The following is a 57,171-nucleotide window of genomic DNA, read 5'->3' as shown; positions in this document are numbered from 1 at the left end:
CCGGCTCGCGCGTGCGGAACGGGCCGCCGGATGCCGTGAGGATGATCTTCGAGACGCCGCCGTGCAGCTTCGCCTCTTTGTCCGCGCAAGGCGGCAGGCACTGAAATACCGCGTTGTGCTCGCTGTCGACCGGCAGCAGGATCGCGCCGTTATCGCGCACCGCGTCCATGAAGATCTGGCCGGACATCACGAGCGCTTCCTTGTTCGCAAGCAGGATGCGCTTGCCGGCGCGCGCGGCGGCGAGCGTGGGCGCAAGGCCCGCCGCGCCGACGATGGCCGCGACGACCGTATCGCACGAATCCGCGCGTGCGACCTCGACGAGCGCGTCGGGCCCGTGCGTCACTTCTGTCTTGCAGCCCGCGGCGCGCAAGGCCTGAGCGACGCGCGCGGCGGTTTCGGCATCGCCGACGACGGCCACTTCGGGCTGAAACTTCAGACATTGGGCGACGAGCTTCTCGCCGTTGCGATGCGCGCTGAGCGCGTAGACCGAGAAACGGTCCGGGTGCCGCGCCACGACGTCGAGCGTGCTATCGCCGATCGAGCCCGTGGAGCCGAGCAATGTGAGACGTTTTTGCATGAATTCTTCTCTAGCCGGTCAGCCGAGCATGAGCAAGGCAATCGGCAATACGGGCAACAATGCGTCGATGCGGTCGAGGACGCCGCCGTGACCCGGCAGCAGGCCGCTCGAATCCTTGACGCCGGCCTGGCGCTTCAGCAGCGACTCGAACAGATCGCCGACCACGCTGAACGCGACCAGCACGGAAAGCGCGACGAATGAGCGATCCCAGCCGAGATGCTCGACGAAGGCCGTGAAAACGGTGGGCGCATAAAAACCGGTGCCGGCGGCGAGCGCGCCGATGACGATGACCGCGAGCCACCCGCCGACGGCGCCCTCCCAGGTCTTGCCGGGGCTGATCGACGGAGCGAGCTTGTGGCGGCCGAGCGCTTTTCCGGCGAAGTATGCGCCTATATCAGCCAGCCAGACTACTAGCAGAAGCGATAGCACGAACGCCACGCCGCGCGTGCGCGCGTCGACGACCGCGTGCCAGCAGGCCAGAAACACAACGATACCCGCAAAAAGCAGGAAGGCGCGCCACGCGTGGGCGGCGAGCGTCGGCTTGCGCAGCAGCGCATACGGACCGGCGAGCACCCAGAAGATCGCGGCCATCTCGTACAGCGGCGTGGATCTGATGCCGAGGAACGCGCTCAGGACGAGCGCCAGTCCTGCGACGACCGCGTACGCCACCGGCCCCGCGCCGTTCAGCTTGAGGAGCCGGCCCCATTCCCATGCCGCGAACACCACGACGAAGCCGATCAGCGCGCCGAACGCGCCGATCGGCGCGAACAGCGTGATCGGCACGAGTACCGCGAGCAGGACGATTGCCGTGATGACACGGGTTCTTAGCATGAAAGGGTGTCGGCCTTCTGCGATTGAGAAGCGAGCTGCGCGCTCGTGCGCCCGAAGCGGCGCTCACGGTCGCCGTACGATGCGATCGCGCGGTCGAGCGCGTCGGCGTCGAAATCCGGCCAGTAGGTATCGGTGAAATAGAACTCGGTGTACGCGAGTTGCCACAGCAGGAAGTTGCTGATGCGCTGCTCGCCGCCCGTGCGGATGAAAAGATCCGGCTCCGGCGCGTAGGCCATCGCGAGATGCTCGGCGAAGGATTCGTCGTCCACGCGCGCGGCCACGCCCGTTTCGAGCGATTGCGCGATGAGCTTCTTCGTGGCCTGCATGATGTCCCAGCGCCCGCCGTAGTTGGCGGCGATGGTCAGCGTGAGGCGCGTATTGCGCGCGGTCTTGGTCTCGGCGCGCTGGATCAGCGCGCGGATCTTGTCGTCGAACATGGAGATGTCGCCGACGACGCGCAAGCGGATGCCATTCGCGTGCAGCTTGCCGATCTCGCGTTCGAGCGCGGTAACGAAAAGGCGCATCAGGAACGACACTTCGTCGGTCGGACGGCGCCAGTTCTCGGAACTGAACGCGAACAGCGTGACGAATTCGACGCCGCGGCGCGCGCAGCTTTCGACGGTCGCGCGAACCGCGTCGACGCCGCGCGTGTGACCGGCGACGCGCGGCAAGCGCCGTTGCGTCGCCCAACGGCCATTGCCGTCCATGATGATCGCGACGTGACGCGGGACAGCCGCGACATCGGGCACGGTAACGGTAGAGCTGGTATAGGTCATGGCCGGTGAATCTTGGAATCGGAAGGAGTGAGAGCCAGCCCGGGCGAATGCGCGCCCGAAGCTGGCGAAACCGTCTCTACGGCCTCACACCGTCATGATTTCGGCTTCTTTCGTCTGAACGAGCTTGTCGATTTCCGCGACGAACTTGTCCGTGAGCTTCTGCACTTCGTCGCTCGAACGGCGCTCGTCGTCTTCCGAAATTTCCTTGTCCTTCACGAGCTTCTTGAGGGCGTCGTTCGCGTCGCGGCGCAGGTTGCGCACGGCCACCTTCGCGGTTTCGCCTTCGCTCTTCACGACTTTCGTGAGCTCGCGGCGGCGCTCTTCGGTCAGCGCGGGCATCGGCACGCGGATCAGATCGCCTTGCGTGGCGGGGTTCAGGCCGAGATCGGACTCGCGGATCGCCTTTTCGACGACCGGCACCATCTTCTTTTCCCACGGCTGCACGCCGATCGTGCGCGCGTCGACGAGCGTCATGTTCGCGACTTGCGAAATGGGCACGTTCGAGCCGTAGTAGTCGACCTGGATATGGTCGAGCAGGCCCGTATGCGCACGCCCCGTGCGAATCTTGGCGAGATCGGCCTTGAACGCTTCGATCGACCGCTGCATCTTCTGGTCGACACCCTTTTTAATGTCAGCCACACTCATTTTCAACCTCCAAACCTGGTTTTACCGGCGAAACGCGGCGCATCCCGCGCGGCTTTTGCCGTGCCGCGGAGCGCCCGATACCGCGAGAGTTTACACGTGGACGAGCGTCCCTTCGTCGTCGCCCTGCACGATGCGCCTCAACGCGCCCGGCTTCGTGATCGAGAACACGCGAATCGGCAGCTTCTGGTCGCGGCACAGTGCGAACGCGGTGGCGTCCATGACCTGCAGGTTGCGGCCGATCGCCTCGTCGAAGCTGATCGTGCTGTAGCGCGTCGCGCTCGGATCCTTCTTCGGGTCGGCGGAGTATACGCCATCGACCTTCGTCGCCTTCAACACGACTTCGGCGCCGACTTCCGAGCCGCGCAAGGCGGCTGCCGTATCCGTCGTGAAGAACGGGTTGCCCGTGCCGGCCGCGAAAATCACCACCTTGCCCTCTTCCAGCTGACGGATTGCGCGCGGGCGAATATACGGCTCGACCACCTGATCCATGCGCAGCGCCGACTGCACGCGCGCTTCGATGCCCGCGTGACGCATCGCGTCCTGCAAGGCGAGCGCGTTCATCATCGTGGCGAGCATGCCCATGTAGTCGGCCGTCGCGCGGTCCATGCCGGCCGCGCCACCCGCCACGCCGCGGAAGATGTTGCCGCCGCCGATCACGACGGCCAGCTGCGTTCCGATCCGCACCACCTCCGCGATATCCGCCACCATCCTTTCGATCGTTGCGCGATTGATGCCGAAAGCATCGTCGCCCATCAGGGCTTCGCCGGAGAGTTTGAGGAGTACGCGTTTGTAGGCTGTGGGCATATGAGGTTCCGATCGCGCCGAGGAGGGTTGCAACAACGTAGAACTGTAGGGGTGAAACATTAGTTACCGCAAGCGCGCCGGATCGGGCGGCGGGCGCGGAGGATCAGGGTTTACCCCTGCCCAGCCGCGCCCGCTCTCGTGTGCGAACCGGATCGCCGAATTCTTGCGGCGGGACAATCCGCCGCGGCACTGCAGGCTCGACGCGTGGTCGCGCTTTTCACAGCGCACGCGCCTCAAGGGAGCCTTGGGGTGATGCTTACGACTGCTTGGCCGCCGCGACTTGCGCCGCGACTTCAGCCGCGAAATCGTCCTGCTTCTTCTCGATGCCCTCGCCGACCACGAACAGCGCGAACTTCTGCACCGACGCGTTCGCCGCCTTCAGCATCTGCTCGATCGTCTGCTTGTCGTTCTTCACGAACGGCTGGTTCAGCAGCGAGACTTCCTTCAGATACTTCTGGATCGAGCCGTCGACCATCTTCGCGACGATCTCGGCCGGCTTGCCCGACTCGGCCGCCTTCTGCTCGGCGATGCTGCGCTCCTTGGCGATCAGGTCGGCCGGCACTTCGTCCGACGACAGCGAAACCGGCTTCATCGCGGCGACGTGCATGGCCACGTCCTTGCCGACTTGCTCGTCCGCGCCCGTGAACTCGACCAGCACGCCGATGCGCGTGCCGTGCAGGTATGCCGCGACCTTGTTGGCGGTCTCGAAGCGCACGAAACGGCGAATCGACAGGTTTTCACCGATCTTGCCGACCAGCGCGAGACGCACGGCGTCGACCGTCGAGCTTTCCAGCGGCAGCGCCGACAGCGCAGCGATGTCTGCCGGATTGTTCTTGGCGACCAGTTCGGCGATCGTCTTGCCGAATGCCAGGAAGTCGTCGTTCTTCGCAACGAAGTCGGTTTCGCAGTTCAGTTCGACGAGCGCGCCCACGCCGCCTTCGACGTGCGCCGTGACAATGCCTTCGGCCGTCACGCGCGATGCCGCCTTGCTCGCCTTGTTGCCGAGCTTCACGCGCAGCAGTTCTTCCGCGCGCGCCATGTCGCCGTCAGCTTCCGTCAGCGCCTTTTTGCATTCCATCATCGGCGCGTCGGTCTTCGCGCGCAGTTCTGCCACCATGCTTGCGGTAATTGCCGCCATCATTCGCTCCTTGAGTCTGTTTGATACGTGCCGCGGCTTCGAGCGCCGGCGGCAGGAATTGGTTTCAACGATCGCGAAACATCGCGCTGGCTAAAAAAAAGGGGCCTTTCGCAAAGCCCCCTTTTTTGTCGGCCGCAGGGCTCGATTACGCCTGCTCGTTGACCTCGACGAACTCGTCGCCTTCGCCGTTGCGCACGGCCTGGACCACGTCGTTCACCGCGTTCGCGCGGCCTTCGAGGATCGCGTCGGCCACGCCTTCGGCGTACAGCGCGACGGCCTTCGACGCGTCGTCGTTACCCGGGATGACGTAGTCGATGCCTTCCGGCGAGTGGTTCGTATCGACCACGGCGATGACCGGAATGCCGAGCTTCTTCGCTTCGGTGACAGCAATCTTGTGGTAGCCGACGTCGATGACAAACATCGCGTCCGGAATGCCGCCCATGTCCTTCACGCCGCCGATCGACTTTTGCAGCTTGACCATTTCGCGTTCGAACAGGAGCGCTTCCTTCTTGCTCATGCGCTCGGTTTCACCCGATTCCAGCGCCGCTTCCATGTCCTTCAGGCGCTTGATCGAAACCTTCAGCGTCTTGAAGTTGGTCATCATGCCGCCGAGCCAGCGGGCGTTGACGAACGGCATGCCTGCGCGCGCCGCTTCCTGAGCGATCGTGTCGCGCGACTGGCGCTTCGTGCCGACGAAAAGAATCGTGCCGCGGTTCGCTGCCAACTGGCGCACGTACTTCAGCGCGTCGTTGTAGAGCGGCAGCGTCTTTTCGAGGTTGATGATGTGAATCTTGTTGCGATGACCGAAGATATACGGGGCCATCTTGGGGTTCCAGAAGCGCGTTTGGTGACCGAAGTGGACACCGGCTTCCAGCATTTGACGCATCGTGACTGCCATGAAATTCTCCGCGAGGGTTGGGTCTTAAGCCGGCTGCCGCATCCCGCGCTTCTACAATATGAGCGTGGAACACCCTGGGTGCGCCGGCTTGCGTATCGACTAACTAAGCCGCTGAATCTAAGTCGCTTTCGCCGATTGCGCCCTGATTGTCTCGTAACACCGTGACGGCAATATGGATTGCGACTTAGCCAGTAAGTATAGCATGTGACGATTGTCCGGCTCAAGCCGCCCGCTCGGAGCGAACGGCGTTCTGAGCGCCGACAACGCGCCCGCCGCCGCGCCGCGGCTGAAACTATCCGGGTGCGGCGCATTTCTTAAGGTGCGATAATGCCGCTTTCGCGGCTCACTGCCGCCTATACGCATTTCCGAGCCAAGTCATGTCCATTACGCTGAAAAACGATCACGATATCGCGCAGATGCGCGTCGCCTGCCGGCTCGCCAGCGAAGTGCTCGATTTCATCACGCCGCGCATCGTTCCCGGCGTGACGACCGAGGAACTCGATCGTCTCTGTCACGAATATATGGTGAAGGAACAGGGCACCGTTCCCGCGCCGCTGAATTATCAGCCGCCCGGCTATCCGCCGTATCCCAAGGCAACCTGCATTTCCGTGAACGACGTGATCTGTCACGGCATTCCGGGCGAGAAGGTGCTCAAGAACGGCGACGCGCTCAACATCGACATCACCGTCATCAAGAACGGATATTTCGGCGACACGAGCCGCATGTTCATCGTCGGCGAAGGCTCGATTCTCGCCAAGCGCCTCGTGCAGACCACCTTCGACTGCATGTGGCTCGGCATCGATCAGGTGCGCCCCGGCGCGCATCTGGGCGATATCGGCGCGGCAATTCAGAAACACGCGGAATCGCAAGGCTATAGCGTGGTGCGCGAATACTGCGGCCACGGCATCGGCCAGGTGTTCCACGAAGAGCCGCAAGTGCTGCATTATGGGCGTCCGGGTACGGGCATCGAATTGCAGGCGGGCATGATCTTCACCGTCGAGCCGATGATCAACGCCGGCCGCCGCGAAATTCGCACCATGCCCGACCAGTGGACCGTCAAGACGCGCGACCGCAGCCTCTCGGCGCAATGGGAGCACACGGTGCTCGTCACGCCGACCGGCTACGAAGTGCTGACGGTCTCGGCGGGCACGCAGGCGCCGTCGCAACTGATCGCGGCCACCGCCTGATTCCGCGTTCGTCCGCGCGACGGCCACGATGGCCGGCGCGCCTCCCTTCTCTCGCCTTCCCGTCCGATCCATGAGCAGCACTGCCGCCGTCGCCACGCCCTGTGAAACGCTGCGCGCCGCCTACAAGGCGGCGAAGGCGGCGCTCATCGATCGCTTTCAGGCAGCATCGAACGTCGAGCCGCTGATGCACGCGCTCGCGCACGCCACCGACGACGCCCTCAAGGGCGCCTGGGCCGCCTGCGACATGCCCGAGCGGGCCACGCTCGTTGCCGTCGGCGGCTTCGGACGCGGCGAGCTTGCGCCCTATTCCGACGTCGACATTCTGGTGCTTCTGCCCGATGCCTCGCCGCAACACGACGACGCGGAGCTCAACGGCCGCGTCGAGCGCTTCATCGGCATGGCGTGGGATCTCGGGCTCGATATCGGCAGCAGCGTGCGCTCGGTCGAACAGTGCATCGCGGAAGCGGGCAACGACATCACCGTGCAGACCTCGCTGCTCGAAGCGCGACGCGTCTGCGGCGATACGCAACTGTTCCAGCGCTTCGGCGCGCGTTATCGCGAGACGCTCGATCCGCGCGCGTTCTTCCAGGCGAAAGTGCTGGAAATGCGGCAGCGGCACGCGAAGTTTCAGGACACGCCGTACAGCCTCGAACCCAACATCAAGGAAAGCCCCGGCGGGCTGCGCGATCTGCAACTGATCCTGTGGATCGCGCGCGGGGCGGGCTTCGGCAGCAACTGGCGCGAACTGGACACGTGCGGGCTGATCACCGATCGCGAAGCGCGCGAACTGCGCCGCAACGAGGGTTTTCTGAAAGCGCTGCGCGCGCGGCTGCACGTGATCGCGAAGCGTCGCCAGGACATTCTCGTCTTCGATTTGCAGACGCCGCTCGCCGAAAGCTTCGGTTTCGAGGCCACGACGGCCAAGCGCGCGAGCGAGCAGCTCATGCGCCGTTACTATTGGGCGGCGAAGGCGGTCACGCAGCTCGCGACCATCCTGATCCAGAATGTCGAAGCGCAGCTTTTCCCGTCGACGAGCGGCATCACGCGCGTGATTTCCGGGCGTTTCGTCGAGAAACAAGGCATGCTCGAAATCGCCCGCGACGACGTGTTCGAGCGTGAGCCCCACGCCATTCTCGAATCGTTCCTGCTTTACGAGCAGACGCGCGGCGTGAAGGGTTTTTCGGCGCGCACCCTCCGCGCGATATACAACGCGCGCGATCTGATGGACCGTGACTGGCGGCGCGACCCGGAGAACCGGCGCTTGTTCATGGAAATCCTGAAGCAGCCCGAAGGCATCACGCACGCGCTGCGGCTCATGAACCAGACGAGCGTGCTCGGCCGCTATCTGCTGAACTTCCGGCGCATCGTCGGCCAGATGCAGCACGACCTCTATCACGTCTACACCGTCGATCAGCACATCCTCATGGTGCTGCGCAACCTGCGGCGCTTCGCGATCGCGGAACATGCGCACGAATACCCGTTCTGCAGCCAGTTGATGGGCAACTTCGAGCGCCCGTGGGTGCTGTACGTCGCGGCGCTGTTTCACGACATCGCCAAGGGGCGCGGCGGCGATCATTCGACGCTCGGCATGGTCGACGCCCGGCGCTTCTGCCGCGAGCACGATATCGGGCCGGAAGACAGTGAGCTCGTCGTCTGGCTCGTGCAGCAGCATCTGACCATGAGCCACGTCGCGCAGAAACAGGATACGAGCGATCCCGAAGTCATCAAGCAGTTCGCGTCGGTGGTGAAGACCGAGCGGCGGCTCACGGCGCTCTATCTCCTGACCGTCGCGGACATTCGCGGCACGAGCCCGAAGGTCTGGAACAACTGGAAAGGCAAGCTGCTGGAAGACCTGTTCCGCGCGACGCTGGCCGTGCTCGGCGGCGCGCAGCCCGACGCGCATTCGGAACTCAAGTCGCGTCAGGAAGCGGCGCTCGCGCTGCTGCGCCTCGAAACCGTGCCGGAACATGCACAGAAGCGTCTCTGGGATCAGCTCGACGTCGGCTATTTTCTGCGGCACGATCCCGCCGATATTGCGTGGCAGACGCGCGTGCTTTACCGGCATGTCGAGAGCGACGAGCCGATCGTACGCGCGCGGCCCTCGCCTATCGGCGCGGCGCTGCAAGTGCTCGTCTACGTGAAGGACCGTCCGGATCTCTTTGCGGGCATCTGCGCGTACTTCGACAAAAACGGCCTGTCCGTGCTCGATGCGCGCGTGACGACGACGCGCCACGGCTATGCGCTCGACAACTTCCTCGTTTCCCATCCGGATCACGACGGCAGTTATCGCGACATCGCCAATCTCGTCGAACAGCAACTGGCCGCGCTGCTGGCCGACGAGCGCATCTTGCCGGAGCCGTCGAAGGGTCGCGTCTCGCGGCTCGTGCGCACGTTTCCGATCACGCCGCGCGTCGATCTTCGTCCCGACGATCGCGGCCAGTATTACATCCTGTCCGTGTCGGCCAATGACCGGCAGGGCCTTCTTTATTCGATCGCGCGCGTTCTGGCGCAACACCGGATCGGCGTGCAGGCCGCGCGGATCAACACGCTCGGCGAACGCGTCGAGGACGTGTTTCTGATCGACGGCAAAAGCCTGTCGAACAACCGCACCCAGATCCAGGTGGAAACCGAGTTGCTGCGCGCGATCGCAGCCTGAGACTTTATGCGCGTCAAACTGACAGCCAAACATCCGCGTCCCACATCGGCGACGCGTTCGCCGGTTCGATCCGGCACCACCACCGGGCGCAAGCCTGCGCGTCCGGCGGCGCCGGAGGAAGCGCGTCCGAAGCGCGCCGGGCAGCCGGGCGCTGAAAGGCGTGGCGATGCGCCGCGCGAGCCGCGCGCGTTCAAATCGCGGGGCGATGACTCGCGTCCCGCGTCCGGTCCGCGCAAGGGCGCGGAAGGACGCGCGCCGGGTGGCGATGAGCGTCGCGCGTTTAAGCCGCGTGGCGATGATTCGCGTCCTTCTTTCGGCGAGCGCGGTCCGCGTAAGTCGTTCGAAGACCGTCCGGCTCGCGGCGAACGCGCATCGGGTGGCGATGAGCGGCGCGCGTTCAAACCGCGTGGCGATGATTCGCGTCCTGCTTTCGGCGAGCGCGGTCCGCGTAAGTCGTTCGAAGACCGTTCGGCTCGCGGCGAACGCGCATCGGGTGGTGATGAGCGGCGCGCGTTCAAACCGCGCGGCGATGATTCGCGTCCTTCTTTCGGCGAGCGCGGTCCGCGTAAGTCGTTCGAAGACCGTCCGGCACGCGGCGAACGCGCATCGGGCGGCGATGAGCGCCGCTCGTTCAAACCGCGTGGCGATGATTCGCGTCCTTCTTTCGGCGAGCGCGGTCCGCGTAAGTCGTTCGAAGACCGTCCGGCTCGCGGCGAACGCGCATCGGGCAGCGACGAACGCCGCTCGTTCAAGCCGCGCGGCGATGATTCGCGTCCTTCTTTCGGGGAGCGTGGACCGCGTAAGTCGTTCGAAGATCGTCCGGCTCGTGGCGAACGCGCATCGGGTGGCGATGAGCGCCGCTCGTTCAAACCGCGTGGCGACGATTCGCGTTCATCTTTCGGCGAGCGCGGTCCGCGTAAGTCGTTCGAAGATCGTCCGGCTCGCGGCGAACGCGCATCGGGCGGCGATGAGCGCCGCTCGTTCAAACCGCGTGGCGACGATTCGCGTCCGTCTTTCGGCGAGCGTGGACCGCGTAAGTCGTTCGGCGAACGCGCATCGGACAGCGACGAACGCCGCACGTTCAAACCGCGCCGCGACGATTCCGAGCGCCCGTTCGCCAAGCGCGACGAAGCGCGCAAGCCCGCGGCGAAACCCGCCGCGCCCGTCGCCGAATCCGAGCCGAAGCATCGCGACCATCACGACGGCCTCGTGCGTCTTTCGAAAGTGATGTCCGAGCTCGGCCTCTGCTCGCGCCGCGAAGCCGACGAATGGATCGAGAAAGGCTGGGTGCTGGTCGACGGCGTCGTCATCGACACGCTCGGCACGCGCATTCGTCCGACGCAGAACATCGAAATCCTGCCCGCGGCGCACTCCGCGCAGTCGCAACTCGTCACGATCCTGCTGCACAAGCCGGTCGGCTATGTGTCGGGTCAGGCGGAAGACGGCTACGAGCCCGCCGTCACGCTGGTCAACGCGGCCAATCACTGGGATGAGGACCGCTCGGGCATCCGCTTCACGCCGGGCCATCTGCGCACGCTCGCGCCGGCGGGCCGGCTCGATATCGATTCGACGGGCCTGCTCGTGCTCACGCAGGACGGCCGCATCGCAAAGCAGTTGATCGGCGGCCATTCGGAAGTCGACAAGGAGTATCTCGTGCGCGTGCGCTTGGGCGAGCATACGGCCGACGTCGATCGGCACTTGCCCGCCGACAAGCTCGCGCTCCTGCGTCACGGTCTCGAACTCGACGGCGTGCCGCTCAAGACCGCGCAAGTCAGCTGGCAGAACGGCGAACAGCTTCGTTTCGTGCTGCGCGAAGGCAAGAAGCGGCAGATCCGCCGTATGTGCGAACTGGTCGGTCTGGAAGTCGTCGGCCTGAAACGCATCCGCATGGGCCGGGTGACGCTCGGCGCGCTGCCGCCAGGACAGTGGCGCTATCTCGCGCCGAACGAAACCTTCTGAGCAAGTCGCAGCATCGCGCGCGCCCCGGTCGAGGCGCGCGCGACGCGCGTGTTGCGTCGCAAAAAAACGACGTTTCAGCAAACAATTTGGCACGATGCAGTCCCGATCGTGCCTTTTCGTTTTTGGCCGCTTTTTGGCTAAAGAAAATGAGTCATCGATCCGTTACACCTGTCAGGCAGATGGGCGCTGCGCGCGGCCTGCCAACGGGGTGGGCGGCGGGATCAGCAGCATCGAACGGCATTGAGGGAGAAGCGTCATGTCAGTTGAAATCATCGTTCGGGAAACAGGGACCGGTCTGGAGATCGTGAGCGGCCGACGACGGCTCGAAGCCCTGCTCGCCCTGCGCGACGAAGTCGTCGTGATGAGCCCCGGCGTCGGCGAAATGGTCATCGCCCGCCTGCCCGACGGACGCTTGCAGGCATCCGCCAATCCGGAGCATGTCGAATTGTTCCGCCAGCCCGATATCAGCGGCAGCCCGAAAACACTGGCGTAAAGAAAAGGCCGCCCTTGCGGAGCGGCCCTGTTCGTTCGCGGATCGAAGCCTTTACTCGTCGCGCACGGGATCGAGTCCCGGGAAAAGTACTTCGGTGAAGCCGAACTTCGAAAAATCGGTGATGCGCATCGGATAAAGCTTGCCGATCAGATGGTCACACTCGTGCTGCACGACGCGCGCATGAAAGCCCTCGGCGAGGCGCTCGATCGCATTGCCGTACTGATCGAAACCCTGATACCGGATCATCGAAAAGCGCTGCACCGCGCCGCGCAGGCCCGGCACGGACAGGCATCCTTCCCAGCCCTCCTCCATGTCGTGCCCGTTGGGCATGATGATCGGATTGATGAGCACCGTCTCCGGCACCGACGGCGCGTCGGGATAGCGCTCGTTGTGACCGAAGCCGAAGATGACCACCTGCAGATCGACGCCGATCTGCGGCGCGGCGAGCCCCGCGCCGTTGGCGTCGCGCATCGTGTCGAACATATCCTGCACGAGCGCGTGCAGTTCCGGCGTATCGAAATGCTCGACCGGCTGCGCAATGCGCAACAGGCGCGGATCGCCCATTTTCAGGATTTCGCGAATCATGGAGTGACTCCTTCCAAAAGCTTCTTCATGCCGTCTTCGTCGAGAACCGGAACACCGAGTTCCTCCGCCTTCGCGAGCTTGCTGCCCGCTTCCGCGCCCGCCACGACGTAGTCGGTCTTCTTCGATACCGATCCGGCCACCTTCGCTCCGGCCGTCTCCAGCATTTCCTTCGCTTCCTCGCGCGAGAGCGTGGGCAGCGTGCCCGTCAGCACGACGGTCTTGCCCGCGAGCACGCCCTGCGGCGCTTTCGGCGCGGGCGGGCCTTCCGGCCACGACACCTTCGCACGCAACTGCTCGATCACATGCTGGTTGTGCGCTTCGCTGAAGAAGTTGTATATGGCTTCGGCCACGATCGGGCCGACATCGTTCACTTCCAGCAGTTCTTCCACCGACGCCGACATGATCGGATCGAGCGAGCCGAAGTGCTTCGCAAGATCCTTCGCCGTCGATTCGCCCACATGCCGGATGCCGAGCGCGTAAATGAAGCGCGCGAGCGTCGTCTTGCTGGCTTTTTCGAGCGAGTCGATCAGGTTTTGCGCGGATTTGTCCGCGAAGCGATCGAGCGCCGCGAGCGTCGAAAAGCCGAGATGGAAGAGATCGGCCGGCGTGCGCACGAGGTTTTGCTCGACCAGTTGATCGATGATTTTCTCGCCGAGCCCGTCGATATCGAGCGCGCGGCGCTGCGCGAAGTGCCAGAGCGCCTGCTTGCGCTGCGCCGGACAAAAGAGCCCGCCCGTGCAGCGCGCGATGGCTTCGTCCGGCAGGCGCTCGATCTTCGAGCCGCAAACCGGACACTCCGTCGGCATCACGAATTCGCGGGCGTCGGCCGGACGCCGCTCGAGAATCGCGCCGACGACTTCGGGAATCACGTCGCCCGCGCGCCGCACCGTGACCGTATCGCCGATGCGGATGTCCTTGCGGCGCACTTCGTCTTCGTTGTGCAGCGTGGCGTTGGTGACGGTCGCGCCGCCGACGAACACCGGCGCAAGCCGCGCCACCGGCGTGATCGCGCCCGTGCGGCCGACCTGCACGTCGATGGCCAGCAGTTCGGTCAGCGCTTCCTGCGCCGGGAATTTGTGCGCGAGCGCAAAGCGCGGCGCGCGCGAGACGAAGCCGAGCTTGTCTTGCTCGTCGCGGCGATCGACTTTATAGACGACGCCGTCGATGTCGTACGGCAGCTTCTCGCGCTTCTCGCCGACTTTACGGAAGAAGCCGAGCAAGCCGTCCGCCCCTTCGACCACCGACCGCTCCGCATTCACGGGCAAGCCCATCTCCTTGTACCAGTCGAGGAGCGCCGCATGCGTGGCGGGCATGTCCGCGCCTTCCAGCACGCCGATGCCGTAAGCGAAGAACGAGAGCGAACGCTGCGCCGTCATTTTCGGATCGAGCTGGCGCAAGCCGCCCGCCGCCGCGTTACGAGGGTTCGCGAACTCGCGCAGGCCCGCGTCGCGCTGGCGCTGGTTGAGGCGCTCGAAGTCGCGCTTGAACATCAGCACTTCGCCGCGCACGTCGAGCCGCTTCGGCACGTTCTTGCCCTTCAACGTCAGCGGAATCGAGCGGATGGTGCGCACGTTCGCCGTGACGTCCTCGCCGGTCGCGCCGTCGCCGCGCGTGGCCGCCTGCACGAAGCGGCCGTCCTCGTATCGCAGGGAAATTGCGAGGCCGTCGAATTTGAGCTCGCAGGCGTATTCGACGCCCGCATGGCCCAGCGCATCGGACACGCGCTTGTCGAACGCGGCGATGTCTTCGTCCGCGAAACCGTTGTTGAGCGAGAGCATCGGCACGTCGTGAACGACCGGCGTAAAACCCTCGGCCACTTCGCCGCCCACGCGCTGCGTCGGCGAATCCGGCGTGATCAGATCCGGATGATTGGCCTCGATGCCCTGAAGCTCCTTGAAGAGCGTGTCGTATTCGGCGTCCGGCAGGTCCGGCTGGTCGAGCACGTAGTACGCGTAGTTCGCGCGCTCCAGTTCCGCGCGCAGCCATGCCGCGCGCTCGGCCGGACGATCGGCGCTGGGCACGGCAGCGCCCGACTGTCGGACGGCGGCGGATTCGGCTTTTGTTTTTGCGGACATGCGGCTTCGATTCGAATGGGTGAGTTAAATCGGACAACCGGTCGTTCGATTGTCTCAGAAGATCGGTAAATCGTGGCATCGGCCGAACGGCCTAAGTTCGACCTGAAGGCGACCTCGACACGGCGGCTCGCACGCAAAAGAAAGCGCCCCGGTGCGGGGCGCGATTTTCGCGACGGCAAACACGCGCAGCCAGCCGCGCGCGCGACGGCGGTTACTGACTGAAAAGACGCCGCGTGGCGGGCGAGCCGGCCGGAATGCCCGCCTGCTCCAGCTTCGCATAAAGCGTCATCAACTGCTTTTCGATGGCGAGCAGCGCCGATTCGGGCAGCGGCCGGCGCTGATCGTCGACGACGCGCGCGCCGATGCGCTCCGACAGCGATTTCGCGTAATCGCACATCAGCCGGAACGGCAGGATGTCTTCGTCCGCGACGGGCACGTCGAGCACGAGCGTGATCATCTGGCCGCCCTTGTAGGTGAGGTCGTCGCGCAGGAAGTTGGTGTCGCCGAACTGAAGCATGAAAACGGGGTTCTGCTTCGCGTCGAGCTTCACGAAGCGCGTGCCGTCGCGCGAAAGCAGCAGGCCGTCTTGCGAGGCCACCGCCTGCACGTAGTTCGCGGACCACGGCGCGCCGTCGGAGAGGATGTTGATCGACAGTTGCGCATCGCACTGCGCGGCGAACGCGTCGAGCTCACGCGCCATGCCAACGGTTTCCATCATGTCGGGGAATTCGGGCGCGCCGTCGATGGCGTCGGCGAGACGCTGCACGCCAGTCACGAATTCGGAGAATTCGAGCTCGTTCAGCGGGCCGCTGCGGTTCGCCAGTTGCGCGGCGGCGCGCAACTCTTCATAGCGCGCGCCGTTGCGCGGCAACTCCCACGCACTATCGCCTTCCGTCTTGCCTTCGATCGTGACGGGCTTCGTGCCCGCGCGGCGCAGACGCTGCGCGAGTGGAATCACGCGATCGCCCGCGACCGGCGCGGCGAGACGAATCGGCACGACGCAGTCGATGCGCCGGTCGACGATCGCCGGCGGCGCGGACGAAATGGTCGTCGCGGCGGGCATCACCGGCTCGGCGCGTTCTTCCTCGTTGCCGCGTTCATCGCTGTCGCCGCTTCCGGATATGCCGTTGGCCGACGTCGCCTCGGCCTGAAGATCGACGGCGGTATCGGCCGGTGCGACCGGCGGAGTCTCCGCCAGCGAATCCGCCGACGCGCTCGCGCCGCCGAAGCTCGGCTCGACGCGCGGCTCGGCGTTGCCGTCGCCCGCCACCGGCTCGCGCCGCGACTGGCGCACGGGCTCGATGAACGGCTGCTCGTCGTCGGTTTCCTGACGCGCGAGCGCATCGGCCGCTTCGTCGGGCATCGGGCGCGGCATCTTGCGACGCACCTTGGCCGACTGCCACGCGTTGTACACGACCACGCCGCCCACCACCACGGCTCCGGCTCCAATCAAACCGAGTGTCAACTCGTCCATGCAGGCTCCATCATTCTTTTTGGGTTACGAAGCGCCGCGCGATCTGCCGCGCGCATCGCGCCGTCTGGCCGATGCGCGCACTCCGCGCCGTGACGCACGTTGCCGGAACGTCGTCCGGTCCTCACTCGATTCCAATCCGGCGCAGTCCTTCAGCCGTTCTGCGCAAAACCCGCCGCGGCTTCCATATCCACCGCGACGATGCGGGACACGCCCTGCTCCTGCATCGTCACGCCGATCAGTTGCTGCGCCATTTCCATCGCAATCTTGTTGTGCGAAATGAACAGGAACTGCGTCTTCGCCGACATTGCGCGCACGAGATTCGCGAAACGCTCCGTGTTGGCGTCGTCGAGCGGCGCGTCCACCTCGTCGAGCAGACAGAACGGCGCCGGGTTCAACTGGAACATCGCGAACACGAGCGCCGTGGCGGTCAGCGCCTTCTCGCCGCCCGACAGCAGGTGAATCGTCGAATTCTTCTTGCCGGGCGGCTGCGCCATCACCTGCACGCCGGCGTCGAGGATTTCGTCGCCGGTCATGATGAGCTTCGCCTGCCCGCCGCCGAAAAGACGCGGGAACAGTTCGCCAAAGTGACGGTTCACTTCGTCGAACGTGCCTTGCAAGAGCGCGCGCGTTTCCTGGTCGATCTTCTGGATCGCGTCTTCCAGCGTGTTGATCGCGCCGTTCAGATCCGCCGATTGCGCGTCGAGGAAGTGCTTGCGCTCGGTCGCCGACGCGAGTTCTTCCAGCGCGGCCATGTTGACGGGGCCGAGCGCCGTGATCGCGTTGTTCAGGCGCGTGACTTCGCCCTGCAGATACGAGGGTTTCATGTCCGCCGTGAGCTTCTGCGCGAGCTCGGCTTCGTCGACGCCCGCCGCCTGCAACTGCTCGACGAACTGCTCGCCGCTGATGCGCGCGGCCTGCTCCTTCAACTGCAATTCGTTGATCTTGTCGCGCAACGGCTGCAGCGAGCGTTCCGCCAGCAGGCGCTGTTCGTCGCACTGACGCAAACGCGCGGTGAGATCGTCCAGTTCGACGCGCGCCGCATGCAGCGATTCCTCGCGCGCCGCGCGCACTTCGAGCGCATCATGCAAACCGGTTTGCGCGGTCTGCTCGTTGATCGTTTCGAGTTCGGCGCGCGCGTCTTCCAGCGTGCCCGCGATGCGCTCGCTCTGCTCTTGCGCCGTGTCGATATTGCGCCGGTATTCGTCGATCTTCGCGGACAGACCGCGCACGGCGAAACTGGCGTCGGTCGCGGCGCGCTCCAGTTCGCGCAGTTCGTGACGCGCGCTCGTCAGTGCCTCGTCGAGCGATTCGAAGGCGAGCTGGTTGTCCTCGAAGCGCGCCTGCAACTGCGCGATTTCGCCGTCGTGGCGCTCGAACGCGGCTTCCGATTCGGCCCGCAGCGCGCGCTGTTCGTCGACCTGCGCGGCGATTTCTTCCAGTTCCTCGCCGATCTGCGTGTTGCGCTGCGTATAGCGCTCGTGCGCCTGCGCGAGCTTCAGCACGTCCATCTGCAAGGCGTGCACGCGCTGCGTCGCGCGTTCGGCGGCGGCGCGCGCTTCGGCGAGCGCCTGCGTGCCTTGCGTGTGCGCGGCGTCGGCGCGAACGGCGTTGGCCTTCGCTTCGTCGGAAAGGAGCGCCTGTGCGCGCACCTGCTTCGTCAGGTTCTCGATTTCCTGCGCACGCGCCAGCATGCCCGACTGCTCGGAGTCCGACGCGTAAAGCTGCACGCCCACGCGCGTGACGATATGCCCCGCCTTCACGACGAACGCGGCGCCTTCCGGCAACTGATTGCGCGACGCGAGCGCCTGCGCGATGTCATCCGCGACGAAGGTCGTCGCGAGCCATTCGTTCAGGACGGCGCGCAGGCCCGGATCGTCGATGCGCACGAGCGAAAGCAGCGAGCGCAAGCCTTGCGGCGTCTCGACCGGCTTGCCCGCGGCGGGCGGCGAATAGAACGCGAGCTTGGCGGGCGGCGCATCGGTGGCGAAGGCCTTGACCCAATCCAGATTCGATACTTCCAGCGCGGCGAGACGCTCGCGCAGCACGGATTCGAGCGCCGCTTCCCAGCCGGTCTCGACGTGCAGCTTCTTCCACAGACGCGGCAGCGCGCCGAGCTCGTGCTTGTCGAGCCACGGCTGGATCTTGCCTTCGGTCTGCACGCTTTCCTGCAACGCCTTGAGTGCGGCAAGACGCGCTTCCAGCTGATGGATGTGCGCGCTTTCCTTCTGCACGCGTTCTTGCGCTTCGCGGCGTTCGGCGTCGAGACGCGGCGCGGTTTCCTGCGCATCGGCAAGACGCGCCTGCGCTTCGGCGAGCACTTCTTCGTGCTCCGCGAGCTGCATGCGCAATTCTTCGAGCTGCGCTTCGTCGGGTGCATCGAGCCCGCTCGCTTCGTTCTTCAGACGTTCCTGACGCTGCTGCAATTGCTGAAGCTGCTGATCCGCGTTGCGCTGATGCGCCGCTTCCAGCTTGAGCGCCTGTTCCGCGCGCGCGATGCCCGCGCGTTCTTCGTTCAGTTGCGCCTGCGCGTCGCGCCAGCGGGCTTCGAGCGCGGGCAGCGCGTCGTGCTTCGCGGCGGCATTTTCCTGAGCGATCGCGGCTTTCTCTTCGCCTTCGGCGAGCGCTTCGGTGGCGGTATCGATTTCGTCGTGCGCTTTTTGCGCCTGCGCCTGCCATTGCTCGCGCTGCGCGGTGAGCGCGGCGATCTGCGCCTGCACGCGATTGCGCGATTCGACGATAAAGCGGATCTCCGCTTCAAGCCGGCTCACTTCGGCATTGGCTTCGTAGAGCGAGCCTTGCGCGCCCTGCATCGCGTCGCTTGCGCTGTAATGCGCGACGCGCAGCGTTTCCAGTTGCGCTTCGACTTCGCGCAGGCGCGCGGTCTGCGCTTCGAGCTCGACCTGCGCCTCGCGGATCGCGCGCTGCTGGCGCTCGGCCTCGCTGCCCGCTTCCTTCTTGCGCAAGAGCCACAGCAGGCGCTGCTTCTCTTCGCCTTCGGCCTGCAACTCCTTGTACTTCGTCGCGACCACCGCCTGCGCTTCGAGCTTCTCGAGATTCGTCGACAGCTCGCGGATGATGTCTTCGACGCGCGTCAGATTCTCGCGCGTGTCGTGCAGACGATTCTCGGTTTCGCGGCGGCGCTCCTTGTACTTCGACACGCCCGCGGCTTCTTCGAGAAACACGCGCAGTTCTTCGGGCTTCGCCTCGATGATGCGCGAGATCATGCCCTGCCCGATGATCGCGTAGGCGCGCGGGCCGAGACCGGTGCCGAGGAAGATGTCCTGAATGTCGCGGCGGCGCGCGGGCAGATTGTTGATGTAGTAGCTGGAGGTGCCGTCGCGCGTGAGCACGCGCTTCACGGCGATTTCGCCGTAGGCGCTCCACTGGCCGGCGGCGCGGCCGTCGGCGTTATCGAAAATGAGTTCGACGCTCGCCCGGCTGCCGGGTTTGCGCGCCGTCGAGCCGTTGAAGATCACGTCCTGCATCGATTCGCCGCGCAACTCGGAAGCGCGCGATTCGCCGAGCACCCAGCGCACGGCATCGATGATGTTGGACTTGCCACATCCATTCGGCCCGACTACGCCGACCAGTTGGCCGGGGACCTGAAAATGCGTGGGATCGACGAAGGACTTGAAGCCAGCGAGTTTTATCGAGGTCAGACGCACGGCGATATCGCTGTTTTAATGAGTGACGGAGGATGAATAGCAGACAGGCCGCAGCGCGGCCCGTCGAACACCGGACGAGCGGCAGTGAGTGCCAGGAAACTGGCCCGCTGGCCCGGCGAAGCGGACACCATCATACCATCGCGCGAGTCGATTTCTTTTTGCTTTCCGGCGCGTCTTCGGCGATGCCGGGCGCGTCAGTCGCGCCAGGCGGGCGCGGCGCGCGCGGCCGGTGCACCCACGCAGAAAGCACGCACGCGACGACGATGCACCCGCCGCCCGCCCATTCGCGCGGACCGGGCACTTCGCCCGCGAACAGCCACGCCGACAGCGCCGTCACGACGAGCTCGAACAGCATGATGATCGACGCGCGATTGGCCGGCACGCGCGCGAGCCCGACCTGCACGATCATGTTGTTGACCGCGAGCACGACGCCCAGCCCGATCACGATGAACGTCACGGTGGGCAAGAGCGCGGCCGTGGGCGGCGCGGGCATCGGCTCGAACAGCGTGACGACGCAGGCGACCAGCGCCGCGCCGCCGAAGATCACGGCGGTGCGCATCTCGGCCTTCATCGCGGGCAAGGTGCGCGTGACCTTGACGACGAGCACGTTGCTCATCGCGAAGCCCATGCCGCCCATGAGACCGGCCCATTCCGCAAGATCGGCGGGCAGCGGCATGCCGAGTTCGGGCGACCAGAGCATGGTCACCGCGCCGGCGAGCGAGAGCAGCGACAGCGCGGCGTCGGCGCGGGTCAGGCGTTCCTTCAGGATGAAGTGCGCGAAGATCGCTGTCCAGGCGGGCGTCAGATAGAACAGCAGCAGCACGCGCATCACCTGGCCGTGAATCGCGCCCCACACGAAACCGATGTTCGTCACGCCTGCGGCCACGCCGAGCCCGACGAGCAGCCAGTGCCACGACAGCGTGCTGATCGAGCGGCGTTTCGCGAGCAGCACGAAGATGCACGCCGCCCCGCTCGTCGTCGCGCTGGCGGCGGTGCCGGAAAGGCCCATCGCCGCGAGCATGCGCATCGGATACCAGACGAGGCCCCACACCGACGCGCCCAGCATGATCGCGAGCGTCGGCCATAGCGACGATGCATTGCGCACGCCGCCCGTCATTGCACTGCACCCTTCTTCATCTGCACTTTCGTCCTTCGTGGCGCGCGCCGCCAGCCGCTTCGGGCGCGGCGCCGCGCGCTATAATCGCGAGTTCGTTTCGCGTCCGTTCGATGTCTTCCGATGGCGATTGCGCAGGCGTTTCATGCATTTTCCGCGCCGCGCATGCATCGCTCACTGCTTACCGGTCACGCCGTGAATCCACTTCTCAAGAAACTTCAGCCTTATCCGTTCGAAAAGCTCCGGCTGCTCTTCAAGGGCATCGAGCCGCGCGCCGGATTCACGCCGATCAGCTTCGGCATCGGCGAGCCGAAGCATCCGACGCCCGCGCTGATCCGCGATGCCGTGGTGAACGCGCTCGACGGCCTCGCCTCCTATCCGGCCACGCTCGGCAGCGAGCCGTTGCGCACCGCAATCGCGGCGTGGGTGAAAACGCGCTACGGCCTCGCTTCGATCGATGCGGCCACCGAAGTGCTGCCCGTGTCCGGTTCGCGCGAAGCGCTGTTCGCGCTGGCGCAGACTGTCATCGACAGCCGAGCGACGAACGCCGCCGAACCGCCCATCGTACTCTGTCCGAACCCGTTCTATCAAATCTACGAGGGGGCGGCGCTGCTCGCGGGCGCCGAGCCGTATTTCGTCAACAGCGACCCGGCGCGCAACTTCGCCTGCGATTACGCCCAGGTGCCGGCGCACGTCTGGGCGCGCACGCAGCTGCTCTACGTGTGCTCGCCGGGCAATCCCACGGGCGCGGTGCTCACGCTCGACAACTGGCGCGAGCTGTTCGCGCTGTCGGACGAACACGGCTTCGTGATTGCTTCGGACGAATGTTATTCGGAGATTTATTTCGACGAAGGCAAGCCGCCGCTCGGCGGTCTCGAAGCGGCGCGGCTGCTCGGGCGCGGCTTCGAGCGTCTCGTGATGCTCTCGAGCCTGTCGAAGCGCTCGAACGTGCCGGGCATGCGCTCAGGGTTCGTCGCCGGCGACGCGGCCATCCTGAAGGATTTCCTGCTCTATCGCACCTATCACGGCGCGGCGCTCTCCACGGTTTTTCAGCGCGCGAGCGTCGTCGCCTGGCAGGATGAAACGCACGTGCGCGACAACCGCGCCAAGTACGTGCAAAAGTTCGAAACGGTCACGCCGATGCTCGCCGAGGTGCTCGACGTGCGCTTGCCCGACGCCGCGTTCTATCTGTGGGCGAACGTCTCGCGCACCGGCCTGACCGATACCGAGTTCGCGGCGCGACTGTACGCCGACTATAATGTGACGGTTCTGCCGGGCTCTTTTCTCGCGCGTCACGCGCACGGCACCAACCCGGGCGAAGGCTTCGTGCGCATCGCGCTCGTGGCCGAAACCGCGGAATGTGTCGAAGGGGCCCGCCGCATCGTCGAATTCTGCCGCACGCTGACATCCTGACCCGCGTTGCCGGTCCAAAACTACCCATCCTTGATACCACTATGTCGCAACAACTTCAGAGCATCATCGATACCGCCTGGGAAAACCGCGCCGAGCTCTCGCCCAAGGCCGCGCCCGCCGAAGTCCGCGAAGCCGTCGCGCATGCGATCGAGCAGCTCGATAAAGGCCAGATGCGCGTCGCCGAGAAGCGCGACGGCGACTGGGTCGTGAACCAGTGGCTCAAGAAGGCCGTGCTGCTGTCGTTCCGCCTGGAAGACAACGCGCCGATGCCCGCTGGCGGCTACTCCCAGTTCTACGACAAGGTGCCCTCGAAGTTCGCGAACTACACCGCCGAAGACTTCGCGGCGGGCGGTTTTCGCGTCGTGCCGCCGGCCATCGCGCGCCGCGGCTCGTTCATCGCGAAGAACGTCGTGCTGATGCCGTCGTACACGAACATCGGCGCGTATGTCGATGAAGGCACGATGGTCGATACCTGGGCCACCGTCGGCTCGTGCGCGCAGATCGGCAAGAACGTGCATCTGTCGGGCGGCGTGGGCATCGGCGGCGTGCTGGAGCCGTTGCAGGCGAACCCGGTCATCATCGAGGACAACTGCTTCATCGGCGCGCGCTCGGAAGTGGTGGAAGGCGTGATCGTCGAAGAAAACTCCGTCATTTCGATGGGCGTCTATCTCGGCCAGTCCACCAAGATTTACGACCGCGAAACCGGCGAAGTGACCTACGGGCGCATTCCGGCGGGCTCGGTCGTCGTCGCGGGCAATCTGCCTTCGAAGGACGGCTCGCACAGCCTGTACTGCGCGGTGATCGTCAAGAAGGTCGATGCCAAGACGCGCGCGAAAGTCGGCCTGAACGAACTGCTGCGAGGCGACTGATTTGGCACGCGGATCCACCCCGACCACGGTCGTCTACGGCATTCCGAACTGCGACACCGTGAAGAAAGCGCGCGTGTGGCTGGAAGCGCACGGCGTGCCGTTCGAGTTTCACGACTTCAAGAAGGCCGGCGTGAACGAGAAGCTGGTTCAGGACTGGCTGAAGGACGTGCCGCTCGACCAGCTCATCAACAAGCGCGGCACGACGTGGCGCGGTTTGTCCGACGTGCACAAGGCCGAAGCCGACACGACCTCGGGCGCGATCGCGCTGATGATCCACAAGCCGTCGATCATCAAGCGGCCGGTCGTCGTGGTGAACGGGCGCGTGAAGACGCTCGGGTTTTCCGCCGAGCAGTACGAAACGCTTTTCGCCTGAGCCGACGCGATGACTGTGAACCCGACGGTCATCGCACATGAAAGACGAGTGCCGGCCCGCGCGCCGGCATTTTTTATCGCTGTGGAAAAAGAAACATGTCCGGCACACTCTCTCTCACCGAAGCGCTGATCGCACGCGCCTCCGTCACACCCGACGATCAGGCTTGCCAGGCGCTCATGATCGAGCGGCTCGCGACGATCGGCTTCGAATGCGAAACGATTGAATCGGGCGGCGTCACGAATCTCTGGGCCGTGAAGCGCGGCACGGACGCGCAAGGCAAACTGCTCGCCTTCGCCGGCCATACCGATGTGGTGCCAACCGGCCCGCTCGAACAGTGGAGCTCGCCGCCCTTCACGCCCACGCACCGCGACGGCAAGCTCTACGGGCGGGGCGCCGCGGACATGAAGGCGTCGCTCGCGGCGTTCGTCGTGTCGAGCGAGGAGTTCGTCGCGCGTCATCCGGCGCATCGCGGCTCGCTCGCGTTTCTCATCACGAGCGACGAAGAAGGCCCGGCCACCGACGGCACGATCAAGGTCGTCGAAGCGCTCAAGGCGCGCGGCACGCGGCTCGACTACTGCATCGTCGGCGAACCGACCTCGAACGCCACGCTCGGCGACATGGTGAAGAACGGCCGGCGCGGCTCGATGACCGGCAAGCTCGTCGTCAAGGGCGTGCAGGGGCATATCGCGTATCCGCATCTCGCGAAAAATCCCGTGCATCTGCTTGCGCCCGCGCTCGCGGAACTCGTCGCGGAAAAATGGGACGACGGCAACGAATACTTCCCGCCCACGACGTGGCAAGTCTCGAATCTGCATTCCGGCACCGGCGCGACCAACATCATTCCCGGCCACGCGGACCTGATGTTCAACTTCCGCTTCTCGACTGCGAGCACGGTCGAAAGCCTGCAAAGCCGCGTTCACGCGATCCTCGAGCGGCACCGCCTCGACTACGACCTGACGTGGATCGTGAGCGGCCTGCCGTTTCTCACGCCGCGCGGCGCGCTGTCCGATGCGCTCGATAAAGCCATCTTCGATGAAACCGGCGTGCGCACCGAACTGTCTACCACGGGCGGCACCTCCGATGGACGCTTCATCGCGCGGATCTGCGATCAGGTCGTGGAGTTCGGCCCACCGAACGGCACGATCCACAAGATCGACGAGCATGTCGAAGTGCGTTTCATCGAACCGCTGAAGAACGTCTACCGGCGCGTGCTGGAACACTTGCTCGCCTGAAATTTCAACACAATAAAAAGGAGCCTTCGATGGCGCTGCCCTTCACCACCGTGCGCGACCTGCTGCGCTTCGGCGTTTCGCGCTTCACCGAGGCGGGCCTCTCGTTCGGCCACGGCTCGACCAACGCCTACGACGAAGCCGCGTACCTGATCCTGCACACGCTGCATCTGCCGCTCGACACGCTCGAACCGTTTCTCGACGCGCGTCTGCTCGACACCGAAATCGACGCCGTCATGAAAGTGATCGAGCGCCGCGCGAAGGAGCGCATTCCCGCCGCGTACATCACGCAGGAAGCGTGGATGCACGGCCGCCGCTTCTATGTCGACGAGCGCGTAATCGTGCCGCGTTCGTTCATCGGCGAGTTGCTGCAGGACGGCTTGCAGCCCTATGTGGCCGATCCGGACCACGTCACGCGCGTGCTCGAACTGTGCACCGGTTCCGGCTGTCTCGCGATTCTCGCGGCGCAGGCCTTCGAGAACGCCGATGTCGATGCCGTCGATATTTCCGCCGATGCGCTCGCGGTCGCGCGCCGCAACGTCGACGATTACGGTCTCGACGACCGCGTGACGCTTTACGAAGGCGACCTGTACGCGCCGCTGCCGCAACAGCGCTACGAGGTCATCATCACGAACCCGCCTTACGTCAACGCGCCCGCAATGCAGGCGCTGCCGGAAGAGTACCGGCATGAGCCCGAACTCGCGCTCGCGGGCGGCGCGGACGGTATGGACGTGGTGCGGCGCATCGTGCGCGACGCGGGCAAGTGGCTGACGGAAGACGGCGTGCTCGTGGTCGAGATCGGCAACGAGCGGCCCAATGTCGAGGCGGCGCTGGGGGGTCTCGATCTCGTGTGGCTGTCGACGAGCGCGGGCGACGACAACGTCTTCCTCATCCAGGCCGCGGACCTGCCGGCCTGATTGCGCCCGCACGGGCACACGTTGCGGCGGCGCAAGCGCCGCAACGTTCTCCGACACTTTGCGCCAAAGGGTTGGGTAATATGGCAAATCGCCAAACGCGAAGCCCTTCCAACCCTTTCCCGCGTCTATGCAAGCATCCGACTGGCTCCATCTCGGCACGCTCGTGATGGCCGCGCATGTCCTCGGCGTGATCGCCGCGATCCATGCCGTCATCAACACGCGCACGTCGCAAGGCGCGGTCGCGTGGGCCGTGTCGCTCGTCGCGATGCCTTACTTCACGCTGATTCCCTACCTCTTCCTCGGCCGCAGCAAGTTCGCGGGCTATATCGACGAGCGGCGGCTCGAGATCGATATCCTGCGCAGCCGCTCCAAGCCCGCCGAATGGGAATCGGGCGCGCGCAGCGATGCGCCCGACACCGCCGCGCTCGCCGATCTCTCGGGTGTGCGCGGCGAGATCGCGCCGGGACCGGCCGCCTATCTCGGCAATCCGACCATCCGCACGTTGCAGCGGCTTTCCGGCATGCCGTTTCTGCGCGGCAACTCGGCGCGCGTGCTCATCAACGGCGAAGCCACCTTCGCGGCGATCCTCGAAGCCATCGCGGCGGCGGAACGCTATGTGGTCGTGCAATTTTTCATCGTGCGCGCCGACGCGCTCGGCGAGAAGCTCAAGGACGCGCTGATCAGCAAGGCGCAGGCCGGCGTGCGCGTGTACTTCCTGTACGACAGCATCGGCAGCTTCGACCTGCCGCATCGCTACGTGAACGCACTGCGCGCCGGCGGGGTCGAAGCGCATCCGTTCGCGGCCACGCGCAAGTTCGTGCATCGCTTCCAGATCAACTTTCGCAATCATCGGAAGATCGTGATCGTGGACGGCAAGTGCGCGTTCGTCGGCGGGCATAACGTGGGCGTCGAATATCTCGGCGGCAATCCGCGGCTTTCGCCCTGGCGCGACACGCACGTGGAAGTGCGCGGCCCGGCGGTCGCCAGCATCCAGTTCGTCTTCACCGAAGACTGGTACTGGGCGACGCAGCGTCTGCCCGAGCTCGGCCCCGCGCCGCATTCGGACGAGAACATGCACTGCATGGTGCTGTCGAGCGGCCCCGCCGACAAACAGGAGACGTGCTCACTCTTCTTCGTCGAGGCGATCAACGCGGCGCGCGAGCGCATCTGGATCACGTCGCCGTATCTGATTCCCGACGAAGCCGTGTTCTCCGCGCTGAGGCTCGCGGTGATGCGCGGCGTCGACGTGCGCATCCTGATTCCGAGCCGGCGCGACCATCGCGTGGTGTTCGCCGCGTCGCGGCTCTATGCCTACGATCTCGTGCAGGCAGGCGTGCGCATCTTCCGCTACAGGCCGGGCTTTCTGCACCAGAAGGTCGTGCTCGTCGACGATATCGCCGCGTCCATCGGCAGCGCCAATCTCGACAACCGTTCGTTCCGCCTGAACTTCGAAATCACGGTGCTGACGGTCGATCGCGCCTTTGCGCGCCAGGTCGAGGACATGCTGCTCGCGGATTTCGCGCAGTCCTTCGAGATCGATGCCGACGACTACCGTGGCAAGGCGTTCTGGCGGCGCATGGCGATGCACGTCGCGCGGCTTTTCTCGCCGATTCTCTGAGCGCGTTCAGAGGAGCTTTTCGATCTCGTCGGCGATCGCTTCGGGCTTGGTCTGCGGCGCGTAGCGTTTCACGACATTGCCCTTGCGATCGACGAGAAACTTCGTGAAATTCCACTTGATCGCCTCGATGCCGAGCAGCCCCGGTTCCTTGTCCTTCAGATACTTGTAGAGCGGATGCGCGTTCGCGCCGTTCACTTCGATCTTCGCGAACATTGGAAACGTGACGCCGAAGTTCTTTTCGCAAAAGCTACCGATCTGCTGCGCGTCGCCCGGTTCCTGCTTGCCGAACTGGTTGCACGGAAAGCCGAGCACGGCGAAACCGCGCGTCGCGAATTGCTGGTAGATCTCCTGCAAGCCCTTGTATTGCGGCGTGAAACCGCATTCGCTCGCCGTATTCACGATCAGCAGCACCTTGTCGCGGTAGGTGTCGAGGCCGACGGTCGCGCCGTCGAGTGTTTCGGCCGAAAAGCCGTAAATGTCGTTGCTCATGGCGTGCTCCGGGAAGTAAATCGGAAGAAAGTCAGGCGATGCTACCCCGACGCGCGCTCGCCCGCCATTAGCCGAACGGCCGACCCCGGCGACGCGGGCCGTCCGGTCTAAAATAGCGCTTTCCTTCCAAGCCGCGCTCCTTTCGCCGCCATTCCGACGTGATCCGCTTCAATCAGTTCAGCCTGTCCCGCGGCACCAAGCCGCTTTTCGAAGACACCAGCTTCACGCTCAATCCGGGCGAGAAAGCCGGTCTCGTCGGCGCAAACGGCGCGGGAAAATCCACGCTCTTTTCCGTTTTGCGCGGCGAGTTGCACGCTGACGGCGGCGATTTCTCGATGCCGCCGTCGTGGCGCATCGCCCACGTCGCGCAGGAAACGCCAGCGGTGGATCGCAGCGCGCTCGACTACACGCTCGACGGCGACACGCATCTGCGCGCGATCGAAGCGCGCATCGCGTCGGCCTCCGCCGCGCACGACGGCGCCGCCGAAGCCGAAGCCCACGCCGCTTTCGCCGATGCCGACGGCTACACCGCGCCCGCGCGCGCCGAGACGCTCCTGCTCGGCCTCGGCTTCACGCTCGAACAGACGCGCGAGCCGGTGTCGAGCTTTTCGGGCGGCTGGCGCATGCGCCTGAATCTCGCGCAGGCGCTGATGTGTCCGTCCGATCTGCTGCTGCTCGACGAACCGACCAACCACCTGGATCTGGACGCCATCGTCTGGCTGGAAGACTGGCTTGGGCGCTATCCCGGCACGCTCGTCGTGATCTCGCACGATCGCGAATTTCTCGATTCGGTCTGCAACGTCACGCTGCATCTGGAAAATCGCCAGGTGAAGCGCTACGGCGGCAACTACAGCCAGTTCGAAGTGCTGCGCGCGCAGCAGATCGCGTTGCAGCAGAGCGCCTACGAAAAGCAGCAGAAGACGGTCGCGCATCTGCAGAGCTTCATCGACCGCTTCAAGGCGAAGGCGACCAAGGCGAAGCAGGCGCAGAGCCGCGTGAAGGCGCTGGAGAAGATGGAACTGATCGCGCCCGCGCATGCGACCTCGCCGTTCACCTTCGAATTCCGCGAGCCCGATGCCGCGCCCAATCCGATGATGGTCATGGAAGGCGTGCGCTGCGGTTATCACAATGACGCAGGCGGCGAGATTCCGATCGTCGAAGGCGTGACGCTGTCGATCCAGAACGGGCAGCGCATCGGCCTGCTCGGCGCGAACGGTCAGGGCAAGTCGACGCTCATCAAGACGCTCGCGCAGACGCTCGAACCGCTTTCGGGCGGCGTGCACCAGGGCAAAGGCCTGCAGATCGGCTATTTCGCGCAGCATCAACTGGAAACCCTGCGCCCCGACGATTCGGCGATCCAGCATCTCGCGCGCCTCGCGCCCGACACCCGCGAGCAGGAACTGCGCGACTTTCTCGGCAGCTTCAACTTCTCCGGCGACATGGCGACCGCGAAAATCGCGCCCTTCTCCGGTGGCGAGAAGGCACGGCTCGCCCTCGCTCTCATCATCTGGCAGAAGCCGAATCTGCTCCTGCTCGACGAGCCGACCAACCACCTCGACCTCGAAACCCGTCACGCGCTGACGATGGCGCTCGCGCAGTTCGAAGGCACGCTGATTCTCGTGTCGCATGACCGGCATCTGCTGCGCGCCACGACCGATACCTTCATGCTCGTCGCCAAACATCGGCTGAGCCCGTTCGACGGCGATCTCGACGATTATCGCGACTGGCTGCTGCAACACGCCGCCGAAACGCGCGCCGCCGCGAAGGAAGCCGGCGAGGTGCAGGACGCCGGCATCAATCGAAAGGAGCAGCGCCGCCAGGAGGCGCAGGAGCGGCAGAAGCTCGCGCATTTGACGAAGCCGCTCAAGTCGCGCATCGCGAAGATCGAGAAGGAAATGGAAAAGCTCAACGCGGAGAAAGCGGACCTCGACGCGTTCGTCGCCGATCCGGCGAGCTACGAGGCGGCGCTGAAGGCGAAGCTCACCGAGACGATCCGCCGTCAGGGCGAAGTGAACGCGCGCCTCGAAACGCTCGAAATGGATTGGCTCGAAGCCCACGAAGAACTGGAGCAAATCGGCTCATAACGGAGATCGACGACGTGACGCCTTCTCTTACCGGCCTGCGCGTGCTGGATCTGACGCGGCTATTGCCCGGCCCCATCGCCGCCTTGCGGCTCGCGGAACTCGGCGCGGATGTGCTCAAAATCGAACCACCCGGCGAAGGCGACTACGCGCGCACGATGCTGCAAAGCGACGCCGACCGGCAAAGCGGCACGCCGAGCGCGTTCTATCGCATCGTCAATCGCGGCAAGCGGCAACTCACGCTCGATCTCAAGACCGGCGAAGGCCGCGCAAAACTGATCGAACTCGCGCGCGACGCCGATGTGTTGATCGAGAGTTTCCGGCCTTCCGTGATGGCGCGACTGGGCGTCGGCTACGACGTGCTGCGCGAGGCGAATCCGAAGCTCGTCTACTGCGCGATCACGGGCTTCGGCGCCGATGGGCCGTTCGCGCAGAAGGCCGGCCACGATCTGAACTACCTCGCCTATGCGGGCGTGCTCGATCAACTCGCGGCGCGCGACGGCACGCCCGTCGCGCCGAATTTCCAGCTTGCGGACCTGCTGGGCGGTGCGCTCGCCGCCGTCATGGAAATACTCGCGGCTGCATGGCAGGTGGCGCGCGGCGGCGAAGGCCGTTGCCTGAACGTCTCGATGACCCACGCGATACACACGCATAACGTGATGGCGCACATCGCGCTTGCCAACGAGAACGAGGCCTCGACGCGCGCCGGCGCGGGCCTGCTGAACGGCGGCACGCCCTGCTACGACGTGTATCGCACGCGAGACGACCGCTTTATCGCGGTCGGCGCGCTCGAACTGAAATTTTGGCAGACCTTGTGCAACGCGCTCGGCCGCCCGGACTGGGCGGCGCAGCACTGGAGCCTCGGACAGGCGATCGGCGGCGCGGATGCCGCCCGATTGTCGGCGGAACTGGCCGCCCGCTTTCGCGAGCGCACCCGCGACGAATGGATGGCGCTGCTGGAGCCGCTCGATTGCTGCGTCGCGCCGGTGCTCACGCCCGCCGAAGCGGCGGCGCATCCGCTCTTCGAGGGCTGATCAGCGCCGCGGCAGGACTTGGCGCGGCTGACGCTCGTCGTCGATGAGCACGTGTTTGCGACCCGTCACATGCTGGCGAATGGTCGCAACGACTTCGTCCTCGGTGATGTCGGCCGCGACGACCCGCCGCGAGATCTGGCCCTGCTCGTCGATCCATTCGACGATCCGGCAGCCGCTGCCCCAAGGCTGCTGCAGCGGCGCGGAGACGCGGCAACCGCGCAAATGAAACGCGGGCTTCGGCCGGGTTGATTTCAAGTGTTTCAAAGCGTGGTCCTCTCGATCCTTCCAGTCACTTCGCTTCTTGAAACGCCTTAGCGAAGTTGGCCGGGTCCGTAGCCTTGTAAGGATAGAAAAACCGCGCGCCGCTTGGGTTACATTGCGCAACCGCTTTTTTACGGGACGTTACGAAGGGACCGATCACAGCATCGGCGTGAGCGCCCCTTAGTCGAGATCGCGGACGCGGTCGATCGCTTCCTCGATACGGTCCACTGCAATCACCTTCAGGCCGTCGATCGCCTGCTTCGGCGCGTTGGCCTTCGGAATGAGCGCCATCGAGAAACCGAGCTTGGCCGCTTCCTTCAGACGATCCTGTCCGCGCGGCGAAGGCCGGATTTCACCTGCGAGCCCCACTTCGCCGAACGTAATGAGGCCCTTGGGCAGCGGCTTGTTGCGCATGGACGAATGGATCGCGAGCAGCACGGCCAGATCGGCGGCGGGCTCCGTGATCTTGACGCCGCCGACGGCGTTCAGGAACACGTCCTGATCGAAGCACGCAATGCCCGCGTGCCGATGCAGCACGGCGAGCAAGAGCGCGAGCCGGTTCTGCTCCAGGCCGACCGCGAGCCGGCGCGGATTGGGCACGTGCGCGGTATCGACGAGCGCCTGCACTTCGACGAGCAGCGGGCGCGAGCCTTCCTGCGTCACGAGCACGCACGATCCTGCAACACTTTGCTCGTGCTGCGACAAAAAGAGCGCCGACGGATTGGCCACGCCGCGCAAGCCCTTTTCCGTCATGGCGAACACGCCGAGTTCGTTGACCGCGCCGAAGCGGTTCTTGAACGCCCGCACGAGCCGGAACGACGAATGGGTGTCGCCCTCGAAATACAGCACCGTATCGACGATATGCTCCAGCACGCGCGGCCCCGCGAGGCTGCCTTCTTTCGTCACGTGGCCGACCATGATGATCGACGTGCCCGTCTGCTTCGCGATGCGCGTCAGTTGCGCGGCGCACTCGCGCACCTGCGCGACCGAGCCGGGCGCAGACGTGAGCGCTTCCGAATAGACCGTCTGGATGGAGTCGATGACCGCGACTTCGGGCCGCTGCTCGTCGATGGTCGCCTGGATCTTTTCAAGCTGGATTTCGGCGAGCAGCGCGAGATCGCCCGCCGCGCTGGCTTCCCCGATCAGGCCGAGCCGCTGGGCGCGCAACGCGATCTGCGCCCCCGATTCCTCGCCGCTCACATAGAGCGCGGGCCGATCGCGCGCGATTTCCGCGAGCGATTGCAGCAGCAGCGTCGATTTGCCGATGCCCGGATCGCCGCCGATCAGCACCACGCCACCCGGCACGAGGCCGCCGCCCAGCACGCGGTCGAATTCGCCGACGCCGGTCGTGAAGCGCGGCACGTCCGACGCCTCGATTTCGGCCAGCCGACGCACCGGCGAACTTTTCGCGAGCGCCTGAAAGCGGTGATTCGACGTGCTCTGCGCCACCGACTCCGTCAGCGTGTTCCACGCGTTGCATGCGGCGCACTGGCCGGTCCACTTGGGCGATTCCCCGCCGCACTCGCTGCATACGTACAGCGTCTTTGCTTTCGCTACTTTTGCCACACCGAAGCCTTGCCTGATTTCTCGTTATTCGTGGCCCGAAAGCCCGTCTGCCTTATTCCGCGCTTATTCCGCGCGCACCGGCACGCGCTGCGCGATCGCGCACATGAGCTCGTAGCCGATCGTGCCGGCGGCGCTCGCGACGTCGTCGACCGGGAGGTTCGCGCCCCACAGCTCGACGCGCGAACCGATGCCCGCGCCCGGGCACGGCGTCAGATCGACGGTGAGCATGTCCATCGACACGCGGCCGACGAGCTTCGTCCTCACGCCATCGACGATCACGGGCGTGCCTTCCGGCGCGATGCGCGGATAGCCGTCCGCGTAGCCGCACGCGACCACGCCGATGCGCATCGATTCGCCCGCCGTAAAGGTCGAGCCGTAGCCGATGCTGCTGCCCGCGTCGACCGTCTGCACGGCGATCAGTTCGGACTGGAGCGTCATGGCGGGCTTGAGACCGGTGCTGGCGATATCGGCCGTCAAGCCCGACGGCGATGCGCCATAGAGCATGATGCCGGGCCGCACCCAGTCGAAATGCGCATCCGGATGCCACAGCACGCCGGCCGAATTGGCCAGGCTGCGCGCGCCCGCGATGCCTTCCGCGCCGCGCTCGAACGCATCGAGCTGATGCGCGATGCCGCGCGGGCCGTCGGCATCCGAAAAATGGGTCATGAGCGTGATCTGGCCGACGCCGTGCACGGCGCGGGCGCGCTCCCACGCGGCGCGGAACTTCGCCGGCGTGTAGCCGAGCCGGTTCATGCCGCTGTTCATCTTGAGCTGGATGTTGACGGGCTTGGACAGACGCGCCATCTCGAGCATGCGTAATTGTTCGTCGCAATGCACCGCGGTGGTCAGGCTGTAGCGGTCGATCACGTCGATATCGGTCGGCCGGAAGAAGCCTTCGAGCAAAAGAATCGGCCCTGCCCAGCCCAATTCACGCAACTTCGCGGCTTCTTCGAGGTCGAGTAGGCCAAAGCCGTCGGTTGCGCGCAGTCCGGGGAACGCCCGGGCGAGCCCGTGGCCATACGCATTTGCCTTGACGACAGCCCAGACTTTGGATTTCGGCGCGTATTTGCGCGCAATGGCGAGGTTGTTGGCGAGTGCGGCGGTGTGGATCGTTGCGGATAGGGGGCGCGGCATGAGCGTTTGGTGGAATTGCAAAAATCGCGGTCGAAAAGGCGAGCATACGCCAGCGGGAGGCGTCCCGCTGCGCCCGCCACGGCGCCTCGCGAATCAGTATCTTATGAGGAAAGTCGTGCACGAGCGTGTCATTTCTCGCGCGATCGAGATTACTGCTAGTCAGAATGAGCCTATTTTCGTGTTATAAAGCCGTGCGCACAACCCATTTCGAAAGGCATAAGCCCGGACGCCTACCCGGCGTTCGGGGCGGATCACCCGCAGTGAGGAAAGCTTCGGATCAGATGAAAAAAGGTTTTTACACCATCATGGCCGCGCAGTTTTTCTCGTCGCTGGCCGATAACGCTCTACTGATCGCTGCCATTGCACTGCTGAAAGACCTTCACGCCCCGAACTGGATGACGCCGCTGCTCAAGCTGTTCTTCGTCCTGTCGTATGTGATTCTCGCGGCGTTCGTCGGCGCTTTCGCGGATTCCCGGCCCAAGGGTCACGTGATGTTCGTGACCAACACGATCAAGGTCGTCGGCTGCGTGACGATGCTCTTCGGCGCGCATCCGCTGCTTGCGTACGGCATCGTGGGCTTCGGCGCGGCGGCTTACTCGCCGGCGAAGTACGGCATTCTCACCGAGCTTTTGCCCGCCGACCGGCTCGTCGCCGCGAACGGCTGGATCGAAGGCACGACGGTCGGTTCGATCATTCTCGGCACGGTCATGGGCGGCGCGCTCATCAGTCCGCATATCGCGGGGCACCTGCTGGCGCTGCACATCCCGCGGATCAGCACCCCGGCGGAGGCCGCGATGCTCGTCATCATGCTGATGTACGTGATCGCCGCGATCTTCAATCTGCGCATTCCCGATACCGGCGCGCGCTATCCGAAACAGGAAACGCGGCCGCTCAAGCTCATCACCGATTTCGCCGACTGCTTTCTCGTGCTGTGGCGCGACAAGCTCGGCCAGATCTCGCTCGCCGTCACGACGCTCTTCTGGGGCGCGGGCGCGACGCTCCAGTTCATCGTGCTCAAGTGGGCCGAAGTGTCGCTCGGCATGACACTTTCGCAAGCCGCGATTCTGCAGGCGGTGATCGCCGTGGGCGTCGCGGCGGGCGCCGTGCTCGCCGCCGCGCGCGTGCCGCTCAAGCGCTCGCTCACCGTGCTGCCCGTGGGCATCATCATGGGCGTCGCCGTCATGCTGATGGCGTTCTACACGCGCCACCTCTTTCCCGCGCACTGGGGCATCTACTTCGGCAAGATGCACTTCCCCGGCTACCTGCTGATCGCGTATGTGTTCCTGATGGTCGTCGGCGCGCTGTCGGGCTTTTTCGTCGTGCCGATGAACGCGCTGCTCCAGCATCGCGGGCACGTGCTGCTCTCCGCCGGGCATTCCATCGCGGTGCAGAACTTCAACGAAAATCTGTCGGTGCTCATCATGCTGTGCCTGTACGCCGCGCTCGTGTGGCTCGACGTGCCGATCCAGCTCGTCATCGTCATGTTTGGCTCGTTCGTGTGCCTCATGATGTATTTCGTGATGCGCCGGCATCAGGCCAATCAGCGCGCGTTCGATTCGGTCGCGCTGATCGGCGAAGCGCGGCATTGACGCCGCGTTCGCGCCGCTTCACTCTGTCCGCATCATGCCCGCCGATCTTTTCTCCTTCGTGAGCCGCGTGCGCGAGCGCGCGCCGCTCGTGCATTGCCTCACGAACCTCGTCGTCACCAACTTCACGGCCAACGTGCTGCTCGCGCTCGGCGCCGCGCCCGCGATGGTCGTCGCACGCGAGGAAGTCGCCGAATTCGCGCCGCTCGCCCATGCGCTGTCGGTCAATCTCGGCACGCTCGACGCGCCGCAAAGCCGCGCGATCCGCGCCGCCGTCGAGGCCGCCAACGGCGCGGGCAAGCCGTGGGTGCTCGATCCGGTCGCGGTCGGCCCGCTGTCGTTTCGCACCGAGTTCGCGCTCGATCTGCTCGATGCGAAGCCCGCGGTGATTCGCGGCAACGCGTCGGAGATCATCAGCCTGTCGGGCGGCGCGGCGAGCGGACGCGGCGTCGACAGCACCGCCGCCACCGACGCCGCGCTCGACGCCGCGCAGATTCTCGCGCTGAAAACGGGGGCGGTCGTCGGCGTGACGGGCGCAACCGACTACGTGACCGATGGCCGGCGCACGGTCGCGCTCTCCAACGGCTCGCCGCTCATGACGCGCGTGACGGGCATCGGCTGCGCGCTGTCCGCGACGATCGCCGCGTTCGTCGGCACGGCATCGGGCCGCGACGAGTTTCTGAGCGCGACGGTGGCCGCCATCGCGTATTCGACCATCGCCGGCGAGCTCGCCGCGCGCGACGCCGCCCTGCCCGGCAGCTTTGCCGTCGCGTATCTGGACCGGCTCGCGTCGCTCGATGCCGAAGCGTTCGGCAAGACGCTCGTGCAGCGCGACATCGTCGCGGGCTGATCATGCGGGCCGCATTCGACCTTTCGCTTTATCTCGTGCTCGACCCCGTGCAGTGCGGCGGCCACGACGCTGCGCTCGCGGTCGCGCGCGCCGCGCTCGACGGCGGCGCGACGCTCGTGCAACTGCGCGCGCCCGAATGGCACAAGCGCGCGTGGTTCGATCTGGCGCGCGAGCTGGCGCCGCTCGCGCGTGCGCACGGCGTGCCGTTCGTCGTCAACGATCACGTCGATGTCGCGCTCGCCGCAGGCGCCGATGGCGTGCATATCGGCCAGCGCGACCTGCCCGCCGATATCGCGCGGCGGCTGCTCGGTCCCGACGCGCTGATCGGCCTGTCGGTCTCCAACCTCGACGAAACGGCCGAAGCGGATGCGCTCGCGGGCATCGTCGATTATCTCGGCGCGGGCCCGGTCTACGCGACGCCGACCAAAACCGACGCGTCCGCGCCCTGCGGCATCGACGGCCTCGCCGCGATCCGGGCGGCCACGCGCCTGCCGACCGTGGCGATCGGCGGCATTCAGGCGCATAACGCCGCCGAGGTCATGCGCGCCAAACCCGCCGGGCTCGCCGTGGTCTCGGCGATCTGCAAGGCGCCCGATCCGCGCGAAGCAGCCGCTTCGCTTGCGGCCACCATCGCGCAGTCACGCAACTAAGCTCATGGCAATCACGAAACCTATTCCCAATGTGCTCACGATCGCCGGTTCCGACTCGGGCGGCGGCGCGGGCATTCAGGCCGATCTGAAGGCGTTCTCCGCGCTCGGCGCATACGGCGCGAGCGTCATCACGGCGCTCACGGCGCAGAACACGCGCGGCGTGACGGCCGTGCACGCGCCGGAACCCGCGTTCGTCGCCGCCCAGCTCGACGCCGTGTTCGACGATATCCGCATCGACGCCGTGAAGATCGGCATGCTGGCGAACGCGGGCATCGTGCGCGCGGTCGCCGCCGCCCTCGCACGGCATCGGCCGCGGCATGTCGTGCTCGACACCGTGATGATTTCCAAGAGCCATCACGCGCTGCTCGCGCCGGAAGCGGTCGCCGCGTTGCGCGACGAACTGCTGCCGCTCGCGACGCTCGTCACGCCGAATCTGCCCGAAGCGGCCGCCTTGCTCGGCACCGACAGCGCCGCCGACGAAGACGCGATGGTGCGCCAGGGCGAAGCGCTGCGTGCGCTCGGCGCGCGCGCCGTGCTGATGAAAGGCGGCCATCTCGCGTCGAACGACAGCCCGGACTGGCTCATCGAAGCGGGCGGGTCGCTCAGGCTCGGCGGCGCACGCGTGCCGCTCAAGAACACGCACGGCACGGGCTGCACGCTGTCGTCGGCGATCGCGGCGCTGATCCCGCAGACCGGCGATCTCGCCAGCGCCACCGCCGAAGCGAAGCGCTATCTGACCGGCGCGATCGAGGCGAGCGTGCGGCTCGACGTCGGTCACGGCGTCGGGCCGGTGCATCACTTCTACCGCTGGTGGTAGGCGCGGCGGCGCTTAGCCGGCCGACGCCGCGAACGCGCGCGCCGCTTCGGGCCAGCCGTCCGGCACGATGAAGCCGCGCGATTCCTCCGTCCAGTCGCCCGCGTCGTCGCGCGCGTAGGCCGCGATCATCGTCGGCGCGGCCGTGCCTTCCAGACGCGTTCGAATGGCGTCCGATTCCGCGACGAGCGTCGCGGCCGCCGCCGCATCGAGCCGGCGCGACGCGAGCCACGCCATGCGCGGCTGCACGACCCACGCGCGTTCATCGCCGGGGGCTTTTGCGCGCGCCTCGCGCCACTCCGACGCCGTCAGCCACCATCCACGCAGGTGATCGTCGCCGACCTCGGGCGCGGGTTCGGTCCCCTCGCCCTCGACGCCGTGATAGAAAAGCCGCCCCTTGATGAACAATTGCGCGCGCCACGGCCCTTCGAAGCCGAGCGCGGCGAATTCCGCGCGTGTGGTGAGCGCGAGCTGATGCGTGACGAGCCGCGCGTGCTTCAGATCGAAGCGATCCTGCAAATTCGGGCCGACATAGTCCGACAGACGCGCCGCACGAGATGCGTCGCCATCGCCGATATGCAGGTAGAACTTCACCGCGAGTTCCCAATGCAAGCGCGCGCCGTTCGCCGCTTCGAGCAGAAAATCGCATTCGCCGATGGTGCGCCGCTGACGCCGCAACGGCACGTTCGCCGCGACCAGACGCGCCGCGGGACCGTGCGCGAGAAAATAGCGGACGAGACTTTCGGCGTAGATGCCCAGGCGCGTGAACTTGGGATTGCGCGCGTGATCGTGCAGCAATTGCGGCGCGGCGTCGAGCGCGCGAAGCCACGCGAGCGTCGCGTCGCGCTCGGCGTCCGTCGCGAGCGGACGCGCCAGCGCAATGTCGCCCTCGCGAAGCAGATCGGGCGCGAAGAGCAGCCACGCGAGATCGCGCACGGTGACGTCGTCGAAACCGTCGACGAGGCGCGCGAGCCCGCTTGGCGGCGCGGTCATCAGACGCCGTCCTTCTGCGCTCCCTGCTCGACGCCGAGCGCGGCGAGCGCCTCGCGATACGTGTTGCGCGCGAGGCAGAGATCGGCCCACGCCTTCGACTTGTCCTGCAGGCTGCGCAACAGATACGCCGGGTGATACGTGACGATGACCGGTACGCCGCGATACGCGTGCACGCGCCCGCGCATCGACGCGATGCTGGCTTCGTTCTTCAGCAGGCTTTGCGCGGCGAAGCGCCCCATCGCGACGATGACTTTCGGCTTCACGAGCTCGACCTGGCGCTGCAAGTACGGCTCGCAGCGTGCGACTTCATCGAGTTCGGGATTGCGGTTGCCGGGCGGCCGGCATTTGATCACGTTGGCGATATACACGTTCGTCTGCCGCGACAGCGCGAGCGCGCGCAGCATGTTGTCGAGCAGCTTGCCCGCCTGGCCGACGAAGGGCTCGCCCTGCTTGTCCTCGTTCTCGCCGGGCGCTTCGCCGATCAGCATCCAGTCGGCTTCGCGATCGCCGACGCCGAAGACCGTGTTCGTGCGGCGCTCGCACAGGCGGCACAGTGCGCAGTTCGCGACGCGTTCGGCGAGCGCGTCCCAGTCGAGCGTGTGGACGTCGCTCGGCGTGTCGACGAGGGCGGGCTCGGCGTGGATCGGCGCCTCGTCGGTCCAGGGGAGATCGTCGTAAGCATCGAGCAGCGGGATGTCGGATTCGGGCTGTGCAGCGGGCGGCGGCGCTTGCGCAGGCTTCGGCTCCGCGCGCAGTTCGACGGGCGGCGGCGTTTCAGGCGCTTCCGTCACGCGCGGCGCCTCGACGGCGGCCGGCGCGTCTATCACTTCCTCGCGCGCCGCCGCAGCCGCCGCAGTTGCTACTCCGCGACGGACCCAGACCGGCCCGAAGCCCAACTCCTCCACCAGCGATTCATCGAGCGCCATGCGCACTCTCCTTCGAAAACGACAGACGCATGACGATTGCGTCCTCGCGCGAGCGATGCCGCGCGGGGTAATAATTCTTGCGGCGTCCGATGGCGGAGAAGCCGAAGCGCTCGTAAAGCTGGATGGCGCGCGGATTGGACGGCCGCACTTCGAGCAGCACGCCTTCGAGCTTCTCCGCCCGCGTGATGCGCACCGCTTCGCGCAAGAGCGTGAGACCCGCGCCCGCCCGCTGCGCCGACGGCGCGACACACAGATTGAGCAAATGCATTTCGTCGACGACGGGCATCAGCACGCAATAGCCGATCAGCGTGCCCGTCACGTGCCGCAAACAGACGCCGTAATAGCCGTTGCGCAGCGAATCCTGGAAATTGCCGCGGCTCCACGGAAACTCGTAGGCGAGCTTTTCGACCGCGGCGACTTCGTCGAGGTCGCCTTCGGTCATCGGTGTGAGATACCGATCGGCCAGCAGCACCCCGCTCACCGAATCGCCTCCGCGCGAGCCTGCATGCGCTCTGCGGTGGTCTGCGCGACCTTGTCGCGCACATAATCCGGCGCGGCATGCTCGGGCGCGACCGTGCGGCCCGCCCGCAACGCGCGCAAGCCAATCAGCGCGACCGGCAGCGCGTGCGGCAACGCTTCGCGATCGACGCAGGCGGCCGCCGATACCGCCGGCAGGCGCTCGCCGAACGCGGCCGCGGCGTTGCCCGCGAGCGCGAAAGGCGCGTCCGGCAGGGGCAACGCAGCGGGCGCATCGAGCGACGCCGCATGCAAGGTGCGCCATTCGCCGGTGGCGGCATCGAATTCGTAGTCGGCCCAGTAGACCTCGTCCATGCGCGCATCGAGCGCCGCGAGCACGCGCGGCGGGATCGACGGATCGTGCAGCCGCGCACTTTCGGCGCACGCGAGCAGTGTGCTGACCGGCACGACCGGCACGTTCAGGCCGAACGCCAGCCCTTGCGCGACGCCCGTTGCGGTGCGCAGGCCGGTGAACGAGCCTGGGCCCGCGCCGAACGCGATCGCGGCGCAATCGTCGAGTGCGACGCCCGCCTCGTCGAATAGCTCGCGCACGGCGGGCAAGAGACGCGTGCTCGAGACGGCGCCCGTCGCTTCGTGGCGGAACCAGACGCGAACGCCGCCGCTCGCGTAATGAGGCGCGACGGCGGACTGAACGGTTGCGGAGTCGGGAACGGAAGCGGAGTCGGCGAGCAAGAGCGCGACGGAGCAAAATTCCGTCGAGGTGTCGAGGGCGAGCAAAACGGTGCGTGTCATAGCCCGTATTGTAATGCGGGACATGCGCCGCATTCGCGCGATCCATACAAGCGGCGGCTTCCGAAAGGCGTCTGGAAGGCGTCCTCGGTTCGAGGAAAGCCTCGAGAGGCAGCGCTTGCCTCGCTTGCTAAGATCGACCGCTCTTGTCTCGCCATCTTGATAACAACGGAGAATGCATGACCGACATCGACCAGCAATTCGCCCAGGCCCAGACCGACGTGACGCAACTGCCGGAGCGCCCCGGCAATCTCACGCTGCTGCGCCTCTACGCGCTCTTCAAGCAGGCGAGCATCGGCGACGTCAAAGGTGAAAAACCCGGTTTCACCGACATCGCCGGCAAATACAAATACGAAGCGTGGGCCGCGCTCCAGGGCACCCCCGCCGACGACGCCAAGGCGCGCTACGTCGAACTCGTCGAAGCGCTGAAGCGCGGCGAAGCCGCCTGATAGCGACGCACTCCGCATCTGCGCCATCCTGATGCCCAGAGATGGCGCATGCGCCAAAATGTGGCGCAGTGCAGCAAATTCCGATATACTAGCGGCTAGCGCTCGATTGCGAGCGGCACGCCCGACGGGTCAAACCCGCTCGAAGCCGCACGCAGCAAGGCGCCTCGTAGCGTTTCGCCCCAATCCAGTTTAGAAACTGTCCCCTTCCTGCCAGGCCATTGCGCGGTTGTATTGCGCGCAGTTTGTTTCACGGCCCGTCATGCATCAGGCTGACGTCAGCGCTTGCCGTTCTCGCGAACGACCAGGCCTGCCGTGAATCCGATACAGCTTCTAACCAAGATGCTCGCCGCATGTTCGCGCGAGCGGCCCCCGTTTTTCGATTTGCCCGCTGTTTCTTCGCTCGCTGAATCCAACGACTTGGGTATGCCGATTGGCGCCGACGCCTTATTCCCCGTTTCAAGGATCGACATGACTTCGAGCTTTACCGCTAGCCCGTTGGACAACCTCGCAGCAAACATTGGCATGACCCCCGCGTCGGACGCCCCGGCCGCTCCCGCAGTCGAAAAGCCCGCCGGCCCCAGTTTCGAATCCCTCGGTCTTTCGGCCGAAATCGTCTCCGCGCTGACCGCAGCCGGCTATCAGAACCCGACGCCCGTGCAGGAGCGCGCGATTCCCGCAGCGCTCGCCGGCCGCGATCTGCTCGTCTCGAGCCCGACCGGCTCCGGCAAGACCGCGGCGTTCATGCTGCCGGCCATCGAAAAATTCGCGCAAATGCAAAAGCAGGAAGCGCAGCAACCGCGCGCGCCGCGCGATCCGAACGCAAAGTCCGGCCGCCGTCCGCAGCCGATCGCGCGCCCGAAGCTGCTCGTGCTCACGCCGACGCGCGAACTGGCGATGCAGGTGTCCACCGCCGCGACGACATATGGCAAGCATCTGCGCCGCCTGCGCACCGTCAGCATTCTCGGCGGCGTCGCGTATGGCCAGCAATTGATGCTGCTCGCGAAGAACCCCGAGATTCTCGTCGCGACGCCGGGCCGTCTGATCGACCATCTGGAGCGCGGCCGCATCGACCTGTCGGAGCTGAACATGCTCGTGCTCGACGAAGCCGACCGCATGCTCGACATGGGCTTCATCGAAGACATCGAGACGATCGTCGACGCGACGCCCGCTTCGCGCCAGACGCTGCTTTTCTCCGCGACCATCGACAGCAAGATCACCTCGCTGACCGGCCGCCTGCTGAAGGACCCGGAGCGCATCGAGATCGTGCAAAGGCTCGAAGCGAAGAGCAACATCGCGCAGACCGTGCACTACGTGGATGACCGCGATCACAAGGATCGTCTGCTCGATCATCTGCTGCGAGCCGATGAACTCGATCAGGCGATCGTCTTCACGGCGACGAAGAGCGATGCCGATCTCATCGCCAATCGTCTCGCCGACGCCGGTTTCGAATCCGCCGCGCTGCACGGCGACCTGCCGCAAGGCGCGCGCAATCGCACGATCCGTGCGCTGCGCGAAAAGCGTGTGCGCGTGCTGGTCGCGACCGACGTCGCCGCGCGCGGCATCGACATTCCGGGCATCACGCACGTCTTCAACTACGACCTGCCGAAGTTCGCCGAAGACTACGTGCACCGCATCGGCCGTACCGGCCGCGCGGGCCGCAGCGGCACCGCGGTCAGCCTCGTGCACTACGCCGAAATGGGCGCACTGAAGCGCATCGAGCGTTTTGTCCGCGCACCGCTGCCGGTGAATACCGTTGCCGGCTTCGAGCCGCGCAAGGCGCCGCCCAAGGGTGGTTTCGGCGGCGGACGCGGCCGTCCGGGCGGTAATGGCGGCGGTCGTCGCTTCGGCGGCAACGGCGGTGGCAACGGCAGCGGCCGCGGCTACGGTCCGGGCAACGCCAGCGGCTACGGCAACAAGCCGAGCGCCGGTGCGCGCGAAGGCGGCGGCTTCCGTGACGGCGGCTATCGCGGCAGCGAAGGCGGCGGCGGCTACCGCGGCGGCAACAGCGATGGTGGCTATCGCGGCGGCAACCGTGAAGGCGGCTACGGCCAGCGCGACGGCTACAGCGCACGCCGCAACGACGGCCCGCGCGCCCCGCGCCGCGGCAGCTAAGCGGCAGCCGGAAGGCGGTTTCCACACCGCTTTCCTCCGCCTCGAAAAAAACCGATGCCTCGTGCATCGGTTTTTTTTCGCCTTGTCGCCATATTTCACGATATGGAATGACCTTTTGCGTCGCAAAAGATGTGCTGCGCGGCACCATGCCGTCCGTTGCAAGATAGAAAAAGGCGTTTCACGATACGATATAACGCGTGTATATTGTTGAATTCAATAAGGAAAAATAATCCGAAAATCTCCGCCCGAGGGGTGTCTCGCGAGAGGGCATTTGCCTAGACTCTTATATAAGAGTTGAGCAAACGCAGACGGCCGAATCCGGCTCACGGCGCTCAAGTCGTCAGGAACATCGATTCAACATTCGTCGTTCAGTCCAATCTCAAGGAGAAACGCTATGACCTCACGTCAACAACAAGCTCAGCAACTCCAGCAGCAATGGGAAGCCGATCCGCGCTGGAAAGGCATCAAGCGCGGCTACTCGGCGGAGGACGTCGTGCGTCTGCGCGGCTCGGTGCATCAGGAGCACTCGCTCGCTCGCCGCGGCGCCGAAAAACTGTGGGAGTCGATCAACGAGGAGCCGTTCGTCAACGCGCTCGGCGCACTGACCGGCAATCAGGCGATGCAGCAGGTCAAGGCCGGCCTCAAGGCGATTTATCTGTCGGGCTGGCAGGTGGCCGGCGACGCCAACGTCGCGGGCGAAATGTATCCGGACCAGTCGCTGTATCCGGCGAACTCGGTGCCGCTCGTCGTGAAGCGCATCAACAATACGCTGACGCGCGCTGATCAGATCCAGTGGTCGGAAGGCAAGAATCCGGGCGACGAAGGGTATATCGACTACTTCGCGCCGATCGTGGCCGATGCCGAAGCCGGTTTCGGCGGCGTGCTGAACGCCTTCGAACTGATGAAAGCGATGATCGAAGCCGGCGCCGCGGGCGTGCACTTCGAAGACCAGCTCGCCTCGGTCAAGAAGTGCGGCCACATGGGCGGCAAGGTGCTCGTGCCGACGCGCGAAAACGTCGCGAAGCTCACGGCCGCGCGTCTCGCGGCGGACGTGTGCGGCGTGCCGACGGTGCTCGTCGCCCGCACTGACGCCGAAGCCGCCGATCTCGTCACCTCCGACATCGACGACAACGACAAGCCGTTCCTTACCGGCGAGCGCACCGTGGAAGGCTTCTTCCGCACCAAGCCGGGCCTGGAGCAGGCGGTGTCGCGCGGCCTCGCCTACGCGCCCTATGCGGATCTCGTGTGGTGCGAAACGGGCAAGCCGGATCTGGAATACGCGAAGAAATTCGCCGAGGCGATCCACAAGCAGTTCCCGGACAAGATGCTGTCCTACAACTGCTCGCCGTCGTTCAACTGGAAGAAGAATCTGGACGACGCGACCATCGCCAAGTTCCAGCGCGAGTTGGGCGCGATGGGCTATAAGTTCCAGTTCATCACGCTGGCCGGCTTCCACGCGCTGAACTACTCGATGTTCAACCTCGCGCACGGCTACGCACGTTCGCAGATGAGCGCCTTCGTCGAGTTGCAGCAGGCCGAATTCGCCGCCGCCGACAAGGGCTTCACGGCGGTCAAGCATCAGCGCGAAGTGGGCACGGGCTATTTCGATGCGGTGACGCAGACGGTGGAGCGCGACGCATCGACGACCGCGCTGCACGGCTCGACCGAAGACGAGCAGTTCTTCGACAAGAAGGTGGCTTGATAGCAGGCTGAATCAGGGAGAGCGGTGAACAGGACGGCGGCGGTGACGCATGCAGCAATGCGCCACCGCCGCCGTTCAAACGAAAGCGCATCGCGGGTGCGCTTCCGTTTGGGCCTCACCGGTACACGATCACGGGTATCTTGGTGTGCGTGAGCACGCGCTGCGTTTCGCTGCCGATGAGCAGGCTGCCGAGACCGCGCCGCCCGTGCGAGGCCATCAGGATCACGTCGCAGCCGTTTTGCTCCGCCGCTTCGATGATGCCGATATACGGGGCGGCTTCGATGCTCGTCACGCTCGCGCAGGGCACGCCCGCACTTTCGGCGGCGCGCTCGACGGCACGCAGGTGTTCGCGGGCTTCGTTTTCGGCGCGCGCGTGGAAGTCGTCGGGCGGCTCGACGGCGACATCGGCGAACGGCGAATACGGATACTGCGGCAGACACGCATAAGCCGTGATGCGCGCGCCGACGGATTGCGCGAGATCGATCGCGCCGTCGATGGCTTTTTGCGACAGCTCCGAGCCGTCGGTCGGCACGAGGATGTGTTTGAACATGGCGTCCTCTTCTTAACGTGAGTGCATGGTTGCATTGTAGTAACGCGCAGCGCGCGTACATAGGATTCCGAACGGCCTAATCGCCCCAATACCCGGTTGCGTTATACGTATGCTTGAGCAAATCGAGAAAGAGCCGCACGCGCAACGGCAAGTGCCTTCTCTGCGGAAACACCGCATGAATGCCAATGGGCGGCGCGGCGAACGCATCGAGCACGCTGAGAAGACGCCCCGCGCCGATATCCTCGCCGACCTCCCACCACGAGCGCCACGCAAGGCCGCGGCCTTCGAGGCACCACTCGTGCAGCACCGCGCCGTCCGAGCATTCCATCGTGCCGGAAACTTTGATCGTCACGACCTTGCCGTCCTGCTGGAACACCCACCCGCGCTGCTGATTCGCCGACGCGCCCAGCGCGAGACAGTTGTGATGCGCGAGCGCGGCGAGATCGGCCGGCTCGCCGCGCGCGGCCAGATAGTCCGGCGACGCGACGCACACGCGCCGGTTCTCCCCCAGCTTCAGCGACACGAGCGACGAATCCGGCAGTTCGCCCAGGCGCACCGCGCAATCGAAGCCTTCGTTGACGAGATCGACCATGCGGTCGGTCAGATCGAGGCTCACCGACACATCCGGATGCACCGTCGTGAATTTCGGCACCAGCGGCGCGACGTGCCGCCGCCCGAAACCCGCCGGCGCCGAGACGCGCAGGTGCCCGCTCGCCTTCACGCCGCCCGCCGACACGCTCGCCTCCGCGTTCTGCATGTCGTTGATGATGCGCTGGCAGTCTTCGAGAAACGCGGAGCCTTCGAACGTGAGCGTGATCTTGCGCGTCGTGCGCACGAGCAGCTTCACGCCGAGCCGCTCTTCGAGCGCATCCAGCCGGCGTCCGATGACCGCCGGCGCGATGCCCTCCGCCTGCGCCGCCGCCGACAGGCTGCCCTTCGCCGCGACGGAGGCGAAAGTCTCAATCTGCTTGAATCGATCCATGCGTGTTCGTCGTCAATGTGGTCGCTAGCGCTCAGATTAGGTGTCGAAAAGTAAAAGATCAAGTGATTTGGCGAGCCTTTTTCCATCACTCAGATCACGAATACAATTCAACCGACCTCTACACGGAGCGCAAGGCAATGTCGGCCATAACGACAACCGCATCATCTTCATCCGCTTATATCGTCCGGCCCCGCGCAGTCCTCTTCGACGCTTACGGCACGCTCTTCGACGTCCATTCGGTCGTCGCAGCCGCCGAGCAGCTTTTTCCCGGCCACGGCGACGCGCTCTCGCAGCTCTGGCGCCAAAAGCAGATCGAATACGCGCAGTTGCGCACGCTCGCCGATCCGGCGGGCGCGCATTACACGCCGTTCTGGACCGTCACGATCGATGCGCTGCGGCACGCCGCGGCGCGGCTCGATCTCGCCGGCGCGCTGACGCCCGCCGCCGAAAAGCGCCTGATGGACGAATACGCGTGCCTGTCCGCCTTCCCCGACACCGTGCCCGCGCTCCGGCAATTGCGCGAACGCTTCGATGTGCCGCTCGCGATTCTGTCGAACGGCAATCCGCCGATGCTCGACGTCGCCGTGAAAAGCGCCGGCATGAGCGGCCTCTTCGATCACGTCCTCTCCGTTGATGCCGTGCGCGCCTACAAGCCCGCCCCGGCCGCTTACGCGCTCGGCACGCGCGCGTTCGGCGCGACCGAGCTCCAGGCGCGCGACTTCGTGTTCGTGTCGTCGAACGGCTGGGACGTCGCGGGCGCGGCATGGTTCGGCTACACGACATTCTGGATCAACCGCGCCGCGCTGCCCGTGGAGCAACTCGGCGTTGCGCCGGACGCCAGCGGGCGCGGCATGGACGAACTCATCGCCTTTATCGAAAGCGGCTGCGCGAGCCGGAACGCCGCATCGGCAACACCCAAGTCAAAACCAGCAAAACCGTCTGACCGACCAAGGAGAAAACCATGACGCATCCCTCCAACTCGCTTTCGCTTCCGAAAGGCATGGCAATCCCGGCCGACATCAAGCCCGGCTACGAGGCCATTCTGACGCCCGAGGCGCTCGAATTCGTCGCCGCGCTGCATCGTCAGTTCGAGCCGCGCCGCCAGCAATTGCTCGCGGCGCGCGTCGAGCGCACGAAGCGTCTCGATGCCGGCGAACGCCCGGGCTTTCTCGACGAAACGAAGTCGATCCGCGAAGGCGACTGGAAAGTCGCGCCGCTGCCGAAGGATCTGCAATGCCGCCGTGTCGAGATCACCGGCCCTGTCGAGCGCAAGATGATCATCAACGCGCTCAACTCCGGCGCGGATTCGTACATGACCGACTTCGAGGATTCGAATGCGCCGAACTGGGACAACCAGATCGTCGGCCAGATCAACCTGAAGGAAGCAGTGCGCCGCACGATTTCGCTGGAACAGAACGGCAAGTCGTACAAGCTCAACGACCAAATCGCGACGCTGATCGTGCGCCCGCGCGGCTGGCATCTCGATGAAAAGCACGTGAGCGTCGACGGCCAGCGCGTCTCGGGCGGCATTTTCGATTTCGCGCTCTTTCTCTTTCACAACGCGAAGGAACTGATCGCGCGCGGCAGCGGCCCGTACTTCTATCTGCCGAAGATGGAAAGCCATCTCGAAGCGCGCCTGTGGAACGATATCTTCGTCGCGGCCCAGGAGGCCGTGGGCATCCCGCGCGGCACGATTCGCGCGACGGTGCTGGTTGAGACGATTCTCGCCGCGTTCGAGATGGACGAGATTCTCTATGAACTGCGCGAGCACAGTTCCGGCCTGAACGCGGGCCGCTGGGACTATATCTTCTCGGCGATCAAGAAGTTCAAGAACGACACGGACTTCTGCCTCGCGGACCGCGCGAAGATCACCATGACCGCGCCGTTCATGCGCGCCTACGCGCTCGAACTGCTGAAGACCTGCCACAAGCGCAATGCGCCGGCGATCGGCGGCATGTCCGCGCTGATTCCGATCAAGAACGATCCCGCCGCGAACGATCGCGCCATGAGCGGCGTGCGCTCCGACAAGGCCCGCGACGCCACCGACGGCTACGACGGCGGCTGGGTCGCGCATCCCGGTCTCGTGCCGCTCGCGATGGAAGAATTCGTGAAGGTGCTCGGCGACAGGCCGAATCAGATCGACAAGCAGCGCACCGACGTGCAAGTGACCGCGCACGACCTGCTCGACTTCCGCCCGGAAGAGCCGATCACCGAAGCGGGACTGCGCAACAACGTGAACGTCGGCATCCACTATCTCGGTTCGTGGCTCGCGGGCAATGGGTGCGTGCCGATCCACAATCTGATGGAAGACGCCGCGACCGCCGAAATCTCGCGCTCGCAAGTCTGGCAGTGGATCCGCTCGCCGAAGGGCAAGCTCGACGACGGCCGCAAGGTCACGGCCGCGATGGTGCGCGAGATCACCGTCGACGAACTGGAGAAGGTGAAGCAAAGCGTCAGGGCGTCGGGCGCCGACACGAAGCCGTACGATCGCGCCGCGAAAATCTTCGAGGAGATGTCGACCTCGGCGGATTTCACCGAGTTTCTGACGCTGCCGCTTTACGAAGCGATCTGAGCGATTTGAGTGTTGCGGGCGCTTCGGCGCACGGTGAAACGAGCGGCCCGCGGGCCGCTTTTTCGTTCGACGCGCCTCATGGATCGCGCACGGCGTGTGCTACATTGCGCATCGTCTTTTCAACGATTCAACCGTGGAGCGCACTCACCGTGCGAACGACAGCATGAGCAATATCCAGCTCGATATCGAATGGACCGAAGCGGCATCGCGCAAAATCGAAAAACTGATGCCGCGCAACGCGAACAAGGACGCGCTTCTGGCGCTGCCGCCCGTGGAGTGCCTGCCGGTGGAAGGCGACGTGCTTTTTCTCGGACCGGCCGGCAAGCAGCAGCCGTTCATCGTCGCGGAGCGCCAGTATCATCACGACGGCGACGCCGACTGGACCATCGTCCTCATTCTCGACGTTCCGCACGAAACGCACTAATCAGAGAATCTTGCTCGCGACGCGCACTTCGGTGTGCTCGCACAGATCGGGCGCTTTTGCGCGAAACGCCTGAATATGCGCCGACTCGCCGTGCTTCGCGAGCGCGGCCTCGCTCTCCCAGCGCTCGACGAAAATAAAGCGCCGCGGCTCCGTGATGTCGCGGTGCAAGTCGTACTGCAGCGCGCCCGCCTCCTTTCGCGTCGGCGCGACGTTGGCTTCGAGCACCTGCCTCAATTCCTCTTCCCTGCCCGGCTTCGCGACCAGAATGGCGACGACGGCGACTTCCGACATGGCGTTTCTCCTCTATCCAATTGACGATGAAAGCAGGAGCATAACGGCGCTCGCCGGAGCCCGCTGAAACGCGCCAGGAAAAAATCAAAGAAAAAGCCCGCGTTCCAATTGAAACGCGGGCGAAAACCGTCGCCCTACGAGGATAGGCGACGGGGCCATCGGGGTTCGCGCGTGGCGAACCGATCATCTGCTTGTCTAGGCGGTGGCGCGCCGGGTCAGCGCGCTTTCGGTGAACGTTCGGGCGGCGTGTCGCGCCATTGATGCAATGTACTGTCCGCGCGCCGATTTCTATAAGCTTTTGCGCACATTCGGCGATAGAAAGAATTGTCTGCGCAATTCGCGGGCGAGTCTCGCATTTCTGTGCATGCTGAAGAGATGCTCGCGACCATCGTTTGCGCGAGAAAAAAGACGCAAAAAAACCGCCTCGCGAAGGAGGCGGTTCGTTTCAAATCGTGCCCGGAAGAACGATTAGCTGATTTGGTCAGCGAGCAAGGCCATGATCTGACGCGCTTGCGGCGACGAATCGACGTCGCCCTTGTCGTCGACCACCGCGATACGCGTCTGCTGCTCGGTGACGGCGCGCACGTTGACCTGATACTGCTTCGCTTTCATCTCCTTGCGGCCGTGGAAGACCTGGCTCCAGAAGCCCTGTTCCGCCGACGACTTGTCCGTCGGATCGACGTAGCGCACGTAGTAGACGCCCTTGTTGCGGTCGCGGTCGTCCACCGTGAAGTTGGCGCGATCGAGCGCGATGCCCACGCGCAGCCACGCGCGATCGTAAGCTTCCGGCAAGGTCAGCTGCGACGTCGTGGCTTCGGGCACGACCTCGTTGCGGATCGGCGAGTTGCCCGCGAGCGCGACGTTCTGCGCGGCGACCGATGCGGCCTTCGCATCGCCGCCCTTCGCGGCTTGCGCGCCGGCGGCCGGAGCCGGCGCCGGTGCCGGTGCGTCCAGCGGCGTCGCGCCGCCTGACGCGACGCGCTGATCGGCCAGCGCGAGCGAGGACATCAGCCGCTTCAGGTATTCGTTCTCGAGCGCCGGATCGTTCGGACGCGCCTGCCATTGGCTCGAATCGTTGTTCACGCCCGTCAGCGCTTCACGCATGCCCTTCTGGCTGATGAACACGTAGGTGCCGCCGCTGGGCGCGGTTTCGAGGCGCGTGCGGTACTTGTTGCGCTCGGCCGTGACGTACGAGTTGCCGGTCGCCTTCGCGAGCGTGTCGCGAATCAGGCCGTCGGAAATTTGCGGATGGGTTTCGTTCCAGTCCGTTTCCATTACGCCTTTGTCGCGCTGATCGACGACGAGCAGAAAGCCCTGCTCCTGCCAGAAACGGCGGACCTGCGGCCAGACCTGATCGGGCGTCTTGCCGTCGATGACGAGCCAGCGCTCGGTGCCGTCGCGCTGAACGTGCATGCCCGAGACGGGCGGCACCACCGTGGGCGCGTTCGGTGCGACTTTCTGAATCTGTTGCAGATCGGACAGCGTTGCCTGACCGCCCTGCGGCGGCAGCGAACGCTGGTCGGCCGCTTCGTCGAGCAGATTCGGCGGCACGGCGAGAGACACCTGCTTCGAACGCTGATCGCTCTTGTAATTGAATGCGTTGGGATTGGACGAGCCGCATCCCGCCACGATTCCAGCCACCGCGAACAGCGCAGCCATCCGCTTGGTCACACGAAAATCTGTCATTTGGAGAAGTCCTTCCGCTACGCCACGGGCGTTCTTCCGTGGATCAACCCGTTATTTTACCGGTCCCGCGCCGCGCCGTGAAAAAAAGAGGTCCGGCGGCTGCGCGCGCCGCTTCTTTTGCTAACTTGCTTTCAGACGCAAAAATATGACGACGCGCAATCACTTGGCGCACCCACGCCTCTTATTTAAGACTTATCTGGTTGAAATGACAATTTGTGACATTCAACGAAATCGGCAATTTGCTCTTTCGTTTCCCGCAACCTGCTGATTCGTAACGGGCTTTCCGCTCTCCCTCGCATCCAGGCACGTTTTGCGGGCACGCGTCCCTCTGTATCGCTTTGCTTGCTCTTCCCACTAGAATTTCATCTCAAAATAAAAAGAGTCCTAAATAACGGAGAGAAAGCAGTGAAGAAAAACAGCATTCCTTACTACGCGGCGACCGGCCTCGCCATGCTGGCGATTGGCACGACATCGCCCGCCCACGCTCAGCTCGGTGCGACCGGGCGCGCCGTGAACGCGCCGCAGGGCGATGCCCTGGTCCGGCTTCAGGGCGGGCTCGTGCAATATCACGAGGCGACCGACGCGCATGGCATCGTCGTGCGCGAATACGTCGATTCGAACGGCGACGTCTACGCGGTTTCCTGGCGCGGCCCCGCGATGGCAAATGTCCAGGCGCTGCTCGGCACGTATTTCGACACGTTCCGCGAAGGCGCGAGTGCGTCGGCGGGCGATGCCGGTTTGCATACGGCGCACGTCGTGCGAGGCGATCTCGTCGTCGAGAACCACGTGCGGCTGCGCGAGTTCAGCGGCCGCGCCTGGCTCACGAGCGCGCTGCCGCCGGGCGTGAGCGCCGCGGATATCGAGTAGGAGACCGACGATGATCACACGCTCCCTGCTCTCGACGATCGCGCTTTGCGCCCTGCTCCAGGCCTGCGGAGGCGGCGGCTCGAACGGCGGCTCGTCCGCCCCGGCCACGCCGGCCGCCCCGGCGGCCACCGCGAGCACGCCCCTGGCGGCAAGCGCGCCCGCGTCCGCCAGCCCGGCATCCGCGCCGAATGCCGACACGACCGTGGCGCAATCGACGACGCCCAACGTCCAGACAATCCAGGTCACGCGCACGCCCACCAGCACGCGCAACATGCTGCAAACCAGCGTGACGATCTGCGTGCCCGGCACGAGCAACTGTCAGACCATCGACAACATTCAAGTCGATACCGGTTCGCACGGGCTGCGCGTGCTGGCGTCCGCGCTCAATCCGTCGATCGCGCTGCCGCTCGTCGCGGGCAGCAACGCGAACGCCGTCATCGCGGAATGCGCGGTGTTCGGCACGGGCTATACGTGGGGCGCGGTGCGCAAGGCCGATGTGCGCATGGCCGGCCACGTCGCGAGTTCGACCTCCGTGCAGTTGATCGCCGACAGCGCCGCGCCGAACGCCGCGCAGGACTGCAGCCAGTCCGGCCTGCCGATGCTCGGCGCGTCCTCGCTGCGCGGCAACGGCATTCTCGGCGTCGGGCCGTTCACCGCGGACTGCGGCGCGGGCTGCGCGGCGTCCGCGATGCCGCGCTGGTATTACAGCTGCACCTCGGGCAATTGCGTCGCGACCACGCTGGCGGTGGCCCAGCAGGTGACGAATCCGGTCGCGAACTTCGCCGCCGACAACAACGGCGTGCTGATCGAGCTGCCGGACGTGCCGGATGGCGGCGCTTCGTCGGTGACAGGGACGATGACCTTCGGCATCGGCTCGCAGTCGAACAATCTGCTCGGCTCGGCGGTCGTGCTCAAGTCGAGTTCGTCGTCCGGTTACGTGACGACCGAGTTCGACGGCAGTCAGTACCGGTCGAGCTTCATCGACAGCGGATCGAACGGCGTCTTCTTTCCCTCGACGGCGCTCGCCCGCTGCGGCGTGTGGTATTGCCCTTCGTCACCGCAAACGCTCGCCGCGACCATCGTTTCGCAAAGCGGCGCGCAAAGCGCGGTCAGCTTCACGGTCGCGCAATCGACGGCGCTCTTCGGCACCGGCAACTACGCCTTCGACAATCTCGCCGGGCCGGCGAGCGGCTACTTCGACTGGGGCTTGCCGTTCTTCTACGGACGTCGGGTGTTCACGGCGCTCGCCGGACGGCCGACGCCCGCCGGCGCCGGTCCCTACTACGCGTTCTGAAGATGCAAAAAAGCCGTCTGCGCAAACCGCGCAGACGGCTTCATCGACCAGCAGAAGTCAGCACTTACGCCTTGCGTTCTTCGTCGAAGATTTTCTGCGCAAGATGGAAGGCGGAATTCGCGGCCGGCACGCCGCAATACACCGCCGTCTGCAGCAGCACTTCCTTGATCTCGTCCTGCGTCACGCCATTGTTTTTCGCGGCGCGCAAGTGCAGCGCGAGTTCCTCGCTGCGATTGAGCGCGACCATCATCGCGATGGTGAGAAGGCTGCGCGTGTGGCGCGGCAGGCCGTCGCGCGTCCAGATTTCGCCCCACGCATAGCGCGTGATGAAATTCTGGAACTCCGTCGTCAGTTCCGTGCGGTTCTCGAGCGAGCGGTCCACGTGCGCGTCGGACAGCACCGCGCGGCGCACCTTCATGCCGGCTTCATAACGTTCGTCGTCGGTCATCGTTATTCTCCGAGGAAGTCGAGGACGGCGCGCGTGTAGTCGTCGCGTTTTTCGATGTTCGACAGATGCGCCGCGTCCAGTTCGATATAGCGCGAGCCTTCGATATAGCCCGCGAGTTCGCGGCCCTGCTCGGCCGTCGTCGAGAGATCGTGCGTGCCGGCGATCACCAGGACCGGCAGCGTGATCGTCTTCGCTTCGCCGCGCAGGTCGGCGTCGCGGATCGCCTCGCAGTTCGACGCGTAGCCGTCGCCCGAGGTATGACGGAACACGTCGCGGATATTCGTCATTTCGAGCGCTTCGCGTTCCATGAACGGCGCGGTGAACCAGCGCGCGATGACGGCGTCGGTCAGCGCGGGCATGCCGCCCGGCTCGCGCGCTTTCGCCGCGCGCGGCGTCCAGACGGCGTCCGAGCCGATCAGCGCGGCGGTGTTCGAGAGCACGACGCGTGCGAAGCGCGCCGGATGACGGGCGGCCAGGCCGATGCCGGTCAGCCCGCCCATCGACAGGCCGCAGTAATTCGCGCGCTCGATCTTGAGATGATCCATCAGGCCGATCACGTCGCCGACCAGTTGATCGATCGTGTACGGCCCCGGCGGCACGTCCGAATGGCCGTGGCCGCGCGTGTCGTAGCGCAACACGCGATAGTGCTTGGCGAACGCCTCGATGTTCGGCGTCCACATCGAGACATCGGCGCCGAGCGAATTCGACAGCACGAGCCACGGGGCGTCGTCGCCCGCGGTGACATCGACGCGATAGTGAAGTCGCGTTCCGTTGACTTCGGCAAGAGGCATGGTTTTACCGCTCCTGTTTTTTCGAATGGGCGATTGCGGCGTCGACGAAGGCCTGGGCCTGGCCGACGTAGTTCGCCGGGTCGAGCAATGACTTGAGTTGATCCTGCGACAGATGACGCGCGACGGTTTCATCGGCGGCGAGCGCGTCGAAAAGCGGCGTGCCGTTCGCGACCGACGCCTTCGATGCGCCTTCCACCAGCTTGTGCGCATCCAGCCGGCCGATGGCGTCGCCGAGCGCGAGCATCACCGCTTCGCCGAGAATCAGGCCATTCGTGATGCGCAGGTTCGCGGCGAGCCGTTCGGCGTTGATTTCCATCGACGGAACGATCGCGTTGATGTTGCTCAACGCGCCCGCCGTCAGACGCGCGAGATCGGGCAGCGCTTCCCATTCGGCCTGCCAGCCGCCGAGCGCGCGCTCGTGCTCCTGAACCATGCCGGCGAAAATCGTCGCCACGAGATTCGGCGCGCGCGTCGCCGCGGTCAGCACCGCCGCGCAGCCGACGGGATTGCGCTTGTGCGGCATCGTCGACGAGCCGCCCTTGCCCGCCGCCGCCGGTTCCGCGACTTCGCCGAGTTCGGTCTGCATCATCAGCGAGACGTCGCGCGCGATCTTTCCGAGCGTGCCCGTCAGCATGCCGAGAAACGAGGCGGCCTCGGCAATGCGATCGCGCTGCGTATGCCACGGCAACGCGGGCAGCGTGAGCTTCAGGTCGTCCGCGAGCGCTTGCGCGACCAATGAACCTTTGTCGCGCAGGCTCGCGAGCGTACCCGCCGCGCCGCCGAACTGAAGCACGAGGGCGCGCGCTTTCAGTTCGCCGAGCCGCTCACGATGGCGCGTTACCGCATCGAGCCATTGCGCGAACTTGAGACCGAGCGTGATCGGCAGCGCTTGCTGAAGCCACGTGCGGCCGATCATCGGCGTCGCTTTGTGCGCCTGTGCCTGTTGCGCGAGCGCGCCCGACAGCGAACGCAGATCCGCATCGATCAGATCGAGCGCCGCGCGCAGTTGCAGCACGACGCCCGTGTCGATGATGTCCTGGCTCGTCGCGCCCCAATGCACGTACTTCGCGGCTTCGGCATCGCGCGCCTTCACGACGGCGGTGAGCTGCTTGACGAGCGGAATCGCGAGATTGCCGCCCGCGGCCGCGCCGGTCATCAGCGCGTCGGCGTCGAGGTTGTCGGCGTTGCACGCGGCGACGATGGCGTCCACCGCGCTCGCCGGGATCACGCCGTGCAGCGCCGACGCGCGCGCGAGCGCGGCTTCGACGTCGAGCATCGCCTGCACGGTCGCGCGCGGCGACCACACGGCGTTCGCCGCGGCGTTGCCGCAGATCAGATCCGTCAAACGTCCGTTGGCGTCGAACATGCCGTCAGACACGCTCGATGATCATCGCGATACCCTGGCCCACGCCGATGCACATCGTGCACAGCGCGAAGCGGCCGCCGGTGCGCTGGAGCTGATAGCTCGCGGTCGTCACGAGCCGCGCGCCCGACGCGCCGAGCGGATGGCCGAGCGCGATCGCGCCGCCATTCGGATTGACGCGGGGATCGTCGTCGGCGACGCCGAGCATGCGCAGCGTGGCGAGCCCTTGCGAGGCGAAGGCTTCGTTCAACTCGATCACGTCCATCTGGTCGATGGTCATGCCGAGGCGCTTCAACAGCTTCTGCGACGCCGGACCCGGACCGATGCCCATAACGCGCGGCGGCACGCCGGCGGTGGCGAGGCCGAGAATGCGCGCGCGCGGCGTAAGGCCGTTGCGCTTCGCTGTTTCCTCGTCGGCGATCAGCATCGCGACCGCGCCGTCGTTCACGCCTGACGCGTTGCCGGCCGTCACGCTGCCGTCCGGGCGCACGACGCCCTTCAGCTTCGCGAGCGCTTCGAGGCTCGTTTCACGCGGATGCTCGTCGCGATCGACGACCAGCGCATCGCCCTTTTTCTGCGGAATCGTCACCGCGACGATCTCCTGCGCCAGAGTGCCGTCCTTCTGCGCGCGCGCCGCCTTCTGCTGGCTGCGCAATGCGAACGCGTCCTGATCGGCGCGGCTGATCTTGTAGTC

At 65.4% G+C, this 57,171-nt stretch carries 52 protein-coding genes (2 of these 52 running past the window's edge); 24 read left to right on the top strand and 28 right to left on the bottom strand.

Features of this window, described 5'->3' with window-relative positions:
• The 7 genes from AWB70_RS05695 to rpsB form a co-directional block, all read right to left on the bottom strand.
• Positions 1-577, bottom strand: the start of a protein-coding gene (locus AWB70_RS05695; RefSeq protein ID WP_053567988.1) for a 1-deoxy-D-xylulose-5-phosphate reductoisomerase. Its footprint begins 641 nt before the window's first position; only the first 577 of its 1,218 coding nucleotides appear in the window; its start codon is at positions 575-577; the stop codon falls past the left edge of the window.
• 18 nt (positions 578-595) lie between these two features.
• A complete protein-coding gene (locus AWB70_RS05690; RefSeq protein ID WP_053567987.1) occupies positions 596-1,408 on the bottom strand; it encodes a phosphatidate cytidylyltransferase in 813 nt (270 codons plus the stop codon).
• Positions 1,402-2,184, bottom strand: a complete 783-nt coding sequence (uppS, locus tag AWB70_RS05685) for a polyprenyl diphosphate synthase (RefSeq protein ID WP_053567986.1) — start codon at positions 2,182-2,184, stop codon at positions 1,402-1,404. The genes AWB70_RS05690 and uppS overlap by 7 nt, the downstream gene beginning before the upstream one ends.
• A gap of 84 nt (positions 2,185-2,268) precedes the next feature.
• On the bottom strand, positions 2,269-2,829 hold the full coding sequence (frr, locus tag AWB70_RS05680; protein WP_014191128.1) for a ribosome recycling factor: 561 nt from the start codon (positions 2,827-2,829) through the stop codon (positions 2,269-2,271).
• Between the two features lie 90 nt (positions 2,830-2,919).
• Entirely contained in the window at positions 2,920-3,633 is a 714-nt protein-coding gene (gene pyrH / locus AWB70_RS05675; protein ID WP_014191127.1) for a UMP kinase, read from the bottom strand.
• A gap of 256 nt (positions 3,634-3,889) precedes the next feature.
• Positions 3,890-4,771 carry a translation elongation factor Ts gene (tsf, locus tag AWB70_RS05670; protein WP_014191126.1) on the bottom strand — a complete coding sequence of 294 codons (882 nt, stop codon included), beginning with the start codon at positions 4,769-4,771 and terminating at the stop codon, positions 3,890-3,892.
• 145 nt (positions 4,772-4,916) lie between these two features.
• On the bottom strand, positions 4,917-5,669 hold the full coding sequence (gene rpsB / locus AWB70_RS05665) for a 30S ribosomal protein S2 (protein WP_014191125.1): 753 nt from the start codon (positions 5,667-5,669) through the stop codon (positions 4,917-4,919).
• A gap of 377 nt (positions 5,670-6,046) precedes the next feature.
• Between rpsB and map the strand changes: the two genes are divergently transcribed.
• The 4 genes from map (at position 6,047) to AWB70_RS05645 (ending at position 11,964) form a co-directional block, all read left to right on the top strand.
• Positions 6,047-6,856 (top strand): type I methionyl aminopeptidase, encoded by an 810-nt coding sequence (gene map, locus AWB70_RS05660; RefSeq protein WP_014191124.1) that lies wholly within the window; start codon positions 6,047-6,049, stop codon positions 6,854-6,856.
• Positions 6,857-6,926: 70 nt separating this feature from the next.
• Complete coding sequence (locus tag AWB70_RS05655) at positions 6,927-9,512, top strand: [protein-PII] uridylyltransferase (protein WP_053567985.1); 2,586 nt, start codon at positions 6,927-6,929, stop codon at positions 9,510-9,512.
• A 6-nt stretch (positions 9,513-9,518) separates the two neighbouring features.
• The gene (locus tag AWB70_RS05650; protein WP_053567984.1) at positions 9,519-11,471 is read left to right on the top strand and encodes a pseudouridine synthase; all 1,953 of its coding nucleotides are present in this window, start codon (positions 9,519-9,521) and stop codon (positions 11,469-11,471) included.
• Positions 11,472-11,727: 256 nt separating this feature from the next.
• Positions 11,728-11,964 (top strand): hypothetical protein, encoded by a 237-nt coding sequence (locus AWB70_RS05645; RefSeq protein WP_041730314.1) that lies wholly within the window; start codon positions 11,728-11,730, stop codon positions 11,962-11,964.
• Between the two features lie 51 nt (positions 11,965-12,015).
• Here the strand turns inward: AWB70_RS05645 and def are convergent, their stop codons facing one another.
• The 5 genes from def to AWB70_RS05620 all read right to left on the bottom strand — a co-directional run bounded on the left by def (position 12,016) and on the right by AWB70_RS05620 (position 20,880).
• Complete coding sequence (gene def, locus AWB70_RS05640) at positions 12,016-12,549, bottom strand: peptide deformylase (protein WP_014191121.1); 534 nt, start codon at positions 12,547-12,549, stop codon at positions 12,016-12,018.
• Positions 12,546-14,624, bottom strand: coding sequence for an NAD-dependent DNA ligase LigA (gene ligA / locus AWB70_RS05635; protein ID WP_053567982.1), 2,079 nt, complete (start codon positions 14,622-14,624; stop codon positions 12,546-12,548). Before ligA ends, def begins: the two co-directional genes overlap by 4 nt.
• Positions 14,625-14,835: 211 nt before the next feature.
• Entirely contained in the window at positions 14,836-16,098 is a 1,263-nt protein-coding gene (locus AWB70_RS05630; RefSeq protein WP_053567981.1) for a cell division protein ZipA C-terminal FtsZ-binding domain-containing protein, read from the bottom strand.
• 149 nt (positions 16,099-16,247) lie between these two features.
• Entirely contained in the window at positions 16,248-19,763 is a 3,516-nt protein-coding gene (gene smc / locus AWB70_RS05625) for a chromosome segregation protein SMC (protein WP_053567980.1), read from the bottom strand.
• A gap of 130 nt (positions 19,764-19,893) precedes the next feature.
• Positions 19,894-20,880: a DMT family transporter gene (locus AWB70_RS05620; protein ID WP_053567979.1), complete on the bottom strand. Its 987-nt coding sequence runs from the start codon at positions 20,878-20,880 to the stop codon at positions 19,894-19,896.
• A gap of 192 nt (positions 20,881-21,072) precedes the next feature.
• Here AWB70_RS05620 and dapC point away from each other — a divergent pair, with 192 nt between their 5' ends.
• The 6 genes from dapC to cls all read left to right on the top strand — a co-directional run bounded on the left by dapC (position 21,073) and on the right by cls (position 27,296).
• A complete protein-coding gene (gene dapC, locus AWB70_RS05615; RefSeq protein ID WP_198066059.1) occupies positions 21,073-22,290 on the top strand; it encodes a succinyldiaminopimelate transaminase in 1,218 nt (405 codons plus the stop codon).
• A gap of 41 nt (positions 22,291-22,331) precedes the next feature.
• The gene (gene dapD, locus AWB70_RS05610) at positions 22,332-23,159 is read left to right on the top strand and encodes a 2,3,4,5-tetrahydropyridine-2,6-dicarboxylate N-succinyltransferase (RefSeq protein ID WP_014191115.1); all 828 of its coding nucleotides are present in this window, start codon (positions 22,332-22,334) and stop codon (positions 23,157-23,159) included.
• 1 nt (position 23,160) lies between these two features.
• Complete coding sequence (locus tag AWB70_RS05605; protein ID WP_014191114.1) at positions 23,161-23,532, top strand: ArsC family reductase; 372 nt, start codon at positions 23,161-23,163, stop codon at positions 23,530-23,532.
• A gap of 95 nt (positions 23,533-23,627) precedes the next feature.
• Positions 23,628-24,764, top strand: a complete 1,137-nt coding sequence (gene dapE / locus AWB70_RS05600) for a succinyl-diaminopimelate desuccinylase (RefSeq protein WP_053567978.1) — start codon at positions 23,628-23,630, stop codon at positions 24,762-24,764.
• A gap of 29 nt (positions 24,765-24,793) precedes the next feature.
• Positions 24,794-25,678: a 50S ribosomal protein L3 N(5)-glutamine methyltransferase gene (gene prmB / locus AWB70_RS05595; protein ID WP_053567977.1), complete on the top strand. Its 885-nt coding sequence runs from the start codon at positions 24,794-24,796 to the stop codon at positions 25,676-25,678.
• A 127-nt stretch (positions 25,679-25,805) separates the two neighbouring features.
• A complete protein-coding gene (cls, locus tag AWB70_RS05590) occupies positions 25,806-27,296 on the top strand; it encodes a cardiolipin synthase (protein WP_053567976.1) in 1,491 nt (496 codons plus the stop codon).
• A gap of 6 nt (positions 27,297-27,302) precedes the next feature.
• Here the strand turns inward: cls and AWB70_RS05585 are convergent, their stop codons facing one another.
• Positions 27,303-27,785, bottom strand: a complete 483-nt coding sequence (locus AWB70_RS05585; protein ID WP_053567975.1) for a glutathione peroxidase — start codon at positions 27,783-27,785, stop codon at positions 27,303-27,305.
• A gap of 158 nt (positions 27,786-27,943) precedes the next feature.
• Between AWB70_RS05585 and AWB70_RS05580 the strand changes: the two genes are divergently transcribed.
• Both AWB70_RS05580 and AWB70_RS05575 read left to right on the top strand, forming a co-directional pair.
• On the top strand, positions 27,944-29,869 hold the full coding sequence (locus AWB70_RS05580) for an ATP-binding cassette domain-containing protein (protein ID WP_053567974.1): 1,926 nt from the start codon (positions 27,944-27,946) through the stop codon (positions 29,867-29,869).
• A gap of 14 nt (positions 29,870-29,883) precedes the next feature.
• Positions 29,884-30,900: a CaiB/BaiF CoA transferase family protein gene (locus AWB70_RS05575; RefSeq protein ID WP_053567973.1), complete on the top strand. Its 1,017-nt coding sequence runs from the start codon at positions 29,884-29,886 to the stop codon at positions 30,898-30,900.
• On the opposite strand, the gene AWB70_RS05570 is transcribed toward AWB70_RS05575, so the two are convergent.
• From AWB70_RS05570 to alr, 3 genes are all read right to left on the bottom strand, one after another.
• Positions 30,901-31,164 carry a DUF2866 domain-containing protein gene (locus tag AWB70_RS05570; protein ID WP_014191107.1) on the bottom strand — a complete coding sequence of 88 codons (264 nt, stop codon included), beginning with the start codon at positions 31,162-31,164 and terminating at the stop codon, positions 30,901-30,903.
• Between the two features lie 177 nt (positions 31,165-31,341).
• Positions 31,342-32,727 (bottom strand): DNA repair protein RadA, encoded by a 1,386-nt coding sequence (gene radA, locus AWB70_RS05565; protein ID WP_053567972.1) that lies wholly within the window; start codon positions 32,725-32,727, stop codon positions 31,342-31,344.
• Positions 32,728-32,790: 63 nt separating this feature from the next.
• On the bottom strand, positions 32,791-33,861 hold the full coding sequence (gene alr, locus AWB70_RS05560; RefSeq protein ID WP_053567971.1) for an alanine racemase: 1,071 nt from the start codon (positions 33,859-33,861) through the stop codon (positions 32,791-32,793).
• Between the two features lie 281 nt (positions 33,862-34,142).
• Here alr and lplT point away from each other — a divergent pair, with 281 nt between their 5' ends.
• The 4 genes from lplT to thiD are packed head-to-tail and all read left to right on the top strand — an operon-like array spanning position 34,143 to position 37,764.
• Positions 34,143-35,450 (top strand): lysophospholipid transporter LplT, encoded by a 1,308-nt coding sequence (gene lplT, locus AWB70_RS05555; protein WP_014191104.1) that lies wholly within the window; start codon positions 34,143-34,145, stop codon positions 35,448-35,450.
• 34 nt (positions 35,451-35,484) lie between these two features.
• A complete protein-coding gene (gene thiM, locus AWB70_RS05550) occupies positions 35,485-36,297 on the top strand; it encodes a hydroxyethylthiazole kinase (protein WP_053567970.1) in 813 nt (270 codons plus the stop codon).
• Positions 36,298-36,299: 2 nt separating this feature from the next.
• A complete protein-coding gene (thiE, locus tag AWB70_RS05545; RefSeq protein WP_053567969.1) occupies positions 36,300-36,947 on the top strand; it encodes a thiamine phosphate synthase in 648 nt (215 codons plus the stop codon).
• Positions 36,948-36,957: 10 nt separating this feature from the next.
• On the top strand, positions 36,958-37,764 hold the full coding sequence (thiD, locus tag AWB70_RS05540) for a bifunctional hydroxymethylpyrimidine kinase/phosphomethylpyrimidine kinase (RefSeq protein WP_053568124.1): 807 nt from the start codon (positions 36,958-36,960) through the stop codon (positions 37,762-37,764).
• 12 nt (positions 37,765-37,776) lie between these two features.
• Here the strand turns inward: thiD and AWB70_RS05535 are convergent, their stop codons facing one another.
• The 4 genes from AWB70_RS05535 to tsaB are packed head-to-tail and all read right to left on the bottom strand — an operon-like array spanning position 37,777 to position 40,949.
• Positions 37,777-38,754 (bottom strand): DUF1853 family protein, encoded by a 978-nt coding sequence (locus AWB70_RS05535; RefSeq protein ID WP_053567968.1) that lies wholly within the window; start codon positions 38,752-38,754, stop codon positions 37,777-37,779.
• Positions 38,754-39,680: a uracil-DNA glycosylase gene (locus AWB70_RS05530; RefSeq protein ID WP_053567967.1), complete on the bottom strand. Its 927-nt coding sequence runs from the start codon at positions 39,678-39,680 to the stop codon at positions 38,754-38,756. Before AWB70_RS05530 ends, AWB70_RS05535 begins: the two co-directional genes overlap by 1 nt.
• Positions 39,667-40,161, bottom strand: a complete 495-nt coding sequence (gene rimI / locus AWB70_RS05525) for a ribosomal protein S18-alanine N-acetyltransferase (RefSeq protein ID WP_053567966.1) — start codon at positions 40,159-40,161, stop codon at positions 39,667-39,669. The genes AWB70_RS05530 and rimI overlap by 14 nt, the downstream gene beginning before the upstream one ends.
• The gene (tsaB, locus tag AWB70_RS05520; RefSeq protein ID WP_053567965.1) at positions 40,158-40,949 is read right to left on the bottom strand and encodes a tRNA (adenosine(37)-N6)-threonylcarbamoyltransferase complex dimerization subunit type 1 TsaB; all 792 of its coding nucleotides are present in this window, start codon (positions 40,947-40,949) and stop codon (positions 40,158-40,160) included. The genes rimI and tsaB overlap by 4 nt, the downstream gene beginning before the upstream one ends.
• A 176-nt stretch (positions 40,950-41,125) precedes the next feature.
• Between tsaB and AWB70_RS05515 the strand changes: the two genes are divergently transcribed.
• From AWB70_RS05515 to aceA, 3 genes are all read left to right on the top strand, one after another.
• Positions 41,126-41,395: an acyl-CoA-binding protein gene (locus tag AWB70_RS05515; RefSeq protein WP_053567964.1), complete on the top strand. Its 270-nt coding sequence runs from the start codon at positions 41,126-41,128 to the stop codon at positions 41,393-41,395.
• Between the two features lie 468 nt (positions 41,396-41,863).
• The gene (locus tag AWB70_RS05510; RefSeq protein WP_053567963.1) at positions 41,864-43,507 is read left to right on the top strand and encodes a DEAD/DEAH box helicase; all 1,644 of its coding nucleotides are present in this window, start codon (positions 41,864-41,866) and stop codon (positions 43,505-43,507) included.
• 394 nt (positions 43,508-43,901) lie between these two features.
• Positions 43,902-45,209 carry an isocitrate lyase gene (gene aceA, locus AWB70_RS05505; RefSeq protein WP_014191094.1) on the top strand — a complete coding sequence of 436 codons (1,308 nt, stop codon included), beginning with the start codon at positions 43,902-43,904 and terminating at the stop codon, positions 45,207-45,209.
• A gap of 115 nt (positions 45,210-45,324) precedes the next feature.
• Here the strand turns inward: aceA and AWB70_RS05500 are convergent, their stop codons facing one another.
• On the bottom strand, positions 45,325-45,759 hold the full coding sequence (locus AWB70_RS05500; RefSeq protein WP_014191093.1) for a universal stress protein: 435 nt from the start codon (positions 45,757-45,759) through the stop codon (positions 45,325-45,327).
• A 76-nt stretch (positions 45,760-45,835) separates the two neighbouring features.
• Positions 45,836-46,741: a LysR family transcriptional regulator gene (locus AWB70_RS05495; RefSeq protein ID WP_053567962.1), complete on the bottom strand. Its 906-nt coding sequence runs from the start codon at positions 46,739-46,741 to the stop codon at positions 45,836-45,838.
• 137 nt (positions 46,742-46,878) lie between these two features.
• Here AWB70_RS05495 and AWB70_RS05490 point away from each other — a divergent pair, with 137 nt between their 5' ends.
• From AWB70_RS05490 to AWB70_RS05480, 3 genes are all read left to right on the top strand, one after another.
• Complete coding sequence (locus AWB70_RS05490; protein WP_053567961.1) at positions 46,879-47,706, top strand: haloacid dehalogenase type II; 828 nt, start codon at positions 46,879-46,881, stop codon at positions 47,704-47,706.
• Complete coding sequence (gene aceB / locus AWB70_RS05485) at positions 47,703-49,313, top strand: malate synthase A (protein WP_053567960.1); 1,611 nt, start codon at positions 47,703-47,705, stop codon at positions 49,311-49,313. Before AWB70_RS05490 ends, aceB begins: the two co-directional genes overlap by 4 nt.
• 163 nt (positions 49,314-49,476) lie before the next feature.
• Positions 49,477-49,737, top strand: coding sequence for a hypothetical protein (locus AWB70_RS05480; RefSeq protein WP_014191089.1), 261 nt, complete (start codon positions 49,477-49,479; stop codon positions 49,735-49,737).
• On the opposite strand, the gene AWB70_RS05475 is transcribed toward AWB70_RS05480, so the two are convergent.
• Positions 49,738-50,028, bottom strand: a complete 291-nt coding sequence (locus AWB70_RS05475; RefSeq protein WP_014191088.1) for a putative quinol monooxygenase — start codon at positions 50,026-50,028, stop codon at positions 49,738-49,740.
• 468 nt (positions 50,029-50,496) lie between these two features.
• The gene (gene bamC, locus AWB70_RS05470; protein WP_053567959.1) at positions 50,497-51,714 is read right to left on the bottom strand and encodes an NlpB/DapX family lipoprotein; all 1,218 of its coding nucleotides are present in this window, start codon (positions 51,712-51,714) and stop codon (positions 50,497-50,499) included.
• 405 nt (positions 51,715-52,119) lie between these two features.
• Here bamC and AWB70_RS05465 point away from each other — a divergent pair, with 405 nt between their 5' ends.
• Complete coding sequence (locus AWB70_RS05465; RefSeq protein ID WP_082378042.1) at positions 52,120-52,581, top strand: DUF2844 domain-containing protein; 462 nt, start codon at positions 52,120-52,122, stop codon at positions 52,579-52,581.
• A gap of 10 nt (positions 52,582-52,591) precedes the next feature.
• The gene (locus AWB70_RS05460) at positions 52,592-53,875 is read left to right on the top strand and encodes a DUF3443 domain-containing protein (RefSeq protein WP_053567958.1); all 1,284 of its coding nucleotides are present in this window, start codon (positions 52,592-52,594) and stop codon (positions 53,873-53,875) included.
• A gap of 64 nt (positions 53,876-53,939) precedes the next feature.
• Here AWB70_RS05460 and pcaC read toward each other — a convergent pair whose 3' ends face one another.
• The 4 genes in view from pcaC to pcaF are tightly spaced (at most 4 nt apart) and all read right to left on the bottom strand, a layout consistent with a single transcriptional unit that may run on beyond the window.
• Positions 53,940-54,323: a 4-carboxymuconolactone decarboxylase gene (gene pcaC, locus AWB70_RS05455; RefSeq protein ID WP_014191084.1), complete on the bottom strand. Its 384-nt coding sequence runs from the start codon at positions 54,321-54,323 to the stop codon at positions 53,940-53,942.
• Positions 54,324-54,325: 2 nt separating this feature from the next.
• Positions 54,326-55,114 (bottom strand): 3-oxoadipate enol-lactonase, encoded by a 789-nt coding sequence (gene pcaD, locus AWB70_RS05450; protein ID WP_053567957.1) that lies wholly within the window; start codon positions 55,112-55,114, stop codon positions 54,326-54,328.
• 4 nt (positions 55,115-55,118) lie between these two features.
• Positions 55,119-56,480, bottom strand: coding sequence for a 3-carboxy-cis,cis-muconate cycloisomerase (locus tag AWB70_RS05445; protein ID WP_053567956.1), 1,362 nt, complete (start codon positions 56,478-56,480; stop codon positions 55,119-55,121).
• Positions 56,481-56,484: 4 nt separating this feature from the next.
• A protein-coding gene (pcaF, locus tag AWB70_RS05440; protein ID WP_053567955.1) for a 3-oxoadipyl-CoA thiolase crosses the window boundary here: on the bottom strand, positions 56,485-57,171 show its 3' portion. The gene runs 516 nt beyond the window's last position; only the last 687 of its 1,203 coding nucleotides appear in the window; its start codon lies beyond the right edge, outside the window; its stop codon occupies positions 56,485-56,487.

The organism is Caballeronia cordobensis, assembly GCF_001544575.2.
Lineage (GTDB): Bacteria > Pseudomonadota > Gammaproteobacteria > Burkholderiales > Burkholderiaceae > Caballeronia > Caballeronia cordobensis.
Note: the sequence above shows the minus strand (reverse complement) of the source record. Positions and strands in the feature narration are given on the sequence as shown.

Excerpts from the sequence above, each read along its gene's own strand:
- AWB70_RS05690 (WP_053567987.1), bottom strand. The coding sequence starts at position 1,408 with ATGCTAAGAACCCGTGTCATCACGGCAATCGTCCTGCTCGCGGTACTC.
- uppS (WP_053567986.1), bottom strand. The coding sequence starts at position 2,184 with ATGACCTATACCAGCTCTACCGTTACCGTGCCCGATGTCGCGGCTGTC.
- frr (WP_014191128.1), bottom strand. The coding sequence starts at position 2,829 with ATGAGTGTGGCTGACATTAAAAAGGGTGTCGACCAGAAGATGCAGCGG.
- pyrH (WP_014191127.1), bottom strand. The coding sequence starts at position 3,633 with ATGCCCACAGCCTACAAACGCGTACTCCTCAAACTCTCCGGCGAAGCC.
- tsf (WP_014191126.1), bottom strand. The coding sequence starts at position 4,771 with ATGGCGGCAATTACCGCAAGCATGGTGGCAGAACTGCGCGCGAAGACC.
- rpsB (WP_014191125.1), bottom strand. The coding sequence starts at position 5,669 with ATGGCAGTCACGATGCGTCAAATGCTGGAAGCCGGTGTCCACTTCGGT.
- map (WP_014191124.1), top strand. The coding sequence starts at position 6,047 with ATGTCCATTACGCTGAAAAACGATCACGATATCGCGCAGATGCGCGTC.
- AWB70_RS05655 (WP_053567985.1), top strand. The coding sequence starts at position 6,927 with ATGAGCAGCACTGCCGCCGTCGCCACGCCCTGTGAAACGCTGCGCGCC.
- AWB70_RS05650 (WP_053567984.1), top strand. The coding sequence starts at position 9,519 with ATGCGCGTCAAACTGACAGCCAAACATCCGCGTCCCACATCGGCGACG.
- AWB70_RS05645 (WP_041730314.1), top strand. The coding sequence starts at position 11,728 with ATGTCAGTTGAAATCATCGTTCGGGAAACAGGGACCGGTCTGGAGATC.
- def (WP_014191121.1), bottom strand. The coding sequence starts at position 12,549 with ATGATTCGCGAAATCCTGAAAATGGGCGATCCGCGCCTGTTGCGCATT.
- ligA (WP_053567982.1), bottom strand. The coding sequence starts at position 14,624 with ATGTCCGCAAAAACAAAAGCCGAATCCGCCGCCGTCCGACAGTCGGGC.
- AWB70_RS05630 (WP_053567981.1), bottom strand. The coding sequence starts at position 16,098 with ATGGACGAGTTGACACTCGGTTTGATTGGAGCCGGAGCCGTGGTGGTG.
- AWB70_RS05620 (WP_053567979.1), bottom strand. The coding sequence starts at position 20,880 with ATGACGGGCGGCGTGCGCAATGCATCGTCGCTATGGCCGACGCTCGCG.
- dapD (WP_014191115.1), top strand. The coding sequence starts at position 22,332 with ATGTCGCAACAACTTCAGAGCATCATCGATACCGCCTGGGAAAACCGC.
- dapE (WP_053567978.1), top strand. The coding sequence starts at position 23,628 with ATGTCCGGCACACTCTCTCTCACCGAAGCGCTGATCGCACGCGCCTCC.
- prmB (WP_053567977.1), top strand. The coding sequence starts at position 24,794 with ATGGCGCTGCCCTTCACCACCGTGCGCGACCTGCTGCGCTTCGGCGTT.
- cls (WP_053567976.1), top strand. The coding sequence starts at position 25,806 with ATGCAAGCATCCGACTGGCTCCATCTCGGCACGCTCGTGATGGCCGCG.
- AWB70_RS05585 (WP_053567975.1), bottom strand. The coding sequence starts at position 27,785 with ATGAGCAACGACATTTACGGCTTTTCGGCCGAAACACTCGACGGCGCG.
- alr (WP_053567971.1), bottom strand. The coding sequence starts at position 33,861 with ATGCCGCGCCCCCTATCCGCAACGATCCACACCGCCGCACTCGCCAAC.
- lplT (WP_014191104.1), top strand. The coding sequence starts at position 34,143 with ATGAAAAAAGGTTTTTACACCATCATGGCCGCGCAGTTTTTCTCGTCG.
- thiM (WP_053567970.1), top strand. The coding sequence starts at position 35,485 with ATGCCCGCCGATCTTTTCTCCTTCGTGAGCCGCGTGCGCGAGCGCGCG.
- thiE (WP_053567969.1), top strand. The coding sequence starts at position 36,300 with ATGCGGGCCGCATTCGACCTTTCGCTTTATCTCGTGCTCGACCCCGTG.
- AWB70_RS05535 (WP_053567968.1), bottom strand. The coding sequence starts at position 38,754 with ATGACCGCGCCGCCAAGCGGGCTCGCGCGCCTCGTCGACGGTTTCGAC.
- AWB70_RS05530 (WP_053567967.1), bottom strand. The coding sequence starts at position 39,680 with ATGGCGCTCGATGAATCGCTGGTGGAGGAGTTGGGCTTCGGGCCGGTC.
- tsaB (WP_053567965.1), bottom strand. The coding sequence starts at position 40,949 with ATGACACGCACCGTTTTGCTCGCCCTCGACACCTCGACGGAATTTTGC.
- AWB70_RS05515 (WP_053567964.1), top strand. The coding sequence starts at position 41,126 with ATGACCGACATCGACCAGCAATTCGCCCAGGCCCAGACCGACGTGACG.
- AWB70_RS05510 (WP_053567963.1), top strand. The coding sequence starts at position 41,864 with ATGACTTCGAGCTTTACCGCTAGCCCGTTGGACAACCTCGCAGCAAAC.
- aceA (WP_014191094.1), top strand. The coding sequence starts at position 43,902 with ATGACCTCACGTCAACAACAAGCTCAGCAACTCCAGCAGCAATGGGAA.
- AWB70_RS05500 (WP_014191093.1), bottom strand. The coding sequence starts at position 45,759 with ATGTTCAAACACATCCTCGTGCCGACCGACGGCTCGGAGCTGTCGCAA.
- AWB70_RS05495 (WP_053567962.1), bottom strand. The coding sequence starts at position 46,741 with ATGGATCGATTCAAGCAGATTGAGACTTTCGCCTCCGTCGCGGCGAAG.
- AWB70_RS05490 (WP_053567961.1), top strand. The coding sequence starts at position 46,879 with ATGTCGGCCATAACGACAACCGCATCATCTTCATCCGCTTATATCGTC.
- aceB (WP_053567960.1), top strand. The coding sequence starts at position 47,703 with ATGACGCATCCCTCCAACTCGCTTTCGCTTCCGAAAGGCATGGCAATC.
- AWB70_RS05480 (WP_014191089.1), top strand. The coding sequence starts at position 49,477 with ATGAGCAATATCCAGCTCGATATCGAATGGACCGAAGCGGCATCGCGC.
- AWB70_RS05475 (WP_014191088.1), bottom strand. The coding sequence starts at position 50,028 with ATGTCGGAAGTCGCCGTCGTCGCCATTCTGGTCGCGAAGCCGGGCAGG.
- bamC (WP_053567959.1), bottom strand. The coding sequence starts at position 51,714 with ATGACAGATTTTCGTGTGACCAAGCGGATGGCTGCGCTGTTCGCGGTG.
- AWB70_RS05460 (WP_053567958.1), top strand. The coding sequence starts at position 52,592 with ATGATCACACGCTCCCTGCTCTCGACGATCGCGCTTTGCGCCCTGCTC.
- pcaC (WP_014191084.1), bottom strand. The coding sequence starts at position 54,323 with ATGACCGACGACGAACGTTATGAAGCCGGCATGAAGGTGCGCCGCGCG.
- pcaD (WP_053567957.1), bottom strand. The coding sequence starts at position 55,114 with ATGCCTCTTGCCGAAGTCAACGGAACGCGACTTCACTATCGCGTCGAT.
- AWB70_RS05445 (WP_053567956.1), bottom strand. The coding sequence starts at position 56,480 with ATGTTCGACGCCAACGGACGTTTGACGGATCTGATCTGCGGCAACGCC.